This is a genomic window from Streptomyces sp. NPDC043908 (genome assembly GCF_056435525.1).
The window spans coordinates 1-57,671 of the sequence record NZ_JBWKEI010000002.1 but is presented as its reverse complement, the minus strand read 5'-3'; the positions used below and the strand labels follow the sequence as shown (position 1 = coordinate 57,671).

Sequence of the window (57,671 nt, the reverse complement as noted above, 5' to 3'; positions counted from 1 at the left end):
CACGAGCTGCGCACCCGCTGGGTCACGGCCCCCGGCGCCCTCGCCGCCGCCGAAAGGGACATGGAACGCGGCCTGCTGACCGCACGGGGCCTCGACCGCGTCCTGCGCGTCGCCTGGACCCTCGCCGACCTCTGCGGCGACGACCGCCCCGACGACACCCACATCGGCCTCGCCCTGGAACTCCGCACCGGCATCTCCAGGGGCGCGCCCCTGCCCGTGGGAGGCGCGGGATGAGCGGGGGAGCGCCGGACACGGGGGAGGGGACCGGTCCCGGGGGTGTCTCCCGCGTGGCCGGGGACGGTCAGGTGCTCGGGACTGGTCCCGCGAGCGTGTCCCGCGCGGCCGGGGACGGTCAGGCGCTCGGGGCCGGTCCTGGGGGTGTGTCTCACGCGGTGGGGCACGACCACGTGCTCGGGGCCGGTCCCGGGGGTGTGTCCCGCCTGGCCGGGGACGGTCAGGCGCCCGGCCGCCCGGCCGAAGCACCCGAGCGGCTCGCGCGGGCGGCACTGACCAGGATCATCGAGCCGGGGGACGAGCGTGGAGGCCAATGGCTGCGCAAGTACGGAGCCGTGGAGCTGCTACGGCGTCTCACCTCCCCGGAAGACCCCGACGACCCCCTCACCGGAGTGAGCGCCGCCCGCCTCGCCGGGTACCGCAGACGCGCGGCGAACGTCGACCCCGAGCGCGACCTGACCACCCTTGCCACGCTCGGCGGCCGGTTCGTCTGCCCAGGGGACCACGAATGGCCCGGCCAACTCGACGACCTCGGCGACGGCCGCCCCCTCGGCCTCTGGCTCCGCGGCCCCGCCGACCTGCGACTATGGGCGCTCAGATCCGTCGCCGTCGTCGGCGCGCGAGCCTGTACGCCCTACGGCGCCCACATGGGCGCCACCCTCGGCGCCGGCCTCGCCGAAAAAGGCTGGGTCGTCGTCTCCGGAGCCGCCGCCGGCGTGGACGGCGCCGCCCACCGCGGCGCCCTGGCAGCAGGCGGCGCCACCATCGCCGTCCTCGCCAGCGGAGTCGACGTCGTCTACCCCCGCGCCCACACCGAGTTGATCGGCCGCATCGCCCAACAGGGCGTTCTCGTAGCCGAGTTACCGCCCGGCGACCACCCCACCCCCAGCCGGTTCGTCCTCCGCAACCGCGTCATCGCCGCTCTCACCCGGGGAACCGTCGTCGTCGAAGCCGAATACCGCAGCGGCTCCCTCGTCACCGCCCGCAACGCCCAACGGCTCGGCCGCCACACCATGGGCGTACCCGGCCCCGCCACCAGCGGCCTCTCCGCCGGAGTCCACGAACTGCTGCGCGGCGAAGCCGCACTCGTCACCGACGCCGACGAAATCATCGAACTCGTCGGAGAAATGGGCGACCTGGCCCCCGTCCGCCGAGGCCCCGTCCTGCCCCGGGACCTCCTCGCCCCCGCCGCCGCACGCGTACTCGACGCACTACCCGCCCACGGCAACCTCGCCCTACCGGACATCGCCCGTGAGGCGGCAACGACTCCGGAGGAAGCCCTCGGCAGGCTGTACGAACTGCACTCCCTGGGCTTCGTCGAACGCGAAGAGGACGACTGGCGGTTGGCGTCAAGCCCGCTCACCACCCCCAGCACGCGGCGAGGCGGTGCTTGACCTGGAGCATTCGGGTGAAAAGGTAAGGCCGATGACCACCGACGGCCGCCCACCGCCGCTTTCGGGGCCGACGCAACCGGCGACGGCCCCCACCCCCGCGCGCGCCCGTCCGCCCGCCCCGAGCCGCCCTGATCCCCCGGCGTTCGCGCACCGCAACGGGCCGGTCACGCTACGCTCACGAGAACCCCGCAGCAGAGACAATTCCCCGCTCACGTCACAGCAGAACGGCTCAAGGCAACGAATGCCCCAGCACACCTCCGGGTCTGATCGCACGGCAGCTCCCCCCGCTGCCCGCGCCGGCGGCACCGTGCGACCACCGGCGCCCTCATCCGTCGACGAACTGTGGCGCTCGTACAAGAACAGCGGCGACGAGCGCCTGCGCGAACAGCTCATCCTGCACTACTCGCCGCTGGTCAAGTACGTCGCGGGCCGTGTGAGCGTCGGCCTGCCGCCCAACGTCGAACAAGCCGACTTCGTCTCCTCCGGAGTCTTCGGACTCATCGACGCCATCGAGAAGTTCGACATCGAACGGGCCATCAAGTTCGAGACGTACGCCATCACCCGCATCCGCGGCGCGATGATCGACGAACTCCGCGCACTCGACTGGATCCCCCGCTCCGTGCGGCAGAAGGCCCGCGCCGTCGAGCGCGCCTACGCGACCCTCGAAGCCCAGCTGCGCCGCACCCCCTCCGAGAACGAGGTCGCGGCCGAGATGGGCATCGCCGTCGACGAACTCCACGCGGTTTTCAGCCAGTTGTCCCTCGCCAACGTGGTCGCGCTCGAAGAGCTGCTGCACGCCGGCGGCGAGGGCGGCGACCGGCTCAGCCTCATGGACACCCTGGAGGACACCGCCGCCGACAACCCCGTCGAGATCGCCGAGGACCGCGAGCTGCGCCGCCTGCTCGCCCGCGCCATCAACACCCTGCCCGAGCGCGAGAAGACGGTCGTCACCCTCTACTACTACGAGGGCCTCACCCTCGCCGAGATCGGCAACGTCCTCGGCGTCACCGAGAGCCGCGTCAGCCAGATCCACACCAAGTCCGTCCTCCAGCTGCGGGCCAAGCTGGCCGACGTCGGCCGCTGAGCACCACCCCGCCGAACAATCCTCCCTCCGCGGATCACCGGCCCCGCCGTAGAGTGGAGCGGTGCCAAGGATTCGAGCGGCCTCAGTGGCCGAGCACCGCACGATGCAGCGCGCCGCCCTGCTGGACGCCGCACGCTCCCTCCTGTCCCAGGGCGGCACCGAAGCCCTGACCTTCCCCGCCCTGGCCGAGCGCACCGGGCTCGCCCGGTCCTCCGTGTACGAGTACTTCCGCTCCCGGGCCGCCGTCGTCGAAGAACTCTGCTCCGTCGACTTCCCGCAGTGGGCCGCCGACATCGAAGCCGCGATGCAGCAGGCTGGCAGCCCCGAGGAGAAGGTCGCCGCGTACGTACGCCGCCAGCTGGAACTCGTCGGCGATCAGCGCCACCGCGCCGTCGTCGCCATCTCCGCCAGCGAGCTGGACGCCGGCGCGCGCGAGAAGATCCGCGCCGCCCACGGCGGCCTCATCGCCATGATCGTCGAAGCCCTGGGCGACCTCGGCCACACCCAGCCGCGCCTCGCCGCGACACTCCTCCAGGGCGTGGTCGACGCGGCGGTCCGCCGCATCGAACTGGGCGCGGCGGAAGACCCGAAGGCGATCACGGAGGCGGCGGTGGCGATGGCGCTACGAGGCGTGGTCGGCTGATCCGGGGGGCTTCCCCCCGCCCCCCTCCCCCCCCGCCCCCTCCCTCCCCCAACCCACCCCCCGACCCCCCTCCACCCCTCAGCCCCCTTCCACCCCCACCCCCATCACCGGCAGCAGCCGTGAATGCCCCCGAGGCACCAGCACCAGCGGGTTCAGGTAGTCATCGCCCCGTTTCAGCCCCCAGTGCACGCACCCCACCTCCCCGCAGTGGCGTGGTTCCGCCTCCACGGTGGCGACCGGCTGGCCCGCGCGGACGTGGTCGCCGGGGTGGACCAGTGGGTGGACCGGCTCGTACGTGGTGCGCAGCGGGGGGCTGCCCGAGCCGTTCAGGGTGATCGTCAGGACCCCCTTGTCGGCGACCGGGCCCGCGAACGTCACCCGGCCCTCCGCGACCGCCCGGAGCTGCGTCCCCGGTGGCGCGGCCAGGTCGACGCCTCGGTGGCCGGGGCCGTACGGCGTGGTCGGCGGGGCCCAGCCCCGGACGACCACCGGTGGCCCGGGGACTGGCCACAGCGGCCCCACCCCCTCGGACGCCGGTTCCGACCGGCTGCCCGCCATCCCCACAGGGGCGGCAAGCACCTGCGTCGGCTGTGTCGCCTGTATCGACCCAGCCGACCCAGCCGACCCAGCCCACCCAGCCGGCCCCCACGGCACCACTCCCGCCGCCCCCGCGACTCCCACCAACCCGGCCACTCCCACCAACCCGGCCACTCCCACCAACCTCGCCACCCCCCTCAACCTCCCCACCCCCACTCCAGCCAGGCTCCATCCCAGCCCCCGTCGTCGTACTGCGCGCCGTACGCGTTCTCGCCGCATCGGTTCCATGGGGAAAGGATCGCGAAGACGGGCGTTTCGCGGTGATCATGGGCTGGGGCTGTGGACAACCGGGCCGTTGTGGACAGCGGCGTCACCCGGCACGGTGAGGGTCCCGTACACTTCTTGTGGCGATCCGGGTCACCGGGTCGACTTCGCACGCCCCGCCGGTGGTCCAGACCATCGGCCGCGTCTCTCGGTCCTTCACCTGTTCAGTCCGGTGCGGGGCACGGCGCACCGGGGCGTCAGGCGCGGCAGCCGCCCGGCGGCCGCGATAACCGAGTACCTCAAGGAGTACGGCCATGGCCGTCGTCACGATGCGGGAGCTGCTGGAAAGCGGCGTCCACTTCGGTCACCAGACCCGTCGCTGGAACCCGAAGATGAAGCGCTTCATCTTCACCGAGCGCAACGGCATCTACATCATCGACCTGCTCCAGTCGCTGTCGTACATCGACCGCGCCTACGAGTTCGTCAAGGAGACCGTCGCGCACGGCGGCTCCATCATGTTCGTCGGCACCAAGAAGCAGGCGCAGGAGGCGATCGCCGAGCAGGCGACGCGCGTGGGCATGCCCTACGTCAACCAGCGCTGGCTCGGCGGCATGCTGACCAACTTCTCCACCGTCTACAAGCGTCTGCAGCGCCTCAAGGAGCTCGAGCAGATCGACTTCGAGGACGTCGCGGCCTCGGGTCTCACCAAGAAGGAGCTCCTGGTCCTCTCGCGCGAGAAGGCCAAGCTGGAGAAGACCCTCGGTGGTATCCGTGAGATGTCGAAGGTCCCCAGCGCCGTCTGGATTGTCGACACCAAGAAGGAGCACATCGCCGTCGGTGAGGCGCGCAAGCTCCACATCCCGGTCGTCGCGATCCTCGACACGAACTGCGACCCCGACGAGGTCGACTACAAGATCCCGGGCAACGACGACGCGATCCGCTCCGTCACCCTGCTCACCCGCGTGATCGCCGACGCCGTCGCCGAGGGCCTCATCGCCCGTTCCGGCGCCGCGACCGGCGACTCGAAGCCGGGCGAGAAGGCCGCCGGCGAGCCGCTCGCCGAGTGGGAGCGCGACCTGCTCGAGGGTGACAAGAAGGCCGACTCCGAGGAGTCCGCCGAGGCCGCGGCCCCCGCGGCCGAGGCCGTCGAGGCTCCGGCCGCCGAGGCCGAGAAGCCGGCCGAGGACGCTGCGGAGGCTCCGGCCGCCGAGGCGCCGGCCGCGGACGCCGAGCAGGCCTGACCTTCGGGTCCTCGCTTCGGCGGTGACGGCGGGGGCACACGCTGTGCCCCCGCCGTCACCCCGTAGCCCCGTAGATCTTTCAGACTTCGAGTCAGACTTCGAGAGAGAAACCCAGACTCATGGCGAACTACACCGCCGCTGACGTCAAGAAGCTCCGCGAGCTCACCGGCGCCGGCATGATGGACTGCAAGAAGGCGCTGGACGAGGCCGACGGCAACGTCGACAAGGCCGTCGAGGCGCTGCGCATCAAGGGCCAGAAGGGCGTCGCCAAGCGCGAGGGCCGTTCCGCCGAGAACGGCGCGGTCGTCTCCCTCATCGCCGAGGACAACACCTCCGGTGTGCTCCTCGAGCTGAAGTGCGAGACGGACTTCGTCGCCAAGGGCGAGAAGTTCCAGGCCACCGCCGCCGCGCTCGCCGCGCACGTCGCGAAGACCTCCCCGGCCGACCTGGACGCGCTGCTCGCGTCCGAGATCGAGGCCGGCAAGACCGTCCAGGCGTACGTCGACGAGGCCAACGCCAACCTCGGCGAGAAGATCGTCCTGGACCGCTTCGCGCAGTACGCGGACGGCTTCGTCTTCGCGTACATGCACCGCACCATGCCCGACCTGCCGCCGCAGATCGGTGTCCTGGTCGAGCTGGACAAGGCCGACGCCGACGTCGCCAAGGGCATCGCGCAGCACATCGCCGCGTTCGCCCCGAAGTGGCTGTCCCGCGAGGACGTGCCGGCCGAGGTCGTCGAGACCGAGCGTCGTGTCGCCGAGGAGACCACGCGCGCCGAGGGCAAGCCCGAGGCCGCGCTCCCGAAGATCGTCGAGGGTCGCGTCAACGGCTTCTTCAAGGACGCCACGCTCCTTGGCCAGCCGTACGCGCTCGACAACAAGAAGTCGGTCCAGAAGGTACTGGACGAGGCCGGTGTCACCCTGAAGCGCTTCACGCGTATCAAGGTCGGCATCTGAGTCCGTCCGGCGATCGACGGAAGACCCCGCTAGGGTCTGAGGCAGTCGTCGGCCGCGCTCGCGACGGACGACCGCAGATCTGACGAGGAGGCCATTGCCGCTCAGGGACACAGCACCCACCGGCAATGGCCTTCTTCGTATGTGTACGAGGAGATCCCCATGAATCAGGGCGCGGACGCCGCCACTCAGGCTGACCACAAGCGCGACGACGGCAAGGTGACCGGGCGCTTCATGCTGAAGCTCTCCGGTGAGGCGTTCGCCGGCGGAGGGGGTCTCGGCGTGGACCCCGACGTCGTGCACGCCATCGCCCGCGAGATCGCCAACGTCGTACGGGACGGGGCGCAGATCGCCGTCGTCATCGGCGGCGGCAACTTCTTCCGCGGAGCCGAGCTCCAGCAGCGCGGCATGGACCGGGCCCGCTCCGACTACATGGGCATGCTCGGTACGGTCATGAACTGCCTCGCCCTCCAGGACTTCCTGGAGAAGGAGGGCATCGACTCCCGGGTCCAGACCGCCATCACGATGGGTCAGGTCGCGGAGCCGTACATTCCGCTGCGCGCCGTGCGCCACCTGGAGAAGGGCCGCGTCGTCATCTTCGGCGCCGGCATGGGCATGCCGTACTTCTCCACCGACACCACGGCCGCCCAGCGGGCTCTGGAGATCGACGCCGAGGCCATGCTGATGGGCAAGAACGGGGTGGACGGGGTCTACGACTCCGACCCCCGCGTCAACCCGGACGCCGTGAAGTTCGACGCGCTGGAGTACGGCGAGGTCATCACCCGCGACCTGAAGGTGGCGGACATGACGGCCATCACCCTCTGCCGCGACAACAACCTCCCCATCCTGGTCTTCGAACTGCTCACCGCGGGCAATATCGCGCGCGCGGTCAAGGGTGAGAAGATCGGCACGCTCGTGAGCGACCAGGGCACCCGGGCCTGACCGGGGGATGGACAATCCCCTGACGGTCGGACACCGTGCAGGGAAAGACGCGGGTTACGCAGGGCCGTCGAGCAGCCGACACGACTCCCGGCCCACTCAAGACATGCAGGAGCAAGTGGTGATCGAAGAAATCCTCCTCGAAGCCGAGGAGAAGATGGAGAAGGCCGTCGTGGTCGCCAAGGAGGACTTCGCCGCGATTCGCACCGGCCGTGCGCACCCGGCGATGTTCAACAAGATCGTGGCGGACTACTACGGTGCGCTGACGCCGATCAACCAGCTGGCCTCGTTCTCGGTGCCCGAGCCGCGCATGGCGGTGGTGACCCCGTTCGACAAGAGCGCGCTGCGCAACATCGAGCAGGCGATCCGCGACTCCGACCTCGGCGTCAACCCGAGCAATGACGGCTCCATCATCCGGGTGACGTTCCCGGAGCTGACGGAGGAGCGCCGCCGGGACTACATCAAGGTCGCCCGGACCAAGGCCGAGGACTCCAAGGTGTCGATCCGCTCCGTGCGCCGCAAGGCCAAGGACGCCCTCGACAAGCTCGTCAAGGACAAGGAGTCCGGCGAGGACGAGGTCCGCCGTGCGGAGAAGGAGCTCGACGACACCACCGCGAAGTACGTCTCGCAGGTGGACGAGCTGCTCAAGCACAAGGAAGCAGAGCTGCTAGAGGTCTGATGAACGACTCTTCCTGGGGGGCTCCGCCGCGACCCGAGCACTGGGGGCCACCCGTCCAGGGGCCTTCCCAGGAGGTGCCTTCGGCGGGGGCTGCCTACGATGCGTATGACGCCCCGTCCCGGACACAGCCCATGCCCGCAGTGACCGACGGCGTGGGCACAGACGCCGTGGTCCGCGAAGAACGTGACCGGGGGACCGCTCGGGTGAGCGGCCCCCTGTTCCGCGAAGAGACGCCGCAGGAGCCCATGCCCAGCTCGGTACCACCTTCGACTCCGCCGCAGCCGCAGCGGCCCGCGCAGCCGGAGAAGAAGCGGGCGGGGCGCGACCTGCGGGCCGCGATAGGGGTCGGCGTCGGGCTCGGCGCGGTGATCCTGGCGTCGCTGTTCGTCGTCAAGGCCGTCTTCGTCGGTGTGGTCGCGGTGGCGGTCGTCGTCGGCCTGTGGGAGCTCGCCTCCCGGCTGGACGAGCGCAAGGGCATCAAGGTGCCGCTGGTGCCGCTCGCGGTGGGCGGCGCGGCGATGGTCGTCGCCGGCTACGCGCGCGGTGCCGAGGGCGCCTGGGTGGCGATGGCGCTGACCTCGCTCGCGGTGCTGGTCTGGCGGATGACGGAGAAGCCCGAGGGCTATCTCAGGGACGTCACCGCCGGGGTCTTCGCCGCGTTCTACGTGCCGTTCCTGGCCACGTTCGTCGCGATGATGCTGGCCGCCGACGACGGGCCGTGGCGGGTCTTCGTCTTCCTGCTGCTGACCGTGGTCAGCGACACCGGCGCGTACGCGATCGGCTGGCGCTTCGGCAAGACGAAGCTGGCGCCGCGCATCAGTCCCGGAAAGACCCGTGAGGGTCTGGTGGGCGCGGTGACGTTCGCGATGGCGGCGGGCGCGGTGTGCGTGCAGTTCCTCATCGACGACGGCCAGTGGTGGCAGGGCCTGCTGCTCGGTCTCGCGGTCGCGGCGAGCGCCACGCTCGGCGACCTCGGCGAGTCGATGATCAAGCGGGACCTCGGCATCAAGGACATGGGCACGCTGCTGCCGGGCCACGGCGGCATCATGGACCGGCTGGACTCGCTGCTGCCCACGGCGCCGGTGGTGTGGCTGCTGCTCGTCGCCTTCGTCGGCAGCTGAGAAGTCCGCAGAGCAGGCTCTGACCTGCGCGTTCATCGGTCGGGGGCTCGTTGTCCACAGGACGGCGGGCCCCTTTCCGTATGTCTGAGACACTTGAGGGACCATGCCGAAGCCCGGAGAACTCACTTTCGTCGCCCCCCGCGGAGCCAAGAAGCCGCCGCGGCACCTCGCCGACCTCTCGCCCGCCGAGCGGAAAGAGGCTGTCGCCGCGATCGGCGAGAAGCCGTTCCGCGCCAAGCAGCTCTCGCAGCACTACTTCGCGCGGTACGCGCACGACCCGGCCCAGTGGACGGACATCCCCGCGGCGGCGCGCACCCGCCTCCAGGAGGAGCTGCTGCCGGACCTGATGTCGGTCGTGCGGCACATCTCGTGCGACGACGACACCACCCGCAAGACGCTGTGGCGCCTGCACGACGGGACGCTGGTGGAGTCGGTCCTGATGCGCTACCCCGACCGGGTGACCATGTGCATCTCCTCGCAGGCCGGCTGCGGCATGAACTGCCCGTTCTGCGCGACCGGCCAGGCGGGCCTGGACCGCAACCTGTCGACCGCCGAGATCGTGCACCAGATCGTCGACGGCATGCGCGCGCTGCGCGACGGCGAGGTCCCCGGCGGCCCCGCCCGGCTGTCGAACATCGTCTTCATGGGCATGGGCGAGCCGCTCGCCAACTACAAGCGGGTCGTCGGCGCCATCCGCCGCCTCACCGACCCCGAGCCCGACGGCCTGGGCCTGTCCCAGCGCGGCATCACCGTCTCCACCGTCGGCCTGGTCCCCGCCATGCACCGCTTCGCCGACGAGGGCTTCAAGTGCCGCCTCGCCGTCTCGCTGCACGCGCCGGACGACGAGCTGCGCGACACGCTCGTGCCCGTCAACACCCGCTGGAAGGTCCGCGAGGTCCTGGACGCGGCGTGGGAGTACGCGGAGAAGTCCGGCCGCCGCATCTCGATCGAGTACGCGCTGATCCGCGACATCAACGACCAGGCCTGGCGCGGTGACCTGCTCGGCCGCCTCCTCAAGGGCAAGCGCGTCCACGTCAACCTGATCCCGCTGAACCCGACGCCGGGCTCGAAGTGGACCGCCTCGCGCCCCGAGGACGAGAAGGCGTTCGTCGAGGCCATCGCGGCCCACGGGGTGCCCGTCACCGTCCGGGACACCCGTGGCCAGGAGATCGACGGAGCGTGCGGACAGCTCGCCGCGTCCGAGAGGTAGTCTGAGCCCGAAAACCGCAGAGCTCGACATCTGTATTCCGACAGGGGAGCGCCACAGCGCTGAGAGTGCGACACCGTCAGGTCGCAGACCCTCTGAACCTCGCCCAGGTCATTCTGGGTAGGAAGTTCGGTCATCACTCAAGCTGTTGCGCCCCGCTCGCCGCCGCCCGGCGGGCGGGGCCGCGTCTCTTCCTGGTCACTCCAGGAGGAATCACCACCATGCGCAGTACGAAGAAGATGGCGGCCGCCGCGCTCGCCGCCGCCCTCGGCGTCAGCACGCTCGCCGCGTGCGGCGGCAAGGACGACGACGGCACCAAGACCGGCGGCTCCACCCAGTCCAAGACCGTCACCCTGGTCAGCCACGACTCGTTCGCCGCCTCCGACGCGGTGCTCAAGGAGTTCACCGCCAGGACCGGCTACACGGTCAAGGTCCTCAAGAGCGGCGACGCGGGCGCGGCCCTCAACCAGGAGATCCTCACCAAGGGCTCCCCGCGCGGCGACGTGTTCTTCGGCGTCGACAACACCCTGCTCTCGCGCGCCCTCGACCACGGGATCTTCACCCCGTACGAGGCGAAGGGCCTCGCCGCCGTCCCCGCGGCCGTCCAGCTCGACAAGGACAAGCACCGCGTCACCCCGGTCGACACCGGCGACATCTGCGTCAACTATGACAAGAAGTACTTCGCGGACAAGAAGCTGGCTCCGCCGAGCACCTTCGCCGACCTGATCAAGCCCGCGTACAAGGACCTGCTGGTCACCGAGAACGCGGCGACCTCCTCGCCCGGCCTCGGCTTCCTGCTCGGCAGCGCCGCCCAGTACGGCGACGAGGGCTGGCAGGACTACTGGAAGAAGCTCAAGGACAACGGCGTCAAGGTCGTCGACGGCTGGGAGCAGGCCTACAACCAGGACTTCTCCGGTTCCGCTGGCGGCCGCAAGGCCAAGGGCGACCGCCCGCTGGTCGTCTCCTACGCCTCCAGCCCGCCCGTCGAGGTCCTCTACGCCAAGCCGCAGCCCACCGAGGCCCCCACCGGCGTCGCCACCGGCACCTGCTTCCGCCAGACCGAGTTCGCCGGACTGCTCAAGGGCGCCAGGAACGAGGCGGGCGGCAAGGCGCTCCTGGACTTCCTGATCTCCAAGAAGTTCCAGGAGGACATGCCGCTCACCATGTTCGTGAACCCGGTCCTGAAGGACGCCGCGCTGCCCGAGCTGTTCACCCGGTTCGGCGCCAAGGTCACCGAGACGCACGACGTCGCTCCGGAGAAGATCTCCAAGAACCGTGAGCAGTGGGTCAAGACGTGGTCCTCGCTCGTGCTGAAGTAAGCCGCGCGCCCCGGGCCGGGAAGGCGCGCGCGCACGCGGTGCGGCTCGGCCTGATGGCCCTGCCGCTCGCGTTCTTCGGGCTCTTCTTCGCCTGGCCCGTGGCCGCGATCGTCGGCCGCGGGCTGCGCGTCGACGGCGTCTGGCAGCTCGGCCGGATCGGCGAGGTGATCACCGAACCCGACATCGGGCAGGTGCTGTGGTTCACCACCTGGCAGGCGCTCGCCTCCACCGCCCTCACCCTGCTGATCGCGCTGCCCGGCGCCTACGTCTTCGCCCGCCTGGACTTCCCCGGCCGCCAGCTGCTGCGGGCCGTGGTCACCGTCCCCTTCGTGCTGCCCACCGTCGTCGTCGGCACCGCCTTCCTCGCCCTGCTCGGCCGCGGCGGGCTGCTGGACGAGCTGTGGGGCGTACGGCTGGACACCACCGTGTGGGCGATCCTGCTCGCCCACGTCTTCTTCAACTACGCCGTCGTCGTCCGGACGGTCGGCGGCCTGTGGGCCCAGCTCGACCCGCGCCAGGAGGAGGCCGCCCGGGTCCTGGGAGCCTCCCGGTTCGCGGCGTGGCGCACGGTGACCCTGCCCGCCCTCGGGCCCGCCGTCGCCGCGGCCGCCCTGATGGTCTTCCTCTTCACCTTCACCTCCTTCGGCGTCGTCCAGATCCTCGGCGGCCCCACCTTCTCCACCCTCGAAGTGGAGATCTACCGCCAGACCGCCGACCTCCTCGACCTGCCGACCGCCGCCGTCCTCACCCTCGTCCAGTTCGCCGCGGTCGGCGCGGTCCTCGCCGTGCACGCCTGGACCGTACGGCGGCGCGAGAGCGCCCTGAAGCTCGTCGACCCCGCGCACACCGCCCGCCGCCCGCGCGGCGCGGCCCAGTGGACGCTGCTCGCGGCGGTGCTCGCCGTGGTGGCCCTGCTGATCCTGCTGCCGCTCGGCGTGCTCGTCGCCCGCTCCCTGGACACCCCCGACGGCTACGGCTTCGGCTACTTCCGCTCGCTCCAGACCGTCGGCGAGGGCGGCACCTTCCTCGTGCCGCCGCTGGAGGCCGTGGGGAACTCGGTGCAGTACGCACTGGCCGCCACCGGCATCGCCGTGGCCGTCGGAGGGCTCGCCGCCGCGGCCCTCACCCGGCGCGGCGGCCGCCTCGTCCGCGGCTTCGACGCGCTGCTGATGCTGCCGCTCGGCGTCTCCGCCGTCACCGTCGGCTTCGGCTTCCTGATCACCCTGGACCAGCCGCCGCTGGACCTGCGCACCTCCTGGATCCTGGTGCCGCTGGCCCAGGCACTGGTCGGCGTGCCGTTCGTCGTACGGACCATGCTTCCCGTGCTGCGCGCGGTCGACGGACGGCTGCGCGAGGCCGCCGCCGTGCTCGGCGCGTCCCCGTGGCGGGTGTGGCGGGAGGTGGACCTGCCGCTGGTGCGGCGGGCGCTGCTGATCGCCGCCGGGTTCGCCTTCGCCGTCTCGCTCGGGGAGTTCGGCGCGACCGTCTTCATCGCCCGCCCCGACCGCCCCACCCTGCCGGTCGCGGTGGCCCGCCTGCTCGGCCGGGCCGGAGACCTCAACTACGGGCAGGCCATGGCGCTGAGCACCATCCTGATGGTGGTGTGCGCGGTGTCCCTGCTGCTCCTCGAACGCGTACGCACCGACCGGACCGGAGAATTCTGATGCTGAGGCTCGACGGGGTGACGGTCCGGTTCGGCGAGCGGGCCGCGCTCGACGCGGTCGACCTGGAGGTCGCCGACCACGAGACGGTGTGCGTCCTCGGACCCAGCGGCAGCGGCAAGTCCACGCTGCTGCGCGTGGTGGCCGGTCTCCAGCCCGCCGACGCGGGGCGGGTCCTGCTCGACGGCGCGGACCAGACCGCGGTGCCCGTGCACCGGCGGGGGCTCGGCCTGATGTTCCAGGACCACCAGCTGTTCCCGCAGCGGGACGTCGCCGGGAACGTGGCCTTCGGACTGCGGATGCGCGGAGTGGCGCGCGGGAGGCGGGACGAGCGGGTCGCGGAACTGCTGGAGCTCGTCGGGCTGCCGGGCGCCGGGCGGCGCGCGGTCGGCTCGCTCTCCGGCGGCGAGCAGCAGCGCGTCGCCCTCGCCCGGGCGCTGGCCCCCGAACCCCGGCTGCTGATGCTCGACGAGCCGCTGGGCCAGCTCGACCGTACGCTGCGGGAGCGGCTCGTCGTCGAACTGCGGGCGCTGTTCGGCCGGTTGGGGACGACCGTGCTGGCCGTCACGCACGACCAGGGCGAGGCGTTCGCGCTCGCGGACCGGGTGGTGGTGATGCGGGACGGGCGGATCGCGCAGAGCGGTACGCCGCTGGAGGTCTGGCAGCGGCCGGCCTCGGAGTTCGTGGCGCGCTTCCTGGGGTTCGAGAACGTGGTGGAGGCGACGGTGTCGGGGGAGGCGGCCGCCACGCCCTGGGGCAAGGTGGCGGTGCCGGCCGGCTCGGCGCAGGGCGCGGTACGGCTCCTGGTGCGGCCCGGGGGCGTCCTGCTGCTCCCGGCGGAGCAGGGGCTCAGCTGCGAGGTGGAGTCCCGTACGTTCCGGGGCGGCCATGTGGCGCTGCGCCTGCGCCCGCGCTCCGGGCCGCCGCTGGAGGCGGAGTGCGGGGTGCGGGAGGCGCCGGGGGTGGGGGAGTTGGTGGGGGTGGGGTTCGCCGGGGCGGAGACGGTGGTACTGGGGGGCGATTAGCCCCTCCCCGCCCCTTCCCTAAACCCTCCGGGGGCGGGTGGGGGCGAAGGGGTTTTCCGGGGGCTACGCCCCCGGCCCCCCGGCGGGGCCTGCGGCCCCTGCACCCCGCCTCGGACTCCGCCCGTGCCCCGGCGCGGCCCGGTGGGCTGCGGGGCTCCGCCCCGGACCCCGCTCCTCAAACGCCGGAGGGGCTGATGGTGCCGCGCCAGGAGTTACCCCAGGGGCGCGGGGAACTGCGCGCCCAGCCCCCACCGGCCCGCAGACGAAGGGGTTCCGGGGGCCGCCTCGGCGCCCGTACCCGGAGTCGCCCCCGGCCCCCGCCGGTCCGCAGGCCAGCCCGAGCCCAGGGAGCCCCTTCACCCCCGGACCCCCAGGGGCGCGGGGAACTGCGCGCTCAGCCCCCACCGGGTCGCAGACGAAGGGGTTCCGGGGGCTGCCTCAGCGCTCGTGCCCGGAGTCGCTCCCGGCCCGCCGGTCCGCAGGCCAGCCCGAGCCCAGGGAGCCCCTTCACCCCCGGACCCCCAGGGGCGCGGGGAACTGCGCGGCCAGCCCCCACCGGGCCGCAGACGAAGGGGTCAGAAGGGGTTCCGGGGGGCTGACCAGTCAGCGCCCCGGTGCCCCCTCACCCCCGGAGGGTTTCGGGAAGGGGCGGGGTGGGGGCGATTCCCTCCCGGTCCTCCTCGACGGGTGCGCTCTCCGTTCCGAACCACGCCACCCCCACCGCCCCCCCGACCGCCAGCACGAACCCCGCCACCGCCAGCCACCCCAGCCCCGCCCGTGACGCGTCGCCCAGCCACAGCACGCCGATCGCGCCCGGCAGGACCGTCTCGCCGACCACCAGCGCCGCCGTCGCCCCGTTGACCGAGCCGATCTGGAGCGCCACCGTGTGCAGGTACATCCCGCCCGCCCCGGCCACCCCGATCGCGTACAGCGCGGGGTCCGCGAGCAGACGGCCCACGTCGAAGGGGTCGACGCCGTTCAGGACGCGTACGCCGACGCCGAGCGCGCCGAAGCCCAGGCCCGACAGCAGGCCCGCCGCGATCGCCGCGCGGGCGCCCAGCAGGCGTACCGCCACCGCGCCGCCCGCCATCAGCAGCACCGACACCACCAGCAGCCACCAGTGCGTGGCCGGGGACGTGTGGCCGCCGCCCTCCGCGCCCGCCGCCGTGGCCAGCAGCACCAGGGCCGAGCAGACCAACGCGATCGAGCCCCACTCCGCCCGGCTCAGCCGCAGGCCCAGCAGGCGCACGCTGAGGACCGCCGTGATCACCAGGTTGGCGCTGATGACCGTCTGGGAGAGGAAGAGGGGCAGCAGGCGGGCCGCCAGCGCGCCCAGGGCGAAGCCCACGAAGTCCAGGACCGTGCCGGCCATGAACTCCCACGTCATCGCCGCCTTCGCGGTCGACGACAGGCTGGGGCCGCCGTGCTGGGTGCGGGCCGTCTCCGCCGCCTCGCGGCGCGCGGACTTCCGGGACCCGACGGCTTGCAGGACCGAGCCCGTGCCGTAGCAGATCGAGGCCGCGATCGCGGTCAGTAGGCCGATCAGCACCCAAAGCTCCGTTCACCGATGTGTGGGGGAGCCGGCGTTCCCGCTCCCGTGCTTCCCAGCGGCAGACGTGCCGGGGGCGTCCCGCGTTGCCCGGTGTGACGCATCGCCCGGTGTGACGTATGCCGTACCGCGGCCGGGACGCTCAGGCCGACAGCCGCGCCAGCTCGGCGGCCGCCTCGTCCACCGAGTCCACCAGCGCGATCCGCGCGGCCATGGGGCGGTCCTCGGCGAGCGCCCGCAGCAGCGGCCACGCCGGCAGGTGCCGCGTCCAGTGGTCCCGGTCCACCAGCACCATCGGCGTCGGCCCGCCCCGTGAGCCGTAGTAGTTCGGGGTCGCGTTGTCGAAGATCTCCTGTACGGTTCCGGCCGCGCCCGGCAGGAACACCACGCCCGCGTTGGAGCGGGCCAGGAGGCCGTCCTCGCGGGTGGCGTTGGCGAAGTACTTGGCGATGTGGCCGGCGAAGGCGTTCGGCGGCTCGTGGCCGTAGAACCAGGTGGGGATGCCGACCGAAAGCCCGCCCCGGGGATGGCGCCCGCGCACCTCGAAGGCGGCCCGCGCCCAGTCCGAGACCGACGGCGCGAACGAGGGCGCCTTGGCGAGCAGCTCCAGCGCCTCGCCGAGCACGGCGTCCGCGAACGGGGCGGTGTAGGCGCCCAGGTTCGCCGCCTCCATCGCGCCCGGCCCGCCCCCGGTCGCCACCGTGAAGCCGGACCGGGCCAGGGTGCGCCCCAGCCGGGCCGCGCCCGCGTACGCGTCGGAGCCCCGGCCCATCGCGTGCCCGCCCATCACGCCCACCACCCGCGTCCCCGCCAGGAGTTCGTCCAGGGCGTCCGAGACGGAGTCGTCGTGGATGGAGCGGAGCATGGAGGCGAAGACGTCGCCGTCCGCCTTGGTGCGCTGGAACCAGGCGTACGAACGGGCGTCCGGCGTGTGCTCGTAACCCTTGTCGAGGTCCTCGAACAGCTCGTCGGGGGTGTAGAGCAGACCCCGGTACGGATCGAAGGGCAGATCCGGTACGGGCGGGAAGACCAGTGCCCCGTCGGCCCGGACCTTGGTGGTGGCGTCCGGGGCCATCCGGCAGCCGAGGAAGACGGCGCCCGCGGTGTCGGCCGACAGGAGCACGGTGGTGCGGTCGGTCAGATCGAGGGACTGGAGGCGGTATCCGGCCAGCGTGCCGCGCGCGGCCACCTCGTCGAACTCGGCGACGGACTCGATCTCCCGGTCCCGTGCGTTCGGCACCCGCTGAAAGTCTTCACTGGCCATCGGGCCACCCTAGAACGTCACGGAGCCGGCAAACCGGCCGGGTGCCCGCACGGCCCGGTTCAGCCGGTCAGGGGCAGGGCCGCGAGTTCCGCGATGCCCCAGGTCACCGGGGCGAACAGGGCCACGACCGCCGCCGCGCGCAGAGCGGCCGAGGCACGCAGCAGCCTGGCCGGGGCGCCGAGGCGCAGCAGCGCCTCGGTGGTGTCGCCGCGCAGGTGCTTGGACTCCAGCGCGGCCGTCAGCAGCGTCGCCACCGAGCAGCTGGTCACCAGCGCCGCTCCCAGGCCGGTGAGCGGGCCGAAGGGCCGCGGGCCCGCCGCGTCGCCGTACAGCGAACCGGCGGCGATCATGGCGGACGCCACCGCGCACACCACGCCCAGCGGGCGTCCGATGCGGCGCGCCTCCTCCATCAGGACCCGTCCCGCGAGCAGCCGGGCCGCCCCGGGCCGCGCGGTCTGGAGCAGCCGGCCGCACAGATGGGTCAGGGCCGGGCCCGCGACTGCGAGGCCGAGGGCGGTGAGGATCCAGCCGGCCAGCACTCCGGCGGGGCTGCTGTCGGGGTGGCCCGGCATGGGGATCGCGGAGCCCGGACCGCCCCGGCTCGCGAACGACTCGATCGCCAGGCCCGCCGTGATCAGGGTGATGCCCCAGGGCAGCCCCGAGGGGACGGAGGCGGGGGGCCGCTCCTTGCCGCGCGCGCGGGGCGCCTCCTTGCGCGGCCGCAGGGCGAGCCCGGCGGCCGCCGACGCGGCCACCGGCAGCACGGTCAGCAGGGTGAGGGCGGCGGCCAGCGGCAGCGGCCGGTCGGCGGCGAGCAGCCCGGCGGCCGCTCCGTCGAAGGGCAGCCCGGTGATGTCGCCGCGCAGGTGCAGATAGACGAGGAGGGCGACCGTGGAGCCGAGGGTGCAGGACACGGCCGTGGAGGCCGCCGCGATCGCGGTGAGCCGTGCGGGGCCCAGGCCCACCGCGGAGAGCCCGGGGCGGGGGCGGGTGCTCGGGTCCGTACGGGCCACGGCGACCGCGAAGTGGACGGTGGCGGCGAGCGGCACCGCGCACCACAGCAGCCGCAGCACCGAGCCGCCGGGGTGCGCCACCGCGTGCCCCAGGGTGCACAGGAGCAGGAAGCCGACGCCCGCGGAGGCCGCGGCCACCAGCAGGCGGCGCAGCAGGACCAGCGGGTGGGTGCCCCGGGCTAGGCGGAGAGCGAGCACGCGGCGCGGCCCTCCGGGTCGGGGGTGCCGGCGGGTCCCGCCGCGGTCACCCGGCGGCCGTCGAGCAGCCACACCGTACGGTCGGCGTGGCGGGCCGCGATCTCCGCGTCGTGCGTGGCCAGGACCGTGGTGATGCCGTGCGAGCGGGCCGCGGCCGTCAGGGTGCGCAGCACCTGGGCGCCCTCGGCGCGGTGCAGGGTGGCGGTCGGCTCGTCGGCGAAGAGCACCGCGGGGGCGGTGACCAGGGCGCGGGCGATGGCGACGCGCTGGCGCTGGGTGGTGGGCAGGGCGTGCGGGCGGCGGCGCGCGCAGGCGCCGATGTCGAGCCGCTCCAGCCACTCCAGGGCGGCCTTCTTGGCGGTGCGGTGCGCGATGCCGCGCAGCAGCAGCGGCAGCGCCGCGTTCTCCCAGGCGTTGAGCTCGGGCACCAGGGTGGGTTCGGGGTCGATCCAGGCGAACCGGTCGCGCCGCAGCCGCTCGCGCGAGAGCGCTCCCATGGTGTGGACGGGGGTGCTGTTGAACCACACCTCGCCCTGGTCGGGCACGAGCTGGCCGGACAGGGCGCGCAGCAGGGTCGTCTTGCCGCTGCCGCGCGGGCCCCCGACCGCCAGGATCTCCCCTTCGCGGATGCCGAGGGAGACCCCGCTCAGGGCGGGCGAGCCACCGTGGGAGTGGTGCAGGGAACGTCCCCAGAGCACATCGTTGTCCGGCGGGGCCACCATGGCGTACACCTCGGTTCAGATCAGATTGCCTGCTCCCCCGTACGGGGGAACGAAGGCAGGGCCGATCGGTCACTGGGCACCGTAGGGACTCGTGCGCGCCGGTCCCGACAGCACGCGGCCCGGCGGCGCCCATCTCACTCGGATGGGGGCCACCGGGCCGGTGCGTTCAGACGAATCGCGCGGGAGGGCGCGGGACGGCTACAGCTTCGTCCAGGCCTCGGTGAGGACCTGCCGCAGGACGCCCTCGATCTCGTCGAACGTCTTCTGGTCGGAGATCAGCGGCGGGGCCAGCTGGACCACCGGGTCGCCCCGGTCGTCGGCGCGGCAGTACAGGCCGTTCTCGAAGAGCGCCTTGGAGAGGAACCCGTACAGGACGCGCTCGGTCTCCTCCTCGTTGAAGGACTCCTTGGTGTGCTTGTCCTTGACCAGCTCGATGCCGTAGAAGAAGCCGTTGCCGCGCACGTCGCCGACGATCGGCAGGTCGTGGAGCTTCTTGAGGGTGTCGAAGAAGGCGCCCTCGTTGTCGAGCACGTGCTGGTTGAGGCCCTCGCGCTCGAAGATGTCGAGGTTGGCCAGGCCCACGGCGGCGGAGACGGGGTGGCCGCCGAAGGTGTAGCCGTGCAGGAAGGTGTTGTCGCCCTTGTAGAAGGGCTCCGCGATCCTGTCGGAGATGATGCAGGCGCCGATGGGGGAGTAGCCCGAGGTCATGCCCTTGGCGCAGGTGATCATGTCCGGTACGTAGTCGAACTTGTCGCAGGCGAACATCGTGCCCAGGCGGCCGAAGGCGCAGATGACCTCGTCGGAGACGAGCAGCACGTCGTACTTGTCGCAGATCTCGCGCACCCGCTGGAAGTAGCCGGGCGGCGGCGGGAAGCAGCCGCCGGCGTTCTGCACGGGCTCCAGGAAGACCGCCGCGACCGTCTCGGGGCCCTCGAAGAGGATCTCCTGCTCGATCTGGTCGGCGGCCCAGCGGCCGAAGGCCTCGGGGTCGTCCTGGTGGATCGAGGCGCGGTAGATGTTGGTGTTGGGCACCTTGTGCGCGCCGGGGACCAGCGGCTCGAAGGGGGCCTTGAGCGCGGGCAGCCCGGTGATGGACAGGGCGCCCTGCGGGGTGCCGTGGTAGGCGACCGCGCGCGAGATGACCTTGTACTTCGTGTGGTTGCCGGTGAGCTTGTGGTACTGCTTCGCCAGCTTCCACGCGGTCTCGACGGCCTCGCCGCCGCCGGTGGTGAAGAAGACCTTGTTGAGGTCGCCCGGGGCGTAGTCCGCCAGGCGCTCGGCCAGTTCGACGGCCTTGGGGTGGGCGTAGGACCACACCGGGAAGAAGGCCAGCTCCTGCGCCTGCTTGTAGGCGGTCTCGGCGAGCTCGTGGCGGCCGTGGCCGGCGTTGACGACGAAGAGGCCGGAGAGACCGTCGAGGTACTTCTTGCCCTTGTCGTCGAAGATGTAGGTGCCCTCGCCCCGCACGATGGTGGGAACGGGCGCGTTCTCGTACGACGACATGCGGGTGAAGTGCATCCACAGGTGGTCGTAGGCGGTCTGGCTCAGGTCCTTGCTCACGGCTATCGGGTTCCCCACATATAGGTCTGCTTCTTCAACTTGAGGTAGACGAAGCTCTCGGTGGAGCGCACGCCGGGGAGGGCGCGGATCCGCTTGTTGATGACGTCCAGCAGGTGGTCGTCGTCCTCGCAGACGACCTCGACCATGAGGTCGAAGGAGCCCGCGGTCATCACCACGTACTCGCACTCGGCCATCGCCGTCAGGGCGTCCGCGACGGGGTCGAGGTCGCCCTCGACGTTGATGCCGACCATCGCCTGGCGCCGGAACCCCACGGTGAGGGGGTCGGTGACGGCGACGATCTGCATCACGCCCTGGTCCAGGAGTTTCTGCACGCGCTGGCGCACGGCCGCCTCGGACAGGCCCACGGCCTTGCCGATCGCGGCGTACGGGCGGCGCCCGTCCTCCTGGAGCTGCTCGATGATCGCCAGGGACACGGCATCGATCGACGGGGATGATCCGTTTCCGGTCCTGGGGTCTGCGCTTCGACTGGCCACGGAGCCACTGTGCACCTCGACTCGTCTGTCCCGCAACCCCAAAGCGATGAAATTCGTTGTTCCGTGACCGTGGAAGCACTGAATCCGAAGTTGGTGGGCGACGGGTCTGTCGAAAGCGACACTTCACCGACTAAGGTGGGTTGTCTCACCCATCGGACACCGGACCGGGAGGCCAGCGAAGTGACCACCGAACTGCGTCGTTTGCGCAACTACATCGACGGAGAGTTCCGCGATGCCGCCGACGGGCGGACCATCGAGGTGGTCAACCCGGCCACGGGCGAGGCGTACGCCACCTCGCCGCTCTCCGGTCAGGCGGACGTCGACGCCGCCATGGCCGCCGCCGCCGCGGCCTTCCCGGCCTGGCGCGACACCACCCCGGCCGAGCGCCAGAAGGTCCTGCTGAAGATCGCGGACGCCTTCGAGGAGCGCGCCGAGGAGCTCATCGCGGCCGAGTCCGAGAACACCGGCAAGCCGCTCGCGCTGACCGCCAGCGAAGAGATCCCGCCGATGGTGGACCAGATCCGCTTCTTCGCGGGCGCCGCGCGACTGCTGGAGGGCCGCTCGGCCGGCGAGTACATGGAGGGCATGACCTCCATCGTCCGGCGCGAGCCCGTGGGCGTCTGCGCGCAGGTCGCGCCGTGGAACTACCCGATGATGATGGCCGTGTGGAAGTTCGCCCCGGCCCTCGCCGCGGGCAACACGGTCGTCCTCAAGCCCTCGGACACCACCCCCGCCTCCACCGTCCTGATCGCCGAGATCATCGGCGCGATCGTCCCCAAGGGCGTCTTCAACGTCATCTGCGGCGACCGCGACACCGGCCGCGCGATGGTCGAGCACCCCACCCCGGCGATGGCCTCCATCACCGGTTCCGTCCGCGCCGGCATGCAGGTCGCCGAGTCGGCGGCCAAGGACGTCAAGCGCGTCCACCTGGAGCTCGGCGGCAAGGCCCCGGTCGTCGTCTTCGAGGACGCCGACATCGCCAAGGCCGTCGAGGACATCGCGGTCGCGGGCTACTTCAACGCCGGCCAGGACTGCACCGCCGCCACCCGCGTCCTGGTCCACGAGTCCATCCACGACGAGTTCGTCACCGCGCTGGCCAAGGCCGCCGCCGAGACCAAGACCGGTCAGCCGGACGACGAGGACGTGCTGTACGGCCCGCTCAACAACGCCAACCAGCTGAAGCAGGTCGCCGGCTTCATCGACCGCCTCCCGGCGCACGCCAAGGTGGAGGCGGGCGGCCACCGCGTGGGCGACAAGGGCTACTTCTACGCCCCGACCGTCGTCTCCGGCCTGAAGCAGGACGACGAGATCATCCAGAACGAGGTCTTCGGCCCCGTCATCACCGTCCAGTCCTTCACGGACGAGAAGCAGGCGCTGGAGTACGCCAACGGCGTCGAGTACGCCCTGGCCTCCTCGGTCTGGACGAAGGACCACGGCCGCGCGATGCGCATGTCCAAGTACCTGGACTTCGGCTGCGTCTGGATCAACACGCACATCCCGCTGGTCGCGGAGATGCCGCACGGCGGCTTCAAGAAGTCCGGCTACGGCAAGGACCTCTCGGCGTACGGCTTCGAGGACTACACCCGCATCAAGCACGTGATGACGTCGTACGAGGGCTGATCTCCCCCCGTAGGCAAGGCACTTGTGGTGCGGCACCGGACGGGGTGCCGCACCACGGGCGCGTCCGGGACCGCCACGGGTCGACAGGGTGTCGGCCCCGTCCCGTACGGCTGTACGGACCGTCCATTGCCCCGTGCCCCGGCGCCCCGGCATCCTTCCGGGGTGCGAGCGACCCCCTTGAACCCCCTCTCCCGCCGCCGTCTGCTGCGCGCGCTCGGCGGCGGCGCCGCGGCGGCCGCGCTCGCGGGCTGCGGAGTGCCCGCGGCCTACGTCGCGCCCGGTGAGCGCGGAGCGCGCGACCGCTCGGCCACCGACCGCCGGCTCACCTTCGCCAACTGGCCGCTGTACATCGACACCGGTGAGGACGACAAGTCCAGGCGGCCCACCCTCGACGCCTTCACCCGGCGCACCGGGATCTCCGTCACCTACACCGAGGAGATCAACGACAACGACGAGTTCTTCGGGAAGATCAGCCCGGCCCTGATGAACCATCAGCCGACCGGCCGGGACATCGTCGTCGTCAGCGACTGGATGGCCGCGCGCTTCGTCCGGCTCGGCTGGGTGCAGGAGATGGACCGCTCCCGCCAGCCGAACGTCGCCCGGCACCTGGACCCGCAGCTGACCGCGCCCGGCTTCGACACGGGGCGGCTGCACAGCGTGCCCTGGCAGTCCGGGATCACGGGCATCGCGTACAACAGGAAGAAGCTCGGCCGCGAGATCAGGCACACGAGCGACCTGTGGGACCCGCGCCTGGCCGGCCGGGTCACGCTGCTGTCCGGGCTCGACGAGTCGTTCGCGCTGCTGATGCAGGGCGACGGCGTCGATGTGACCCGGTGGACCGCGGACGACTTCCACCGGATGTGCGACCGGGTCGAGAAGCAGGTGCACAACCAGCAGATACGCCGCTTCACCGGCAACGACTACATCAAGGACCTCTCCACCGGCGACGTACTGGCCTGCCAGGCGTACTCGGGCGACGTGATCCAGCTCCAGGCGGACAACCCCGACATCGCGTTCGTGGTGCCCGAGGAGGGCGCCGAGCTGTGGGCGGAGTCGATGATGATCCCCGACCTGGCCCGCCACAAGGCCAACGCGGAGGCGCTGATCGACCACTACTACGACCCGGAGGTGGCCGCGGAGCTCGCGTTCTGGGTCAACTACGTCTGCCCGGTCCCGGCCGCCCGCGAGGTGCTGGCCGCCTCCAAGGACAAGGAGCGCGCCGAACTCGCCGAGGACCCCCTGGTCTTCCCGGACGCCGAGATGCGCCAACGGCTCGCGATCGCCCGGGACATCACGCCGGGGGAGCGGGTGGAGTTCGCCAAGCGGTGGAACGCGATCGTGGGGCTGTAGGGCGAGGGCCCGCTGCTCTATCACCGCCGGAAGCTGCTGCGCCAGACGGCCGGCGGTGGTACGGCCAAGTCCTCGCTGTGAGCTGACCGGGCTTTTGCGGTGCACTGCCGGTCCCTCTCCCGAGCCGCCCGGCCTACTGCCCGCCCTCTTCGGGCGCGGTCCCAGGACTCCCGCACTTCTCGACAGTCACATCGACGCTTTCCCGCGAGATCCAGTGCCCGTCCTCGTAGGCGGTGGTCTCGCTCTTGATGACGAACTCGTACCGAGTCTCGGTCCAAGTGGTGCGCTCGCTGTCCATATGGGGCCTCCTCAGATACCGGTGCCGTAGAAAGCATGCTTGGCGGCATCGCGAATGGGCGGCTTCGGTTGAAGGCCGCAGTTTTCTGGGGTCTGGGGCAGACCAGTGGCGGGCGGGTCCCGTCAGCTGGTCTTCTGCGACACGGCGGCGGTCATGGCAAGCCGGGCGAAGTCGGGGAGTTCGGCATTGAGAAAGGCCAGCGCGATACCCATCACGTCGTGGGGTGAGCGGTGTCGGCCGCTCAGAGTTACCGCCTCCGCGATGTCCGGCTGCCCGTGAGCCACCAGTTCGGCGACGGTGTCGGCGAGGGCCTCCGGGGACAGCCTCTGCCCTGCCGTCCATGCAAGGCTGACGACCTCACGCTGGTGCCCGGCCAGGCTCTTGGCGGCGAGAACGTCAGCGGTCTGCCGGGCGGTTTCGCTCCGGCGAGTACGCCGGTCCCACGGTTGGAGGCTGCCGGACCCCTGCCTCGCGAGCGCTCGCTGGAGCGGGATCGTCTGGCGGGGACGCCGGGCCGCGGCCCCAGTGCGCAACGTAAGGAAGGCGCCGAGCCCCTCAGCGCGGACTTCGGCTCCGGTGGCACAGTGAACGCCCCGGTAGATCAACTCCGCGTCGGCCGCGCTGGGAACCCGGCGACCACTCCAGTAGCAGGACAACGTGCTGGTCGGCAGGCCGAGCTGACGCGCCATCGCTGACTGGGCCGTGTGGGGCAGCCGTCCGAGGAGTATGCGCAGCTCATCCGCGAACCGGCGTCTCGCGGAGCCACAGTTCTCCGCATAGTCCGTCTTCATCTCACCGTGTTTAGCCATGCCTCCCACGTTCCTCAGGGTCCGGTCGTGCCATCCCAGTTTCCAGGTCAACTCCCCTGACGCAAGCGGAAGTCGGTAATTCGTCGGGAATTCGATCGGTATCCTGATTGCGTGTTTGCACTTTCGGGGCGAGTTCCTGTTTGCAGTTGTGGCGCAAACATCCGTCCCGCCTTGTTCTGCGTTAGGGGGTGTGCCTCAAATGGAGCTCGGCCGTCACAGTCCCCGGAGCGGCCTGCAGACAACTCAGGAGGAACGACGTGAATGCAGACGATCGGCCGTCGTGGCAGGACGGGAAGCGGGGCAGCATGGTCCGCTGTGCTCTCTGGCTCCTCGAAGAAGTAGGTGTCGGCAACGTCTTCACGAAGACCGAGCTCCGCGAGGCATTCCCGGAGACGTCCCAGATCGACCGGCGAGTACGTGACCTGCGGGACCGTGGGTGGAAGATCGCGACGAACCGGGAGGACCCGTTGCTGAAGCCGCACGAGCAGCGCTTCGTGGAGATGGGGGCAGAGGTGTGGAAGCCGGGCCAGTCGAAGGCCCTCACGCCGGCCGCGAGCATCACCGCCAACCAGCGTCGGGAGATCTTCGACAGGGACGGGTATCTCTGCCGTGTCTGCGGGGTCGCTGCCGGTGAGGTGTACGACGGCGGCATCGAAACCGCGCAACTGGACATCGCCCGAAGGGAAGTCCGGCACCCCGGCGGCGGAACCACCGTTCAACTGGTCACCGAATGCCGTCGGTGCAGGGTGGGCGGCCGCGATGCCTCGACGGACCTCGCTGACTTCCTGGGCCGGCTCCGTCAGATGAGCTCCCTTGAGCGCGACCTCTTCGCCCAGTGGGTTGCCGAGGACCGGCGCGAGTTCAGCTTGCTGGACCGGTTGTGGGCCGAGTTCAGGACGCTTCCCCTGGAGTCCAGGAGCGCCGTAGAGGCTGACCTGGGCGCGGGGTGACGCCGCCCTGTGGATGATAGGCCCTGCAGCGGCGGCCCGGCGGTCCCCCGGATCGCGAGAGGGATGACGGAAGAGAGTTGAGCCTGAGATGCAGAAGCACCCATCGCCTCCTCGCGCGGCAGAGAACGCGGAGCTTGTAGCCCGTCGGCTGCGTGCCGCGCTCGAAGAGGGGGGCACTCCTGAGACGGTGACGGTTGAGTGGAACGGCAAGCCACTGCATGTGGGGGTTGTCGACATGCCGCTCGCCGGTCTCTACTACAACCCCGCCACCCATCGCATCAGGGCGCAACGCGGACATGATCCGAGGCTTGAGGCGACTCTGGCCTCCGATCCGTGGTGTTCGGAGAGTCAGGATTATCTGTTTCGGCTGCTGGTCGGCAAGCCGTCCAATCCGGATGAGGTCGACCCTGAATTCGACCACCTCAGGGAGAGTCTCGCTGAGGTGGGTCAGCAGGAGCCTGGCCTCCTGACCCGGGATGGCATTCTCGTCAACGGGAACACCAGGGCTGCGGCGCTCCGCATGATCGGTAGGCAGTCAATCCGTGTGGGAGTGCTCCCTGACACGTTTACTTGGGATGACATCAACGACGTCGAGCTTTCGCTTCAGCTGCGTCCGGACAAACGGCGAGAGTATTCATACATCAACCGCCTGCTTGCCATGGAAGAGCAGGAGCTGATGGGGCGGGCGCCCGAAGCTATTGCTAAATCCTTCCATGTGCAGGTGAAAACGTTCAGGCAGGAACGGTGGATCCTCAGCGTTATCGAGGAGATGATCGAGCGAAGCAGCTCCGGAGACGGCTCAAGGCTCCGGCTGGTTGACTTCGAGGGACATCAGGAAAACCTCAAGGAACTTCACCGGGCCTACCTCAAAGCCGCGGCCTCCAGCCAGAGCAAAGCGGACCAGATTAAAGAAAACCGTATTGCTGCCATCATTCTCGATTTCCCTAAGACGTCTACCCGTCTCATCGGTGATGAGTTTCATGACGCCTATCTCGACAAAGCACTCCCGTCGCTTCTGAAGGAAGGGGGCGGTGAAGCGGCCCCTGTGGGAATCGCTGGACTGAGCGTCTCCCTGGCGGCACCGTCCGAATGTTTGCTCAGGGCGCGGGGCGTCACCGACGTGATTTTGAAGGCCAAGGCACAGGAGGCATCGGGATCGGCCCCTGAAGCTGTTCGTGTTGAAGCCCGGGCAAAAGTTATTGAGGCACGCAAGGGAATGCTGCGCGCCATCAATCAGGCTGAGCGGGATGACAAGCTGAGGAAGGTTCAGCAGACGGCTGCCGAGCGCATCGACGACGCTACGGCAGCTATCAACCAGAGCGTCTCTGACCTTGTTCAGGCCAGGGCGAGCGGAAGTCTGGACGAAGAGGCTTTCGACAATGCCCTCCAGCGCCTGCGCCAGAGCCTTGAGAAGCTCGCCCGTCAGGCAGTGCGCGGTGCCGCTGAACCAGGGAACGGAATGCAGTGGCTGACCAAGGCGGTGACAGGAAGGTGAGTCTAGATGCTCCGCCCTCCGCGACGCTGAGGGTGAGCTTCAATGAAACCCGCACCAAGGTGCTTCTGCGTACGGCTCCTGGGTACCGTGAGCAACTGGTCCGGTTGGCTGCTCGCTACAGCAGCGGAGGGCAGCGCGGCCAGGCTTCAGCCGAAGTCGACCTGGAGGAATTTCTGGCGAGCCTTCAGCTGGTCAACACCTGGCCCGATCTGCCAGGCGTCTGGTTCGCCCCGGACCTGCGTGCACTGGCTGAGGCCTCGGTACGTGATGCCCAGGCCGTCGATGAACGCCTGAGCGCCGGAGAGCGAGGAGACGCAGTCTTTGAGGCCGTGCACCCTGGCGATGTGGCCGGTCGGCTCGGTACTGACTGGGTTGCTCCCCTCACGTCCTTCCAGGTGCGGGATATCGCCAAGCTGCTGTCGCTGACGCATGGAGCCAACTTCAGCGTTCCTGGGGCCGGCAAGACTCGTACGGCGTTTGCGGTGTACGCGGCGCTGCGGGCTGAGGGCAGTGTCCGTCAGCTCCTAGTCGTCGGGCCGAAGTCCGCCTACGAGGCATGGCAGGAGGAGAGCGCCACGTGCTTCTCCAGGTCTCCCCACATGCAGGTCTTCGCCAAGCACGCTGACTACTCGGCCGAGATCATTCTGATCAACTATGAGCGCTTGAACCGCGTGCAGGCCGAGCTGGCCGAGTGGGTATCGGATAAGCCAACGATGATCGTGCTTGATGAGGCGCATCGGATGAAGCTCGGCGTTCAGGGCGCCTACGGGGCCGCTTGTATGGCGCTCGGGCCGCTCGCGAGACACCGCCTGATTCTCACAGGAACGCCTGCTCCTAACGGGGCCAAGGACCTGGAGAGCCTGCTCTCCTTCGTCTGGCCGGGCCACGGACGCCGCGTTGTAGACCGGGCTGTAGGCGGGAAGGACTTGTCCTATGCCAGTCAGGTGCTGCGCCCGCTTTTTACCAGAACGACGAAGAACGAGCTCGGCCTGCCGCCGGTAAGGATACGACGTCAGTCCATCCTGCTTCCTGACGCGCACCGCAGGCTCTACTCTGCCCTCGTCAACAAGATGATCCCCGAGGGAGATGCGGAGCAGGAGCGATTCTCAAAGCTCGGGAGAGTGATGGTCTATCTGATGATGGCCAGTACTAGCCCAGCGTTGCTTGAGGAAGGAAGCACAAGGTATGAGCCGCTGCCCTTCTATGTCCCGCCGCTGGAGATTCCGCAGGATGGCTCACTGTCCGCCCTGATGCGGGACCTCCCTCGTTATGAGCTTTCGCCGAAGTACGAGGAAGTTATCAGGGTCGTCACGGAAAACGCTGAGGCAGGACGGAAGACTCTGGTCTGGTCCACCTTCGTCAGGAATCTGACGTCGCTTGAACGGGCGCTTCGGAAGTTCAAGCCCGCAGTAGTCCACGGAGGAACTCTCGACAGGGAGCGGCAGATCAAAAGGTTCCGGAGTGAGCAGGATTGCATGGTTCTGCTGTCCAACCCGGCTACGTTGGGCGAGGGGATCAGCCTCCATCACGTCTGCCATGACGCCATTTACGTCGACAGGGATTTTGCCGCCGGCCGGTTTCTTCAAAGCCTCGACCGGATCCATCGTCTCGGCCTGGCTTCAGACACAGAGACGCGCATTACCGTCCTCACGGCTGAAGGGACGATCGATGAGGTGGTCCATGAACGCCTCGGACGCAAGCTGACTTTCTTGGGGGCGATCCTCGACGATCCCGCACTCCAGCAACTGGCAGATCCTGAGGAGGACATGGAGAGCTGGGGCATGGACGTCTCAGACCTCCGGGCGGTGCTCGCTCATGTGGATGCCGCACCCTGAGGCGAGTGGTGGGCCGTGGCATTTGAACGCGTTCAAACCGGGGCGTAGGCTGCGGTCATGAGCGAGCCAAGAGCTGTTCTCGTGCGGCGCATACGCCTGTGGCTGGTCGTCTTCATCGTCTGCCTCGTGCTGAGCGGGCTGACCGCGTTCCCGCTGGTGCACGAACTGCGCTGGACGCAGGGCCTGGTGCGGTCCACGCCGCTGGGGGACTGGTTCCCCGGCCTCGCGCACTGGATCGACCGGGTACGCGAAGGGCTCGACGCGACGGACGAGAAGTACCCCTTCGTCCTCTACGGAACGGACTGGCTGGCCTTCGCGCACCTCGTCATCGCCGTCGCCTTCTACGGGCCCTACCGCGACCCGGTGCGCAACATCTGGGTGATCGAGTTCGGGATGATCGCCTGCGCCGGGATCATCCCGCTGGCCCTGATCTGCGGTCCCGTCCGGGGGATCCCCTTCTGGTGGTCGGTGATCGACATGTCGTTCGGGGTGTTCGGGGTGATCCCGCTGTACGTCGTACGCCGCAAGATCAAGGAGCTGGAGGCGCTGACGGCGCCCGCCGCGGGGGTGCCGGCGGCGGCGCCGGTGTGAGTGCGGTCAGTCCGTGCCCGCCGCCGCGAGGACCGCGCGCAGCGCGTCCAGCCGGTTCGTGGTGATGGCGTCCACGCCGTGCCCGACGAGCCGCCGCATGGTCCGCCTGGTGTCCGCCGTCCACACCGACACCAGCATGCCGTCGCGGTGGATCCGCGCCGCCAGCTCCGGACTCATCAGCCCGAAGCGGTAGTTGAGCCAGCGCGGCTTCACCGCCGCGATCAGCTCGGGGCGCGGCGGGGCCGGCGTCGTCCAGGTCAGGGCGATCTCGGCGGACGGGTCGGCCGAGCGGACCTTCAGCATGGCGGACGCGCCCGCGCAGTACGAGACGCGGTCGCCCGCGCCGCACTCGCGCACCGTGGCGACGACCGCGCGCACCGCCGCGTCGGTCGCGCCCGGCAGGTCGATCATCAGCCGGTGCGCCCCCGCCGCCGCCAGGGCCGCGCGCAGGGTGGGCACGCCGGAGCGGGTCAGCTCGCGCACGTCCTCGTACACCAGGGAGGACAGCGGCCGGTCATGGCCCCACAGACGCTCCAGCGTGTCGTCGTGCAGCAGGACGGGGACGCCGTCGCGGGTGAGCCGTACATCGATCTCCACCACGTCCGCGCCCCGCTCCAGCGCCGAGTGGATCGACGGGAGCGTGTTCTCGCGGACGCGGTAGGGGTCGCCGCGGTGGGCCACGGCAGTCACGGTGCGCATGGGCCCATTGTGGTCGGGCCTTACCGCGCGAGCCACCGCGCGGTGTAGTCGTCGATCTCGGCGGCGAGCCGGGCCTTGCCCGTCGCGTCCAGGAAGGACGCCTCGACGGCGTTCTTGGCGAGGCCGGCCACCCCGCGCTCGTCCAGCTCCAGCAGACGGGCGGCGACCGCGTACTCGTTGTTGAGGTCGCTGCCGAACATCGGCGGGTCGTCGCTGTTGACCGTGACCAGCACGCCCGCCCGGACCATCTCCTTTATCGGGTGCCGCTCGATGTCGGTGACGACACGGGTCGCCAGGTTGGAGGTCGGGCAGACCTCCAGGGCGATCCGGTGGTCGGCGAGGTGCTGGAGGAGGTCGCGGTCCTGGGTGGCGCTGGTGCCGTGGCCGATGCGCTCGGCGCGCAGGTCGCGCAGGGCGTCCCAGATGGACTGCGGGCCCGTGGACTCGCCCGAGTGCGGTACCGAGTGCAGCCCGGCGGCGATGGCCCGGTCGAAGTAGGGCTTGAACTGCGGGCGCGGTACGCCGATCTCGGGACCGCCGAGGCCGAAGGAGACCAGGCCCTCGGGGCGGACGGCGTCGTCGGTCGCGAGCCGGGTCGTCTCGGCCGCCGCCTCCAGACCGGCCTCGCCCGGGATGTCGAAGCACCAGCGCAGGACCGTGCCGAGCTCCTTCTCGGCCGCCTTGCGGGCGTCCTCGATCGCGTCCATGAAGGCGCGCTCGTCGATGCCGCGGCGGGTGGAGGAGAAGGGGGTGATGGTCAGCTCGGCGTACCGGATGTTCTGCCGGGCCATGTCGCGGGCCACCTCGTACGTGAGAAGCCGCACATCCTCCGGGGTGCGGATCAGGTCGACGACCGAGAGGTAGACCTCGATGAAGTGCGCGAAGTCGGTGAACGTGAAGTAGTCCGCGAGGGCCTCGGGGTCGGTGGGGACCTTCGAGTCCGGGTGGTGGGCGGCGAGTTCGGCGACGATACGGGGCGAGGCCGAGCCGACGTGGTGCACATGGAGCTCCGCCTTGGGCAGCCCCGCGATGAACGGGTGCAGATCGGTCATGGTTCTTCCTCCGCGGCTGTCGGCTTCGCTCGTCGGGGATCATGTTAGGCCGGGCGGATCGCCCGGATCCCGCGGATCGGGCCGCGGGCCGGAGCCTTAGCATGTCGGAACCACGATGGGGGAGGCCCATGTCAGACAACCGCGATCAGTCGTCCGAGGGCGCGGAGCCCGTGGACCCGTGGGCGCCGCCGGAGCAGAAGGTTCCGCTGTCGAAGCCGGTGCACGACCAGCCGACGGTGACGTCGATGCCGGCGGCGGGGCCGCCGCCCGCGGCCGGGCCGGTGCCGCCGCCGCCCACGGCGCCGGGTGGGCCCGGGGCGCCGGGGGGTTACGGCTACCCCGCGTATCCCGCCTACACCGGTTACCCGGGTTACGGCCACCCCGGCCACCCGGGCCATCCCGGCTGGACCGGCATGGCCGCGCCGCTCAACGGCTTCGGCACGACGGCGCTGGTGCTGGGCATCCTGTCGGTGGTGCTGTTCTGCCTCTGGGGCCTCGGGATCGTGCTCGGCATCCTGGCGCTGATCTTCGGGTTCCTGGGGAGGGGCCGGGCGAAGCGGGGCGAGGCCACGAACGGGGCGCAGGCGCTGGCCGGGATCATTCTCGGGGCGGTGGGGGTTGTGGTGAGCGCGGTGTTTCTGGGGCTGATGATCTGGGCGGTGACGAATGATGAGGATGGGGATGACTCGACGCGGTACGACGACCCGTTCGCGACGACGCTGATCCTGAGGGACTCCCCCACCCCGCCCCTTCCCTAAACCCTCCGGGGGTGGGGGGGTGTTCCCAGGGGGCTACGCCCCCCGACCCCCGAGCGGGGGCTACGCCCCCCGACCCCCGAGCGGGGGCTACGCCCCCCGACCCCCGAGCGGGGGCTCCGCCCCCCGACCCCCCGAGCGGGGGCTCCGCCCCCTGCACCCCTGGCGGGGGCTGCGCCCCCTGCACCCCTGGCGGGGGCTGCGCCCCTGCCGCGTGGTGGCTCACCGGGCCAGGGTGCCGTGAGCGGGGGCTCCGCCCCTGCGACCCCTCGCGCCAGCCGCCCGCACCCCATCCCCCTAGGGGCGCGGGGAACTGCGCGCTCAGCCCCCACCGGCCCGCAGACGAAAGCCCCCCGGGCCGCACCCGCATCCCCCCGAAGGCAAACCCCCCTAGGGGCGCGGGGAACTGTGCGCTCAGCCCCCACCGGCCCGCAGACGAAAGCCCCCCGGGCCGCACCCGCACCCGCATCCCCCGAAGGCACACTCCCCTAGGGGCGCGGGGAACTGCGCGACCAGCCCCACCGGCCCGCAGACGAAAGCACCCCGGGCCCTACCGCACCCCCACCCCCCCACCGCCCCGCAACACAAATCCCACCCCCACCCCAAGGCGCCCGCCGCCAGAGGGTTTCAGGGAAGGGGCGGGGTGGGGGAGAATCACGCGCCCCGCAACACCTCCCGCGCCTCCATCAGCGCGAACCCCAGCAAGTTCTCCCCCCGCCACCGCCCCGGATCCGACGCCTCGGGGGCGTCCGCCGGGAGGCCGATTCCCCAGATGCGGTCCAGGGGGCTCGCCTCGACCAGGACGCGGTCGCCCGTCGTCAGCAGGTACTCCCTCAGCGCCTCGGACTGGCCGAACTTGTGGAGGGAGCCCGCCAGCACGATCCCGTACCGCTCACGCCTCCACACCTCCTCCTCGTACCCCCGCACCAGCCGGCCCGCCTTCTTCGCCTCCGCGGGGGTCCGTGCGGTCAGTGCCGCGCGCTCCGCCTCCGGGTCGGCGAACAGGCGGGCCTTGGCGGCCATCATCCAGTGCTCCGCCGTCGCGTAGTCGACGCCGTCCACCGTGAACGGCGACGGCCACCACTGGCTGAGACAGCTCGGTCCGAGCGTGCCGTCACGGCGCGGCGTGTGCCCCCAGAAGTGCAGGAACTTCAGCCGTTCACCATCCTTGACCTGCGCGATCAAATTGTCGATCTTCTCCATACACGCGAGTCTGGCATCCGCCACTGACACTCCGTACGGGTATTTACGGCCGGACCCGACACATGGTCGACAGATTCCGTCGCGTAACCAAAAGGCAACAACGGAATCACTTGTTGGTCAGGTGCCGCTCTGTCAGGATCGGCACTCAAATCGAGCTGGAGCTACGGAGACCGTGAGCGAGATGGGCAACAGCAGCAGCAGTCGCTTCCCCGCGCAGGACCGTTTCGACGGCGGCGCCCAGTACATCGGCGGGCGTCTCACCCCGGGCACCTCCGGGCGCAAGCAGGACGTCGTCGACCCCGCCCGTGGCGAGGTCGTGTACACGTACGAGCTGGGCGGGAGCGGCGACGTGGACGCCGCCGTCGCCGCCGCCAAGGACGCCTTCCCCGGCTGGTCAGGTGCCACCCCCGCCGAACGCTCCGACGCCCTGCACCGCTTCGCCGCCGTCCTCGCCGAGCGCGCGGAGGAGTTCGCGCAGGCCGAGTCCCTCCAGTGCGGCAAGCCGATCAAGCTCAGCCGGGAGTTCGACGTCCCCGGCACGGTCGACAACACCGCCTTCTTCGCCGGGGCCGCCCGCCACCTCCAGGGGCAGTCCGCCGGGGAGTACTCCGGCGACCACACCTCCTACGTCCGCCGTGAGGCGCTCGGTGTCGTCGGCTCCATCGCCCCCTGGAACTATCCGCTCCAGATGGCCGCCTGGAAGGTCCTCCCGGCGATCGCCGCCGGCAACACCATCGTCCTCAAGCCCGCCGAGATCACCCCGCTGACCTCGCTGCTCTTCGCCGAGGCCGCCACCGCCGCCGGGATTCCCGACGGGGTCGTCAACATCGTCTGCGGCGCCGGGCGGGACGCCGGGGAGCATCTCGTCGGGCATCCGGACGTCGTGATGACCTCCTTCACCGGGTCCACCGCCGTCGGCCGGCGCGTCGCCGAGATCGCCACCGCCACCGTCAAGCGCACCCATCTGGAACTCGGCGGCAAGGCCCCCTTCGTCGTCTTCGACGACGCCGACCTCGAAGCCGCCGTCCACGGCGCGGTGGCCGCCTCCCTCATCAACTCCGGCCAGGACTGCACCGCCGCCACGCGCGCGTACGTACAGCGGCCGCTCCACGACGCCTTCGTGGCCGGGGTCGCCGATCTGATGGCGACCGTCCGGGTCGGTGACCCCTTCGACCCCGCCACCGACCTGGGCCCGCTGATCAGCCACGTCCACCGCGACCGCGTCGCGGGGTTCGTCGAGCGCGCCCGCTCCTACGCCCGGATCGTCACCGGTGGCGCGGCCCCGAAGAGCGAGGGCGCCTTCTACGCGCCCACCCTCATCACCGGTGCCCCGCAGGACAGTGAGGTCGTCCAGTCCGAGATCTTCGGGCCGGTGCTCACCGTCCTTCCCTTCGACTCCGACGACGAGGGCATCCGGCTCGCCAACGACACGCCGTACGGCCTGGCCGCATCCGCCTGGAGCCGGGACGTCTACCGGGCGGGCCGCGCCACCCGGGAGATCAAGGCCGGGTGCGTCTGGGTCAACGACCACATTCCGATCATCAGCGAGATGCCGCACGGCGGCTTCAAGGCAAGCGGCTACGGAAAGGACATGTCGGCGTACTCGTTCGAGGAGTACACGCAGGTCAAGCATGTGATGTACGACAACACGGCGGTCGCCGCGAAGGACTGGCACCGCACGATCTTCGGGGACCGATAAAGCATCCGATCAGCGGCGCCGCGCCGCGTGGCGGCCGTCCGACCAGCGGGCGCCACCTCCACCCGAAAGGGCACACAGCGCATGGAGAGTTACGAGCCGGACCGCCTGTCCGGGGCCCAACTGGCCGCCATACAGCGCAGCCTGACCAGCGGCCGGGGCGCCCTGACCCGCCGCTCGCTGATGCGGGCCACCGGCTTCGGCGCGCTCGCCGTCGGCGGCCTGGCGGGGCTCGCCGGCTGCGGGATCCCGGCCGCCAAGAAGGACGGCGGCCAGGCCCCGGCCTCGGACGACCACTCGGCCCAGGAGAAGGTGATCAGCTTCTCCAACTGGACCGAGTACATGGACGTCAGCGACGACAAGAAGCACCGGCCGACGCTCGACGCCTTCACCCGGCGGACCGGTATCCAGGTCAAGTACACCGAGGACATCAACGACAACGTCGAGTTCTTCGGGAAGATCAAGCCGCAGCTCGCGGCCGGGCAGGACATCGGCCGCGACCTCATCGTCGTCACCGACTGGCTGGCCGGGCGGCTCATCCGGTTCGGCTGGGCGCAGAAGCTCGACGCCTCGAAGCTGCCGCACGCCTTCGCCAACCTCTCCGCGCCCTTCCGCACCCCCGACTGGGACCCGGGCCGGGCCTACTCCTACCCCTGGACCGGCATCCCCACGGTCATCGCGTACAACACCAGGGCGACCGGCGGGCGGACCGTCGACTCGGTCACCCAGCTCCTCGACGACCCCACCCTCAAGGGCCGGGTGGGCTTCCTCACCGAGATGCGCGACACCGTCGGGATGACCCTGCTCGACATGGGCAAGGACCCGGCGAACTTCACCGACGCCGACTACGACGCGGCGATCGGGCGGCTCCAGAAGGGCGTCGACAAGAAGCAGATCCGGCGCTTCACCGGCAACGACTACACCGGCGACCTGGACAAGGGCGACCTCGCCGCGTGTGTGGCCTGGGGCGGCGACGTCACCCAGCTGCGGACCGACAACCCCGACATCAAGTACGCGATCCCGGCCGCCGGTTACATGCTCTCCAGCGACAACCTGCTGGTCCCCGCCAAGGCCCGGCACCGGGCCAACGCCGAGCGGCTGATCGACTACTACTACGAGCCGGCGGTCGCGGCCCAGCTCGCCGCGTACATCAACTACGTGTGCCCGGTCGACGGCGTACGCGAGGCGCTGACCAAAATCGACCCGGAGCTCGCCGAGAACACGCTGATCCTGCCCGACAAGGCCATGGCTGCCAAGGCGCACTCCTTCCGCTCGCTCAGCAGCGAGGAGGAGACGAAGTACGAGGAGAAGTTCGCCAAGCTCATCGGCGCCTGACCACCCCCCGCCTGAAAAACCTCCCCTCGTCCCTCTCCACCCCTGGGATCGCAACCCATGACTGACGACAAGAACGACGGCGGCGACGTCCGCCTCACCGGGATCAGCAAGACGTACGGCTCCTTCACCGCCGTCCATCCGCTCGAACTGACCGTTCCGCAGGGCTCCTTCTTCGCCCTCCTCGGCGCCTCCGGGTGCGGCAAGACCACCACCCTGCGCATGATCGCCGGACTGGAGGAGCCCACCACCGGGACCGTCTTCCTCGGCGACAAGGACGTCACCGGTCTGCCGCCCCACAAGCGGCCGGTGAACACCGTCTTCCAGTCGTACGCGCTCTTCCCGCACCTGAACGTCTCCGAGAACGTCGCCTTCGGGCTGCGCCGCCGGGGCATCAAGTCGGTGAAGAAGCAGGTCGACGACATGCTGGAGCTCGTCCAGCTCGGCGACTTCGCGGGACGCAAGCCGCACCAGCTCTCCGGCGGCCAGCAGCAGCGCGTGGCGGTCGCCCGCGCGCTCATCAACCACCCGCAGGTGCTGCTCCTCGACGAGCCGCTCGGCGCCCTCGACCTCAAACTGCGCCGCCAGATGCAGCTGGAGCTCAAGCGCATCCAGACCGAGGTCGGCATCACCTTCGTCCACGTCACCCACGACCAGGAGGAGGCCATGACCATGGCCGACACGGTCGCGGTGATGAACGGCGGCCGGGTCGAGCAGCTTGGCGCCCCCGCCGACCTCTACGAGAACCCGAGGACCACCTTCGTGGCGAACTTCCTCGGCACCTCCAACCTCATCGAGGCCGAGGTCGTCGAGACGAGCGGCGAGTCCGTCCTGGTCAGCGCGGGCGGCGCCAAGCTGCGGCTGCCCGGCGGACGATGTCAGGCCCCCGCCACCAGTGGCGGCAGGATCCTCGTCGGCGTGCGCCCGGAGAAGATCTCCCTCGCCCACCGCGAGGACGAGGGCTCGATGGCGGAAGGCCGCAACCGGATCCCCGGCCGCATCGTCGACTCCTCCTTCATCGGCGTCTCCACCCAGTACGTCATCGACTCCCCGGCCGGCCGGGGGCTCGCGGTGTACGAGCAGAACGTCGAGCGCGACACCCGGCTCGTGCCCGGTGCCGAGGTCGTCCTGCACTGGAACCCGGCGCACACCTTCGGCCTCGACGCCGCCCAGGCGATCGACGCGGGCGTGGAGAAGGTCGAGGACGCCGCGTGAGCGCCCTGACCGAGGCGCCCCCGGCCGCCGACCTCCCCGTACGCAAGGCGTCGGCGCGCAGGCGCCTGGTGCCCTACTGGCTGCTGCTGCCCGGCATCCTGTGGCTGATCGTCTTCTTCGCGCTGCCGATGGTCTACCAGGCCTCCACCTCGGTGCAGACCGGCTCCCTGGAGAAGGGCTTCCAGGTCACCTGGCACTTCCAGACCTACTGGGACGCCTTCGAGGAGTACTACCCGCAGTTCGTGCGGTCGCTGCTCTACGCGGGCACGGCGACCGCGCTGTGCCTGCTGCTCGGGTATCCGCTGGCGTATCTGATCGCCTTCAGGGCGGGCCGCTGGCGCAATCTGATCCTGGTGCTGGTCATCGCCCCGTTCTTCACCAGCTTCCTGATCCGCACCCTCGCCTGGAAGACGATCCTCGCGGACGGCGGGCCGGTGGTGCACACGCTCAACTCGCTGCACGTGCTCGACGTGACCGGCTGGCTGGGCCTCACCGAGGGCGACCGGGTGCTGGCCACGCCGATGGCGGTGGTCTGCGGCCTCACGTACAACTTCCTGCCGTTCATGATCCTGCCGCTGTACACGTCCCTGGAGCGGATCGACCCCCGGCTGCACGAGGCCGCCGGCGATCTGTACGCCACGCCCGCGACCACCTTCCGCAAGGTGACCTTCCCGCTCTCCATGCCGGGTGTCGTCTCGGGCACGCTGCTCACCTTCATCCCGGCGAGCGGCGACTACGTCAACGCCGAACTGCTCGGCTCCACCGACCAGAAGATGGTCGGCAACGTCATCCAGTCGCAGTTCCTGCGGGTCCTGGACTATCCGACGGCCGCCGCCCTCTCCTTCATCCTGATGGCGATCGTGCTGGTCATGGTCACCGTCTACATCCGCCGAGCCGGGACGGAGGACCTGGTCTGATGCGCTGGCTCCGACGCAATGTGATCGTCATCGCGGGGCTCGCCACCCTCGCGTACCTGATCCTGCCGAACGTCGTCGTGATGGTGTTCTCGTTCAACAAGCCGAACGGGCGCTTCAACTACTCCTGGCAGCGGTTCTCCACCGACGCCTGGCAGGACCCGTGCGGGGTCGCCGACATGTGCGGCTCGCTCTCGCTCTCGCTCCAGATCGCCACCTGGGCCACCGTCGGCGCGACCGTGCTCGGCACGATGATCGCCTTCGCCCTGGTGCGCTACCGGTTCCGGGCGCGCGGCGCGATCAACTCGCTGATCTTCCTGCCGATGGCGATGCCCGAGGTGGTCATGGCCGCGTCCCTGCTCACGCTCTTCCTCAACCTGGGTGCGCGGCTCGGCTTCTGGACCATCCTCATCGCCCACATCATGTTCTGCCTGAGCTTCGTGGTGACGGCGGTCAAGGCGCGGGTGATGTCGATGGACCCGCGCCTTGAGGAGGCGGCGCGCGATCTGTACGCCGGGCCGTTCCAGACGTTCACGCGGGTCACCCTGCCGATCGCCGCCCCCGGGATCGTCGCGGGCGCGCTGCTCGCCTTCGCGCTCTCCTTCGACGACTTCATCATCACCAACTTCAACGCGGGCTCCACCGTGACGTTCCCCATGTTCGTCTGGGGATCCGCGCAGCGGGGCACGCCCGTTCAGATCAATGTCATCGGTACGGCGATGTTCGTCATCGCCGTCGTGGTCGTCGTCGCCGGCCAGCTCGTGGCGAACCGGCGCGGCAACCGTGCGAAAGCCTAGGCAGTAACCGACCGAACCCTTCGAGGGAGTTGGAAGTCATGGCCGTCACCCGAGCCATGCGCAGTGCGGCAGCCCTTTCCCTGACGGACGCCCAGCCCGTCCCCTTCTGGCTGGAGGACCCGGGCAGGCCCGGGGCGCTCCCCGCCCTCGCGGGCGACGAGCGGTGCGACCTGCTCGTCGTCGGCGGCGGCTACAGCGGGCTGTGGACCGCGCTCCTGGCCAAGGAGCGCGACCCCGGCCGCGACGTGGTCCTCATCGAGGGCAAGGAGACCGGCTGGGCGGCCTCGGGCCGCAACGGCGGTTTCTGCGCCGCCTCCCTCACCCACGGGCTCGGCAACGGCCTGGCCCGCTGGCCGCAGGAGCTGCCCCGGCTGGAGAAGCTGGGCGCGGCCAACCTCGACGCGATCGAGACGGCCGTCGCCCGGTACTCCCTGGACTGCGACTTCGAGCGCACCGGCGAGATCGACGTGGCCACCGAGCCGCACCAGCTCGACGAGCTGCACGAGATGTACGAGGAGGCGGTCGGGCTCGGCTTCGAGGGGTTCGACCTGCTCGACCAGGACGCGATGCGGGCCGAGGTCCACTCGCCGACCTTCCTCGGCGGCCTCTGGGACCGCCGCGGCGTGGCGATGCTGCACCCCGCCAAACTCGCCTGGGGCCTCAAGCGGGCCTGTCTGGATCTGGGCGTACGCATCTACGAACACACCCCCGGCCTCGACCTGGTGGCGGCCGGACCGGGCATGGCGGTGCGCACCCCGTACGGACGGATCCGCGCCCGGCGGGTCGCGCTCGGCACCAATGTGTTCCCGTCGCTGGTCAAGCGGGTGCGGGCGTACACCGTGCCGGTCTACGACTACGCGCTGATGACCGAGCCGCTCAGCGCGGAGCAGCTGGCCTCGGTCGGCTGGAGGAACCGCCAGGGGCTCGGCGACTCCGCCAACCAGTTCCACTACTTCCGGATCACCGCCGACCACCGCATCCTGTGGGGCGGCTACGACGCGATCTACCAGTACGGGGGGAAGGTGCGGGCCGAGTACGACGACAGGCCCGCCACCTACCTCAAGCTGGCCGAGCACTTCTTCCGCTGCTTCCCCCAGTTGGAAGGGCTGCGTTTCAGCCATGCCTGGGGCGGGGCGATCGACACCTGCTCGCGCTTCTCGGCGTTCTTCGGGACGGCCCACGGCGGGAAGGTGGCGTACGCCGCCGGGTACACGGGCCTCGGCGTCGGCGCGACCCGCTTCGGCGCGGACGTGATGCTCGACCTGCTGGCGGGGGAGCGGACCGAACGCACCGAACTGGAGATGGTCCGCAAGAAGCCGCTGCCGTTCCCGCCGGAGCCGGTCGCCTGGGCGGGCATCGGCATCACCAAGTGGGCCCTGGCCCGCGCGGACGCCAACGGCGGGCGCAGAAACCTGTGGCTGAAGGCGATGGACCGGGCGGGTCTTGGCTTCGACAGCTGACCGGCGCGTACCGAACGGGATCATTCGCTCCCCTCCACGCGGGGGGCGCACAACCCGTGATCATGAGCGCCCCGGTTCACTACCGCCAGGTAGCGAAACCCGCGTCATAGCCGGCCCCGGCCCCGCTCTCCCCTCGTGACAGCGACTTCGCGCTCACGAGAGGAAGACCGGGTGATGAATGCCTCCGGGCCCAGGACAGCGGTGGAATGGCTGGCGTCGGTGGCGCCCGATCCCGACGCCTGCCGGTGGGAGTGGGAGCGCAACCCCCTGGGGGTCGCCCTCCTCCCCGCCGGCAGGCGCTGGGACGTACTGATCCTGCCGGGCGAGCTGGGGCACGCCGCCCTGGACGTGCTGCTCCGGCTCGTCGACCGGCCGGGGCCCGTCCTCGCCGACTTCGGCGACGCGCGGCTGGGGTTCTTCGTCCCGCCGGGCACGGCCGCGCGCTGGCTGGGCACCGGGGTGCGCGGGGCCGGGCAGGGGACCTGGATCGTGGTCCCCTACCCGGGCCGGGTCAGCGGCGGGGTGCGCTGGCTGGTCCCGCCCGACGGCTCGGGCGCCCTCACCGATCCCGCGCTGCTGGAACTCGCGATGCACGAGGCGGCGGCGTACCTCGCGCGGGACGGACGGGACTGAACGGGTGCTGTCCGGAAGGGGCGGGCTCCTGCGCGAGGCCTTGACAACCCGATTGGTCTGGACCACATTGTGGCGGGCTCGGCCTCATCCCCGCCATCCCCGGATCCGCCCCCGCCCGCTCGCGGGTCCGGTCCCCCCATGCCCGGAGGACGTTGTGGACCGCACCCGAAGCCTTGCCGGCACCTCCAGACCCGGCCGCCTCCTCGCCGCCCTCACGGCGGCCGTCCTCGCCGCGGGCGCCCTGGTCGCCTCCGCGCAGACCGCCCGCGCGGCCGACACCGAACTGGCCCGCAACGGCGGCTTCGAGGCCGGCCTCGACGGCTGGAGCTGTACGGCGGGCAGCGGCGCCGTGGTGACCTCACCCGTGCACGGCGGCGCCAAGGCGCTCAGGGCCACCCCGGCCGGGAGCGACAACGCCCAGTGCTCCCAGACCGTCGCGGTCCGGCCCGGCTCCACGTACACCCTGAGCGCCTGGGTGCAGGGCAGCTACGTCTACCTGGGCGCCACCGGCACCGGCACCACCGACGCCACCGCCTGGACCCAGTCCGCCCCGTCCTGGCAGCAGCTGCGCACCACCTTCACGACGGGCGCCGCCACCACCTCGGTGACCCTGCACACCCACGGCTGGTACGGCACCGGCGCCTACCACGCCGACGACGTGAGCCTGCTGGGCCCGGACGGCGGGCCCGTCCAGCCCCCGGCCGCCCCCACGGGTCTGACCGCGGGCTCCGCGACCTCCTCCAGCATCGGCCTGAGCTGGGCCGCCGTGCCCGGAGCCACCGGCTACACGGTCTACCAGGGAGGTGCCAGAGCCCTCTCGGTGAGCGGGACCTCGGCCACCGTCACGGGTCTGGCCGCCTCCACCGCGTACACCTTCCAGGTCACCGCCACCAACACGGCCGGGGAGTCGGCGAAGTCCGCCGCCGTCACCGCCTCCACCACCAGCGGCGGCGGCACCCCCGGCGGCGGCCTGCCCGCGCACGCGCTCGTGGGCTATCTGCACGCCAGTTTCGCCAACGGCTCCGGCTATCTGCGGATGGCCGACGTCCCCGACTCCTGGGACGTGATCGACCTGGCCTTCGGCGAACCGACCTCCCTCACCTCCGGCGACATCCGCTTCCGCCCCTGCCCGGTGAGCGAGTGCCCCGGCGTGGAGCCCGCCGCCGACTTCAAGGCCGCGATCCGGGCCAAGCAGGCCGCGGGCAAGAAGGTGCTGATCTCCATCGGCGGCCAGAACGGCCAGGTCCAGCTCACCACCGCGGCCGCCCGCGACACGTTCGTCGCCTCCGTCTCGAAGATCATCGACGAGTACGGCCTCGACGGCCTCGACATCGACTTCGAGGGCCACTCGCTCGCGCTGAACACCGGCGACACCGACTTCCGCAACCCGACGACACCGGTCGTCGTGAACCTCATAGCGGCGCTGAAGACCCTCAAGGCCAGGTACGGGCCGGGTTTCGTGCTGACGATGGCGCCCGAGACGTTCTTCGTGCAGCTCGGATACCAGTACTACGGCTCCGGTCCCTGGGGCGGGCAGGACCCGCGCTGCGGCGCCTATCTGCCGGTCATCCACGCCCTGCGCGACGACCTGACGCTGCTGCACGTCCAGGACTACAACTCGGGCCCGATCATGGGTCTGGACAACCAGTACCACTCGATGGGCGGCGCCGACTTCCACGTGGCCATGACCGACATGCTGCTCACCGGCTTCCCGGTGGCGGGCGACAGCGCCCGGACGTTCCCGGCCCTGCGCCCCGACCAGGTCGCCATAGGGCTGCCGGCGTCCACCAACGCGGGCAACGGCCACACCGCCCCCGCCGAGGTCACCAAGGCGCTGGACTGCCTGACCAAACAGGCGAACTGCGGCTCGTACCAGCCGCACGGGAGCCGGCCGGGGCTGCGCGGGCTGATGACGTGGTCGGTCAACTGGGACCGGTTCAACGGCGGGGAGTTCTCCCGGAACTTCGACGCGTACCCATGGAGCTGAGCAGCAGGAGCAGCCCGCACAGGCAGCCGCTCGCCAGGACGTCCAGGGGCCAGTGGTAGCCGTGCAGCACCAGACCGATGCCCGTCGCCGCGGTGAGCACCCCCGCGGCGGCGGGCATCACCCAGGGGCGGCGCGACGCCGTGCACCGGGTGAGCAGCAGGGCCGCGCCGCCGTAGGCCACCATCGCGGTGGCCGTGTGGCCGGACGGGTAGTAGCCGGTGTCGGAGGTCAGCGGGCCCGCGCGGTCGGTCCACACCTTCAGCGGCACCACCAGGGCCGGGACCAGCGCCATCGTCACCGCCGCCACCAGCGCGTCCCGGCGCGCGCCGCGCCGCACCGCGTAGGCGAGGGCGAGGGCGAGGACCGGCAGGGCGACGGGCATGGAGCCCAGGTCGGCGAGGACCTGGGCCAGGCCCTGGGGGCCGCGGCCCGCGAGCTGCCCGCCGACGCGCTCGTCGAGCCGGCGCAGCGGGCCGTCGGAGACGACCTGCCAGGTCAGCAACGCGAAGAGCGCCGCGAGAGCGGCGCAGGCGGTGAGGAGGAAAGCCGGCCGTCCCGGAACAGGGGGGGAGATTCCGGGACGGCCGGTCGGACCGGTGTGCCGTACGCCCCGGGGGGTGTGGGGCGGACGGCCATCCGATCGGTGAGGAGTTCCGGAGCCAGAGGCACCGGCGGTGTGCGCCAGGGCACGACCAGAACGAGGCTGAGGACGCGCCGCCCTGGAGCCGCTCGCGGTTCCCCGCGGGCGAGGTGTTTCTCTCATCTGCAGAAACCGTACGGCAGAGGGAGGGGGACCGACAGCCGGATTCCCATCCCGCCATCGGCCCCCCACACGTTCTTCACAGGCCGCGGTCGCGTCCTGTGATCAGAGCGCGGCGAAGGCCTGCTCGATGATGTCGAGGCCCTCGTTCAGCAGGTCCTCGCCGATGACGAGCGGCGGCAGGAAGCGCAGCACGTTGCCGTAGGTGCCGCAGGTCAGGACCAGCAGGCCCTCCGCGTGGCAGGCCTTGGCGAGCGCCGCGGCGGCGGCCGCGTGCGGCTCCTTGGTGGCGCGGTCCTGGACCAGCTCGATCGCGATCATGGCGCCGCGGCCGCGGATGTCGCCGATGATGTCGAACTTCTCGGCCATGGCGGACAGACGGCCCTTCATGACCTCCTCGATCCGCTTGGCCTTGCCGTTGAGGTCGAGCTCCTTCATGGTCTCGATCGCACCGAGGGCGCCGGCGCAGGCCACCGGGTTGCCGCCGTAGGTGCCGCCGAGGCCGCCCGCGTGCGCGGCGTCCATGATCTCGGCGCGGCCGGTCACGGCGGAGAGCGGCAGACCGCCCGCGATGCCCTTGGCGGTGGTGATGAGGTCCGGGACGATGCCCTCGTCCTCGCACGCGAACCACTGGCCGGTGCGGCAGAAGCCGGACTGGATCTCGTCGGCGACGAAGACGATGCCGTTGTCCTTGGCGAACTTGGCGATCGCGGGCAGGAAGCCCTTGGCGGGCTCGATGAAGCCGCCCTCGCCGAGGACCGGCTCGATGATGATCGCGGCGACGTTGTCGGCGCCGATCTGCTTGGTGATGTTGTCGATCGCCTGGGCGGCGGCCTCGGGGCCGCAGTTCTCGGCACCGGTCGGCCAGCGGTAGCCGTAGGCGACCGGGACGCGGTACACCTCGGGCGCGAACGGGCCGAAGCCGTTCTTGTACGGCATGTTCTTGGCGGTCAGCGCCATCGTCAGGTTGGTACGGCCGTGGTAACCGTGGTCGAAGACGACGACGGCCTGGCGCCTGGTGTACGCACGGGCGATCTTCACCGCGTTCTCGACGGCCTCCGCGCCACTGTTGAACAGGGCGGACTTCTTGGCGTGGTCGCCCGGGGTCAGCTCGGCGAGCGCCTCGGCGACCTCGACGTACCCCTCGTACGGCGTGACCATGAAACAGGTGTGGGTGAAGTCCGCGAGTTGCGCGGAGGCGCGGCGCACGACGGCCTCGGCGGAGGCGCCGACGGAGGTCACGGCGATACCGGAGCCGAAGTCGATCAGACGGTTGCCGTCGACGTCCTCGATGATGCCGCCGCCCGCGCGCGCGGTGAAGACGGGCAGGGTGGAGCCCACGCCGGCCGCGACCGCGGCGAGGCGGCGGGCCTGCAGCTCCTGCGACTTGGGGCCGGGGATCGCGGTGACGATGCGGCGCTCCTGCGGGATCGCGGTCATGAGGGCTCCTGGAGGATCTGGGGGTGTGCGGACGCGGGTGTTCTGGACGCTTCCTTGGCTTTCTTCGCAGGCTAGGGCCCGGCGCGGGGTGCGGGCATGCTCCGTAGGGGAGTGGTGAAGCCGTGTCGTTGTCCTTCGCGGACATAGCGAGCGCCGCGGTGCGGGCCCGGTCTTCGTCCGCGGGCCGGTGGGGGCTGGTCGCGCAGTTCCCTGCGCCCCTGTGAACGCCGCTGCGCGGCAATCCGGCGGGTGCCCCGGAGGGGCACAGTCAGGGGCGCGGGGAACCGCGCGGCCGGCCACACACGGCCCGCGGAGGAAGACCCGGCCCGAACAGCCGCGCGCTGACCCCCCGTAGCCCCCCGGTTGCGTTTAGATTGGCCGCTGGACTCGGTTACGGACCTGGCTGGTCAGGGGGCGAAGGGTCGATGGACACCGAAGGCACGCACGACGCGCGGGGCACGGAGGCGCGGCCGGTGCCGCGCCCTGCCGCGCCCCCGCCCGTCCCGGCCCGGCCGCCCGCCTTCCCGCCGCAGCCCGCCGGGCCCCCCGGGCGCCCGGCGCTGGGGGAGTGGCTGCGCACCCCGCGCGCCGCCGCCGAACCGGGGCTGTGGCGGTACGGGCACCGGCCGCGCCCCGCCGAGGCCGTCCACCGCGTGCCGGACCGGGCGCTGCTCGGCGGCGCGGTGATCGCGCTGCTCGCGGCGGTCCTCGCCTGGTCGCTGTGGCGCAACGGGTACGTACCGCACCGCAGGGTGCCGCTGGAACTGTTCACCCCGTCCGACTGGTGGGCCCCCTTCCACCCGCGGCCCCCGGCCGCGCTGACCGCGCTCGCCGCCTACAACAGCCTGGTCGCGGTCGCGCTCATCTACGTCTTCGGACACTTCGGCAACTGGCGCGAGGTCTTCCGGCGGTACGCCGTGGACCACCCGCAGCCCGCCCGCGCGGTCCGCACCGCGCTCGTCGCCGTCGCCCTGGCCTGGTTCGTGATCTGGGCCGACGACTGGCTCCCCTTCTACGCCCTCGCCTTCGGCGTGGTCCCGCACGCGTGGATCTTCAGCGACGACCCGGTGGCCACCAAGGACGCCACCGACACGGTGACCACCGTCTACCACCTGCTGGTGGTCGCGGCCGCCCTGTTCGTGTGCGGCCGGGCCGGCGACTGGGCCGGGCTCCTGCGCGAACGCACCGGCCGCGCACCGGCCGCGCCCCCGGGCGCGACGCCCGCCGACCGCGGCCCCGCCGACTGGCCCCAGCTGCGCGACGCCGGGCAGCACACCGCCGCCGACCGGCTGGCCGCCGACGCCGCGAGCGGCCGGATGAACGACGTCGACTGCGCCCGGATCCGCCGCGCCTGGACCTCGGTGGTCGCCGACCCGGCCCGGCTGACGGCCTTCACCGACGCGGTGCTGCGCGACGGCGCACGGGCCTGTCTGCACCCCTCCGGCGACCGCGACCTGCCCGCCCGCGCCGCCACCCACGACCTGCTCACCTCGCAGGTGCGCATCGGCCGGTACGCGGACCTGGAGCACAACCCGCCCGCCCGCCGGGGCGCCGGCGCGGCCGTCGACCCGGCGGCGCTCGGCACCTCGCTGCTCGCCGTCGGCCCCTCCGGCGCGGGCAAGACCCGCCACCTGGTGCGGCCCGTGGTGGAGTCGCTGGCGCTCCAGGCCCTGGCCGGGCAGGCCGCCGTGGTCGCCGTCGGCGCCGCGGGCACCCCGCTGGGCGCGGACGAGGCGTACGACGTGATCGTCCGGCCCGGCGACCCCGCCTCCGCGTACGACCTGGACCTCTACGGCGGCACCCTCGACCCCGACGAGGCCGCCGCCCTGCTCGCCGAGGCCTGCGCCGGGGACCTGCCCGACGCCGACGTGCGGCGCGCCGCCACCGCGTTCGCCCAGCTCCTCGGGCCCTACCGGGCCGCGTACGGCCGCTTCCCCTCGGTGCCCCGGCTGCGCGAACTCCTGGACGGCGCCGGCGACGCGCTCGACGAGCTCCGCGCCGACCTGGACCGCGACGCGCACCCGGCGCTCCACCGCGAACTCGACGCGCGCGCCCGGAACAGCGGCCTGCCCGGCGACCCGGGCCCGGTCCTCGCCGACCGGCTCGCCCCGCTGGACCGGCCCGCCTTCGCCGCGTTCTTCGACACCACGGGCCACAGCCGCCCGTTCTCGCTGCGCGCCCTGGAGCATCCCGTACGGGTCCGGGTCGACCTGCCCGAGCGGGCGCACCCGGAGGCGGCGCGGCTGCTGAACCGGCTGCTGCTGGTCCAGTTCACGACGAACGCCCTGGCCCGCCAGGACCGCTCGCTCTTCGCCTGCCTGGTCCTGGACGACGCCACGCACGCGGTGACCGCGGGCTCGGTACGGGCCCTCCAGCGGCTGCGCCAGGCCAACGCCGGGGTGGTGCTCACCCTGCGCGCCCTGGCCGACGTGCCCGAACGGCTGCACACCTCGCTGCTGGCCTCGGTCGGCTGCCACATGGCGTTCCGGGGCGTCACCACCTGGGACGGGCAGCTCCTGTCGCAGCTGTGGGGCACCGAGTGGGTCGAGACGACCGAGGTCGCCCAGCACGCCGTCTTCGCCGACCAGCCGCTCACCCGCGCGCTGCACTCGCTGCGCAAGCTGGCCACCGGCAAGGCGGTGACCCGGGACGCGGTCACCGTCCGCAAGGTCGAGCGGGAGCGCTGGTCGGCCTCCCAGCTCGCCCACCAGGTGCCCGCCGGGCACGCGGTGCTCTCGCTCACCGAGGTCGGGGGCGAGCACGCGCCGCCGCTCCTGGTGGACCTGCGGGGCTGAGGGGGCGCCGGGACCCCGCCGTCCTGGCAGAATCGGGGTGCGCCGTTCATACGGGATGGCGCATTCCCCCGGTCCCTCCCCGAAGGTCGTCGAAGCTCCCCATGCCGCCCACCCTCGCCTCCCTGGTCCAGCACTCGGCGCTGAAGCTCACCGTGCGCGCGGGCGAGGACCGGCTGGACACACCGGTGCGCTGGGCGCACGTCAGCGAGCTCGCCGACCCCGTCCCGTACATGGAGGGCGGCGAACTCCTCCTCATCACCGCGATGACGCTGGACGCCGAGGACCCCCAGACCATGCGCCGCTATGTGCGCAGGCTCTCCGGCGCCGGGGTGGTCGGGCTCGGCTTCGCGATCGGCGTCACGTACGACACCGTGCCGGACGCGCTGCTCGACGCGGCCCGCGCGGAGGACTTCCCCCTGCTTGAGGTGCCGCGCCGCACCCCGTTCCTGGCGATCTCCAAGGCGGTCTCGGCGGCGATCGCGGCGGACCAGTACCGGGCGGTCACCGCCGGTTTCGAGGCCCAGCGCGAACTGACCCGGGCGGCGCTCGCGGGGCCCGGTGAGCTGCTGGCCCGGCTCGCGGCGCACGTGGACGGGTGGGCCGCGCTGTACGACACCGCGGGCGCGGTGGTGGCGGTGCGGCCCGAGTGGGCGGGGCGGCGGGCGGCCCGGCTCACCGCCGACGTGGCCCGGCTGCGCGACCGGGCCGCCCCCGCCAGCGCGGTGGTCGGCGGCTCGGACGACCGCGTAGAGCTCCAGTCGCTGGGGACGGGGCGGCGGGTGCGCGGGGCGCTGGCGGTCGGTACGGGGGCTCCGCTGGGGACGGCCGAGCGGTACGCCGTGCACTCCGCGGTCGCGCTGCTGACCCTCACCACGGAACGGACCCGGGCCCTCCAGCTCGCCGAGCAGAGGCTGGGCGCGGCGGTGCTGCGGATGCTGCTGTCCGGGCAGCAGGACCACGCCCGGGCGGTGGCGGGCGACCTCTACGGCGGGCTCCTCGACGCCCCCTTCCGCCTCGTCATCGCCGAGCGGGCGGGGGAGGTGGCCGACCTCGGGGCGCTCACCGAGGCGATGGAGTCGGCGGCGGCGCGGGCCGGGGAGGCGGTCCTGGTGGTCCCCGAGGGCGACCGCCTCGTGGTCCTCGCGGCCGACGGGGGCGACGCGGTGGCCGCGTGCGTCTCCTTCACCCCCGAGGAGGGCGCCGAACTGGTCGCCGGGCTGTCCGCGCCCGCCGGGCCGATAGCGGCGGCGTCCGCGTACAAGCAGGCCGAACAGGCGCTGTCGGTGGCCCGGCGCCGGGGCCGCCCGCTGGTCGAGCACGAGGAGCTGGTGGCGGGCTCGCTGGTGCCGCTGCTGGCGGAGGACGCGGTACGGGCGTTCGCGGACGGGATGCTGCGCGCGCTGTACGAGCACGACGCTACGGGCCGGGGCGACCTGGTCGCCTCCCTGCGGGCGTGGCTGTCGCGCCACGGCCAGTGGGACGCGGCGGCGGCGGACCTCGGCGTGCACCGGCATACGCTGCGGTACCGGATGCGGCGGGTGGAGGAGATCCTGGGGCGGTCCCTGGACGACCCGGACGTCCGGATGGAGCTGTGGCTGGCCCTGAAGGCGACGGCGTCCCGGCCCGAGTGAGCCTTCCCCCCCGCCCTGTTCCCTGAACCCTCCGGGGCGCGGTGGGGCTGGCTCCACCCCCTGGCCCTCCGGCGTGGCTCCACCCCGCCCCCCAACGGGGCTGCGCCCCGAACCGCGTTTTCGCCTGCGGACCGTGGCGGGTTGCTCGCGCAGTTCCCCGCGCCCCTAACCACCCAGGGGCGCGGGGAACTGCGCGCTCAGCCCCAGACAACCCGCACACGACCCCCGGCCCATAAGGGGCGCGGGGAACTGCGCGACAAGCCCCCACCGGCCCGCAGACGACCCCCGACCCCTTAAGGGGCGCGGGGAACTGCGCGACAAGCCCCCACCCACCCGCAGACAAAGGAAACCCCCGGCCACCCAGGGGCGCGGGGAACTGCGCGACCAGCCCGCCACCCACCCGCAGACAAAAAGAACCCCCCCGGGGCGCAGGGCCGCAGGCCCCGCAGCGGGGGGTCGGGGCGTAGCCCCGGGAAAGCAGGCCCCCACCCCCCACCCCCACCCCCGGAGGGTTTAGGGAAGGGGCGGGGAGGGGCCCTCCAAAAGGGAGCGCGCCACACCCGCACCACTCCACCCCGGACAACCCCACCCCCGCCCCCACCCCCCTACGGTGGGAAGCGCAGGCAACAGCACCAGAACCCCACCACCCACCACCCCAACCTCGGAAGGGCCGGGATTCACAATGACTTCCACCCACGCCTTCTGGCTCGCCGGCCGCCAGGCCACCGGTGAGGACACCTTCGACGTCACCTCCCCCTGGGACGGCCGGCTGGTCGGCACGGTGAGCGTTCCGACCGAGGCCCAGGTCGAGGAGGCCGTCGCCGCCGCGCACGCCGTGGTCGACGAGTTCGCCGCGACCCCCGCGCACGTACGCGCCGCGGCCCTCGACCACGTCTCCAAGCGCCTCACCGAGCGCACCGAGGAGATCGCCCAGCTGATCTCCGCCGAGAACGGCAAGCCCATCAAGTGGGCCCGCGGCGAGGTCGGCCGCGCGGTGTCCGTGTTCCGGTTCGCGGCGGAGGAGGCCCGGCGCTTCAACGGCGGCGAGGCCCAGCGCCTCGACACCGACGCCGGCGGCCAGGGCCGCTTCGCGCTGACCCGCCGCTTCCCCAAGGGCGTCGTCCTGGGCATCGCGCCGTTCAACTTCCCGCTGAACCTGTGCGCCCACAAGGTCGCCCCGGCCATCGCCGTCGGCGCGCCGATCATCCTCAAGCCCGCCCCGGCGACCCCCCTGTCCGGCCTCGTCCTCGGCGAGCTGCTCGCCGAGACGGAGCTGCCCGCCGGGTCGTGGAGCGTCCTGCCGGTCGCCAACGACAAGATGCCGGCCCTGGTCCAGGACGAGCGCCTGCCGGTCATTTCCTTCACCGGCTCCGACAAGGTCGGCTACGCGATCATGGACTCGGTGCCGCGCAAGCACTGCACCCTGGAGCTCGGCGGCAACGGCGCGGCCGTCGTCCTCGCCGACTTCGCCTCGGACGCGGACCTGGACTGGGCGGCGTCCCGTATCGCCACCTTCTCCAACTACCAGGGCGGCCAGTCCTGCATCTCCGTGCAGCGCGTGATCGCCGACGCGGCCGTCTACGACCGGCTGCTGCCGAAGATCGTCGCCGCCGTGGAGGCCCAGGTCACCGGTGACCCCTCCGACGCATCCACCGACGTCGGCCCCCTCGTCAGCGAGGACGCCGCCCGGCGCGTGGAGTCCTGGGTCGACGAGGCCGTCTCGGCCGGTGCGAAGCTGCTGGCGGGCGGCAAGCGCGACGGCGCCTCCTACGCCCCGACCGTCCTCACCGAGGTCCCGGCGGACACCACCCTCGCCTGCGAGGAGGTCTTCGGACCGGTCCTCACCGTGCAGAAGGTGGACGGCGAGGAGGAGGCCTTCGCGGCCGTCAACTCCTCCAAGTACGGCCTTCAGGCGGGCGTCTTCACGCACAACGTGCAGACCGCCTTCCGCGCCCACCGCGCCCTGGAGGTGGGCGGCGTGATCATCGGCGACGTCCCCTCGTACCGCGCGGACCAGATGCCGTACGGCGGCGCCAAGGCCTCCGGCGTCGGCCGCGAGGGCGTGCGCTACGCCATGGACGACTACACCTACGAGCGCGTGCTGGTCCTCACCGGCCTCGCCCTCTAGGACGTACGTACGCGAACGGCCGGAGCCCCGTCGGCGGGCTCCGGCCGTTTCGCGTCCCAGGGGTGGCTGGCCGCGCGGGAATCGGGTACATACGGACGAGTAGCACTGTCCGGTAACGGGGTGCGTGTGCGCGCCCCGCACAACGTCGCGGCGAGGAGTACCCCTCAATGACCGCACCACACGGCACACCCAAGGTCTCGGAGCGCGAGGCGCGCCGGGTCGCCGAAGCCGCGCGCGAGCAGGACTGGCGCAAGCCGAGCTTCGCGAAGGAACTCTTCCTCGGGCGTTTCCGGCTCGACCTCATCCACCCGCATCCGCTGCCCGCGGGCGAGGACGCGGAGCGCGGCGAGGCGTTCCTCGCCAAGCTGCGGGACTTCTGCGAGACGAAGATCGACGGCGCCCTCATCGAGCGCGAGTCGCGCATCCCGGACGAGGTGATCAACGGGCTCAAGGAGCTCGGCGCCCTCGGGATGAAGATCGACACCAAGTACGGCGGCCTCGGCCTCACCCAGGTGTACTACAACAAGGCCCTCGCGCTGGCCGGTTCCGCCAGCCCCGCGATCGGCGCCCTGCTCTCGGCGCACCAGTCGATCGGCGTACCGCAGCCGCTGAAGCTCTTCGGCACCCAGGAGCAGAAGGACACGTTCCTGCCGCGCTGCGCCCGTACGGACATCTCCGCCTTCCTGCTCACCGAACCGGACGTCGGCTCGGACCCGGCGCGGCTGGCCACCTCGGCGGTCCCGGACGGCGACGACGCCTACGTCCTGGACGGCGTGAAGCTGTGGACCACCAACGGCGTCGTCGCGGACCTGCTGGTCGTCATGGCCCGGGTGCCCAGGTCCGAGGGGCACAAGGGCGGCATCACGGCCTTCGTCGTCGAGGCGGACTCGCCGGGCGTCACCGTGGAGAACCGCAACGCCTTCATGGGCCTGCGCGGCATCGAGAACGGGGTGACCCGCTTCCACCAGGTCCGCGTCCCCGCCTCCCACCGCATCGGCCCCGAGGGCGCCGGGCTGAAGATCGCCCTGACCACCCTGAACACCGGCCGTCTGTCGCTGCCGGCGATGTGCGTCGGCGCGGGCAAGTGGTGTCTGAAGATCGCCCGGGAGTGGTCGGCGGCGCGCGAGCAGTGGGGCAAGCCGATCGCCCGGCACGAGGCCGTCGGAGCCAAGATCTCGTTCATCGCGGCCACCACCTTCGCCCTGGAGGCCGTGCTCGACCTGTCCTCGCAGATGGCCGACGAGGACCGCAACGACATCCGGATCGAGGCGGCCCTCGCCAAGCTCTACGGCTCCGAGATGGCCTGGCTGATGGCCGACGAGCTGGTCCAGATCCGCGGCGGACGCGGCTTCGAGACCGCCGACTCGCTGGCCGCCCGGGGCGAGCGGGCCGTACCGGCCGAGCAGATCCTGCGCGATCTGCGCATCAACCGCATCTTCGAGGGCTCCACGGAGATCATGCACCTGCTGATCGCCCGGGAGGCCGTCGACGCCCACCTCTCCGTCGCGGGCGATCTGATCGACCCGGACAAGAAGCTGCCCGACAAGGCCAGGGCGGGCGCGGGCGCCGCCGCCTTCTACGCCCGCTGGCTGCCCAAGCTGCTCTCCGGCCCCGGCCAACTGCCCAACTCCTACAGCGAGTTCGAGGGTCTGGCGCAGCACCTGCGGTACGTCGAGCGGTCCTCGCGCAAGCTGGCCCGCTCCACGTTCTACGCCATGTCGCGCTGGCAGGGCCGGATGGAGACCAAGCAGGGCTTCCTCGGCCGGATCGTGGACATCGGCGCCGAACTGTTCGCGATGAGCGCCGCCTGCGTACGGGCGGAGCTGCTGCGCACCAGCGGCACCCACGGCCGCGAGGCCCACCAGCTGGCCGACGCCTTCTGCCGCCAGGCCCGCATCCGGGTGGACGAGCTCTTCGAGCGGCTGTGGGCCAACACCGACGACCTCGACCGCAAGGTCGTCACCGGGGTGCTGGCCGGGTCGTACACCTGGCTGGAGGAGGGCGTCGTCGACCCGTCCGGCGACGGCCCGTGGATCGCCGACGCCACCCCGGGGCCCGCCGAGCGGGACAACGTCCACCGCCCGATCCGCTGAATCCACCGGGCCGTTGGGGCACCGGGAGAGCCGCGCTCCCCGGTGTCCCGGCGCCCCCGGAACACCCCGCGCGGCCCCCGCACGGGGGGAGTGCTGTCCCGGCGCACAGCGGATGCGGCAAGAATGGGGGGATGAGCGACAGCCCAGCCCCCCTCGCCGACCCGCACATCGCCTTCGATCCCGCCGAAGGCCGCCGGGACATCGTCGTCCTCGGCTCCACCGGGTCCATCGGCACCCAGGCCATCGACCTGGTGCTGCGCAACCCCGACCGGTTCCGCGTCACCGCGCTCGCCGCGTCGGGCGGACGGGTCGCGCTCCTGGCCGAGCAGGCGCGCCGGCTGCGGGTCCGCGCGGTCGCGGTCGCCCGGACGGACGCGGTGCCCGCGCTGCGCGAGGCGCTGAAGGAGAGGTACGGCACCGAGCCGCTGCCCGAGATCCTCGCCGGGCCCGACGCGGCCAGCGGGCTCGCCGCCTCCGAGTGCCACACCGTCCTCAACGGCATCACGGGCTCCATCGGCCTCGCGCCCACCCTGGCCGCCCTGGAGGCGGGCCGGACCCTGGCGCTGGCCAACAAGGAGTCGCTGATCGTCGGCGGCCCCCTGGTGAAGGCGCTCGCCGAGCCGGGCCAGATCATCCCGGTCGACTCCGAGCACGCCGCCCTCTTCCAGGCCCTCGCCGCCGGCACCCGCGCCGACGTACGCAAGCTGGTGGTCACCGCCTCCGGCGGCCCCTTCCGCGGCCGTACGCGCGCTCAGCTGGCGGACGTGACCCCCGAGGACGCCCTGGCGCACCCCACCTGGGCCATGGGCCCGGTGATCACGATCAACTCGGCCACCCTGGTGAACAAGGGCCTGGAGGTCATCGAGGCGCACCTGCTGTACGACATCCCCTTCGAGCGCATCGAGGTCGTCGTGCACCCGCAGTCGTACGTGCACTCCATGGTCGAGTTCACCGATGGCTCCACGCTCGCCCAGGCCACCCCGCCCGACATGCGGGGCCCCATCGCCATCGGCATCGGCTGGCCCGAGCGGGTGCCCGACGCGGCCCCGGCCTTCGACTGGACCAAGGCGTCGAGCTGGGAGTTCTTCCCGCTGGACACCGAGGCCTTCCCCTCGGTGGGACTCGCCCGGCACGTCGGGAAGCTGGGGGGCACGGCTCCGGCGGTGTTCAATGCCGCGAACGAGGAGTGCGTGGACGCTTTCCTCGCGGGACGGCTGCCTTTCAACGGAATCATGGATACGGTCACAGAGGTGGTGGCCGAGCACGGCACCCCCGCCGCGGGAACCTCACTCACGGTCTCGGACGTCCTGGAAGCGGAGACCTGGGCACGGGCCCGGGCCCGGGAACTCGCGGTGAAGGCGACAGCGGAGGCGCGCGCATGACGATTCTGATGACGGTCCTCGGCATAGTCGTCTTCGTGGTCGGCCTGCTCGTCTCGATCGCGTGGCACGAACTGGGCCACCTCTCCACGGCCAAGATGTTCGGCATCCGGGTGCCGCAGTACATGGTCGGTTTCGGCCCGACCATCTGGTCGCGGAAGAAGGGCGACACCGAGTACGGCATCAAGGCGGTCCCGCTCGGCGGATACATCCGCATGATCGGCATGTTCCCGCCCGGCGAGGACGGGCGGATCGCCGCACGCTCCACGTCGCCCTGGCGCGGCATGATCGAGGACGCCCGCTCGGCGGCCTTCGAGGAGCTCCAGCCGGGCGACGAGACGCGGCTGTTCTACACGCGCAAGCCGTGGAAGCGCGTGATCGTGATGTTCGCCGGGCCGTTCATGAACCTGATCCTCGCCGTGGCGATCTTCTTCGGCGTGATGATGACGTTCGGCGTCAACACCCAGACCACCCAGGTGGGCAAGGTCTCCGACTGCGTGATCTCGCAGAAGGAGCAGCGCGACACCTGCAAGTCCTCCGACCCGGTGGCCCCGGCGAAGCAGGCCGGTCTGAAGGCGGGCGACAAGATCGTCGCGTTCAACGGCGAGAAGGTCGGCGACTGGTCGGCGCTCCAGAAGCACATCCGCGACACGATCGGCCCGGCCACGATCACCGTCCAGCGCGACGGCAGGCCGGTGGATCTGCACGCCAGCCTGATCAAGAACGACGTCGCCAGGATCGACGGCTCCGGCAACTACACCTCCGGCACCACCTCGGCGGGCTTCCTCGGCTTCAGCCCCGCCACCGGGATCGTCCAGCAGTCCTTCGGCGAGTCCGTGGACCGGATGGGCGACATGATGCGCTCGGGCGTGAAGTCGCTGGTCGCGATCCCCTCCAAGGTCCCGGACCTGTGGAACGCGGCCTTCAACGGCGAGGAGCGCAAGGCCGACTCCCCGATGGGCGTGGTCGGCGCGGCCCGGGTCGGCGGCGAGGTGTTCACCCTCGACATCCCGCCGGAGAACCAGATCGCGATGATGCTGTTCCTGGTCGCGGGGTTCAACCTCTCCCTGTTCCTCTTCAACATGCTGCCGCTGCTGCCGCTGGACGGCGGGCACATCGCGGGCGCGCTGTGGGAGTCGCTGCGCCGCACGGTCGCCCGCGTCTTCAAGCGCCCCGACCCGGGCCCGTTCGACGTGGCGAAGCTCATGCCGGTCGCGTACGTGGTGGCCGGGATCTTCATCTGCTTCACCCTGCTCGTGCTGGTCGCGGACGTGGTGAACCCGGTGAAGATCTCCTAGCGGTCGTACGGGAGTACGGGACGGCCCGGGCGCTCAACGTGCCCGGGCCGTCCCTTTCGGTGAACCGCGGGGCACGGTGTGCTCGCGCGCCCCGGGGTGCCGTAACCTCGAAGGCTGGAGCCCGCCGATCTCGGGACCTTGATCCACACCTTGGGGTTGCACAGCAGATGACTGCGATTTCACTGGGAATGCCGTCCGTTCCGACCAGGCTGGCCGAGCGTCGCAAGAGCCGTCAGATCCAGGTGGGATCCGTGGCGGTCGGCGGTGACGCGCCGGTGTCGGTGCAGTCGATGACGACGACGCGGACGTCGGATGTCGGGGCGACGTTGCAGCAGATCGCGGAGCTGACGGCGTC

Annotated in this window: 49 protein-coding genes (1 of these 49 running past the window's edge); 35 read left to right on the top strand and 14 right to left on the bottom strand. The window is 71.4% G+C overall.

From position 1 onward, the window contains the following. From AC069K_RS04570 to AC069K_RS04555, 4 genes are all read left to right on the top strand, one after another. A protein-coding gene (locus tag AC069K_RS04570) for a YifB family Mg chelatase-like AAA ATPase (protein ID WP_358835135.1) crosses the window boundary here: on the top strand, window positions 1-234 show its 3' portion. It extends 1,383 nt beyond the left edge of the window; the window shows 234 of its 1,617 coding nt (coding positions 1,384-1,617); the start codon falls outside the window, past its left edge; it ends in the stop codon at window positions 232-234. A 158-nt stretch (window positions 235-392) separates the two neighbouring features. After that, window positions 393-1,628: a DNA-processing protein DprA gene (dprA, locus tag AC069K_RS04565; RefSeq protein ID WP_478612092.1), complete on the top strand. Its 1,236-nt coding sequence runs from the start codon at window positions 393-395 to the stop codon at window positions 1,626-1,628. Between the two features lie 241 nt (window positions 1,629-1,869). Next, window positions 1,870-2,712: an RNA polymerase sigma factor WhiG gene (gene whiG / locus AC069K_RS04560; protein WP_478612090.1), complete on the top strand. Its 843-nt coding sequence runs from the start codon at window positions 1,870-1,872 to the stop codon at window positions 2,710-2,712. Between the two features lie 85 nt (window positions 2,713-2,797). Beyond that, window positions 2,798-3,355: a TetR/AcrR family transcriptional regulator gene (locus tag AC069K_RS04555; protein WP_358835139.1), complete on the top strand. Its 558-nt coding sequence runs from the start codon at window positions 2,798-2,800 to the stop codon at window positions 3,353-3,355. A gap of 78 nt (window positions 3,356-3,433) precedes the next feature. Here AC069K_RS04555 and AC069K_RS04550 read toward each other — a convergent pair whose 3' ends face one another. Then, entirely contained in the window at window positions 3,434-3,913 is a 480-nt protein-coding gene (locus tag AC069K_RS04550) for a peptidoglycan DD-metalloendopeptidase family protein (RefSeq protein WP_478612088.1), read from the bottom strand. Window positions 3,914-4,470: 557 nt separating this feature from the next. Between AC069K_RS04550 and rpsB the strand changes: the two genes are divergently transcribed. The 9 genes from rpsB (at window position 4,471) to AC069K_RS04505 (ending at window position 14,301) form a co-directional block, all read left to right on the top strand. Beyond that, window positions 4,471-5,397 carry a 30S ribosomal protein S2 gene (gene rpsB / locus AC069K_RS04545; protein WP_365107120.1) on the top strand — a complete coding sequence of 309 codons (927 nt, stop codon included), beginning with the start codon at window positions 4,471-4,473 and terminating at the stop codon, window positions 5,395-5,397. A 119-nt stretch (window positions 5,398-5,516) separates the two neighbouring features. Next, window positions 5,517-6,353 (top strand): translation elongation factor Ts, encoded by an 837-nt coding sequence (gene tsf, locus AC069K_RS04540; RefSeq protein ID WP_358836274.1) that lies wholly within the window; start codon window positions 5,517-5,519, stop codon window positions 6,351-6,353. A gap of 159 nt (window positions 6,354-6,512) precedes the next feature. Further along, the gene (pyrH, locus tag AC069K_RS04535; RefSeq protein ID WP_358836273.1) at window positions 6,513-7,292 is read left to right on the top strand and encodes a UMP kinase; all 780 of its coding nucleotides are present in this window, start codon (window positions 6,513-6,515) and stop codon (window positions 7,290-7,292) included. Window positions 7,293-7,410: 118 nt separating this feature from the next. Next, window positions 7,411-7,968, top strand: a complete 558-nt coding sequence (gene frr / locus AC069K_RS04530) for a ribosome recycling factor (protein WP_365107124.1) — start codon at window positions 7,411-7,413, stop codon at window positions 7,966-7,968. After that, the gene (locus AC069K_RS04525) at window positions 7,968-9,089 is read left to right on the top strand and encodes a phosphatidate cytidylyltransferase (protein ID WP_358836271.1); all 1,122 of its coding nucleotides are present in this window, start codon (window positions 7,968-7,970) and stop codon (window positions 9,087-9,089) included. The genes frr and AC069K_RS04525 overlap by 1 nt, the downstream gene beginning before the upstream one ends. A 103-nt stretch (window positions 9,090-9,192) precedes the next feature. Next, complete coding sequence (gene rlmN / locus AC069K_RS04520) at window positions 9,193-10,299, top strand: dual-specificity RNA methyltransferase RlmN (protein WP_101390413.1); 1,107 nt, start codon at window positions 9,193-9,195, stop codon at window positions 10,297-10,299. A 218-nt stretch (window positions 10,300-10,517) separates the two neighbouring features. Then, complete coding sequence (locus tag AC069K_RS04515) at window positions 10,518-11,615, top strand: thiamine ABC transporter substrate-binding protein (RefSeq protein WP_478612084.1); 1,098 nt, start codon at window positions 10,518-10,520, stop codon at window positions 11,613-11,615. A 53-nt stretch (window positions 11,616-11,668) separates the two neighbouring features. Next, window positions 11,669-13,279, top strand: a complete 1,611-nt coding sequence (locus AC069K_RS04510) for an ABC transporter permease (RefSeq protein WP_478613267.1) — start codon at window positions 11,669-11,671, stop codon at window positions 13,277-13,279. After that, entirely contained in the window at window positions 13,279-14,301 is a 1,023-nt protein-coding gene (locus tag AC069K_RS04505) for an ABC transporter ATP-binding protein (RefSeq protein ID WP_365107130.1), read from the top strand. The genes AC069K_RS04510 and AC069K_RS04505 overlap by 1 nt, the downstream gene beginning before the upstream one ends. A gap of 622 nt (window positions 14,302-14,923) precedes the next feature. On the opposite strand, the gene AC069K_RS04500 is transcribed toward AC069K_RS04505, so the two are convergent. From AC069K_RS04500 to AC069K_RS04475, 6 genes are all read right to left on the bottom strand, one after another. Continuing rightward, window positions 14,924-15,850, bottom strand: coding sequence for a hypothetical protein (locus tag AC069K_RS04500; RefSeq protein WP_478612081.1), 927 nt, complete (start codon window positions 15,848-15,850; stop codon window positions 14,924-14,926). 142 nt (window positions 15,851-15,992) lie between these two features. Then, entirely contained in the window at window positions 15,993-17,114 is a 1,122-nt protein-coding gene (locus AC069K_RS04495) for an LOG family protein (RefSeq protein WP_365114301.1), read from the bottom strand. A 59-nt stretch (window positions 17,115-17,173) separates the two neighbouring features. After that, window positions 17,174-18,325 (bottom strand): hypothetical protein, encoded by a 1,152-nt coding sequence (locus AC069K_RS04490; protein ID WP_478612078.1) that lies wholly within the window; start codon window positions 18,323-18,325, stop codon window positions 17,174-17,176. Further along, the gene (locus tag AC069K_RS04485; RefSeq protein ID WP_478612077.1) at window positions 18,307-19,047 is read right to left on the bottom strand and encodes an ABC transporter ATP-binding protein; all 741 of its coding nucleotides are present in this window, start codon (window positions 19,045-19,047) and stop codon (window positions 18,307-18,309) included. The genes AC069K_RS04490 and AC069K_RS04485 overlap by 19 nt, the downstream gene beginning before the upstream one ends. Window positions 19,048-19,245: 198 nt before the next feature. Continuing rightward, complete coding sequence (locus AC069K_RS04480; protein WP_365114307.1) at window positions 19,246-20,625, bottom strand: aspartate aminotransferase family protein; 1,380 nt, start codon at window positions 20,623-20,625, stop codon at window positions 19,246-19,248. After that, window positions 20,610-21,101 carry an Lrp/AsnC family transcriptional regulator gene (locus AC069K_RS04475; protein WP_188275329.1) on the bottom strand — a complete coding sequence of 164 codons (492 nt, stop codon included), beginning with the start codon at window positions 21,099-21,101 and terminating at the stop codon, window positions 20,610-20,612. The genes AC069K_RS04480 and AC069K_RS04475 overlap by 16 nt, the downstream gene beginning before the upstream one ends. A gap of 180 nt (window positions 21,102-21,281) precedes the next feature. Here AC069K_RS04475 and AC069K_RS04470 point away from each other — a divergent pair, with 180 nt between their 5' ends. Together AC069K_RS04470 and AC069K_RS04465 are read left to right on the top strand one after the other, a co-directional pair. Continuing rightward, window positions 21,282-22,721, top strand: a complete 1,440-nt coding sequence (locus AC069K_RS04470; protein ID WP_365114310.1) for a gamma-aminobutyraldehyde dehydrogenase — start codon at window positions 21,282-21,284, stop codon at window positions 22,719-22,721. Between the two features lie 162 nt (window positions 22,722-22,883). Then, window positions 22,884-24,071, top strand: a complete 1,188-nt coding sequence (locus AC069K_RS04465; RefSeq protein ID WP_365114312.1) for a polyamine ABC transporter substrate-binding protein — start codon at window positions 22,884-22,886, stop codon at window positions 24,069-24,071. A gap of 133 nt (window positions 24,072-24,204) precedes the next feature. Here the strand turns inward: AC069K_RS04465 and AC069K_RS04460 are convergent, their stop codons facing one another. Next, window positions 24,205-24,369, bottom strand: a complete 165-nt coding sequence (locus AC069K_RS04460; RefSeq protein WP_478612073.1) for a hypothetical protein — start codon at window positions 24,367-24,369, stop codon at window positions 24,205-24,207. Window positions 24,370-24,491: 122 nt separating this feature from the next. Then, complete coding sequence (locus tag AC069K_RS04455; protein WP_478612071.1) at window positions 24,492-25,160, bottom strand: hypothetical protein; 669 nt, start codon at window positions 25,158-25,160, stop codon at window positions 24,492-24,494. Between the two features lie 275 nt (window positions 25,161-25,435). Between AC069K_RS04455 and AC069K_RS04450 the strand changes: the two genes are divergently transcribed. The 4 genes from AC069K_RS04450 to AC069K_RS04435 all read left to right on the top strand — a co-directional run bounded on the left by AC069K_RS04450 (window position 25,436) and on the right by AC069K_RS04435 (window position 30,049). Next, window positions 25,436-26,128 (top strand): HNH endonuclease, encoded by a 693-nt coding sequence (locus tag AC069K_RS04450; RefSeq protein WP_478612069.1) that lies wholly within the window; start codon window positions 25,436-25,438, stop codon window positions 26,126-26,128. Between the two features lie 88 nt (window positions 26,129-26,216). After that, window positions 26,217-27,623 (top strand): ParB N-terminal domain-containing protein, encoded by a 1,407-nt coding sequence (locus tag AC069K_RS04445; protein WP_478612067.1) that lies wholly within the window; start codon window positions 26,217-26,219, stop codon window positions 27,621-27,623. Window positions 27,624-27,655: 32 nt separating this feature from the next. Beyond that, on the top strand, window positions 27,656-29,458 hold the full coding sequence (locus AC069K_RS04440) for a DEAD/DEAH box helicase (RefSeq protein WP_478612065.1): 1,803 nt from the start codon (window positions 27,656-27,658) through the stop codon (window positions 29,456-29,458). 57 nt (window positions 29,459-29,515) lie between these two features. Then, on the top strand, window positions 29,516-30,049 hold the full coding sequence (locus AC069K_RS04435; protein WP_365114314.1) for a hypothetical protein: 534 nt from the start codon (window positions 29,516-29,518) through the stop codon (window positions 30,047-30,049). A 6-nt stretch (window positions 30,050-30,055) separates the two neighbouring features. Here AC069K_RS04435 and AC069K_RS04430 read toward each other — a convergent pair whose 3' ends face one another. Both AC069K_RS04430 and AC069K_RS04425 read right to left on the bottom strand, forming a co-directional pair. Further along, window positions 30,056-30,748, bottom strand: a complete 693-nt coding sequence (locus AC069K_RS04430; RefSeq protein ID WP_365114316.1) for a glycerophosphodiester phosphodiesterase — start codon at window positions 30,746-30,748, stop codon at window positions 30,056-30,058. Between the two features lie 20 nt (window positions 30,749-30,768). Continuing rightward, on the bottom strand, window positions 30,769-31,800 hold the full coding sequence (locus AC069K_RS04425) for an adenosine deaminase (protein ID WP_478612062.1): 1,032 nt from the start codon (window positions 31,798-31,800) through the stop codon (window positions 30,769-30,771). Window positions 31,801-31,928: 128 nt separating this feature from the next. Between AC069K_RS04425 and AC069K_RS04420 the strand changes: the two genes are divergently transcribed. Further along, window positions 31,929-32,558, top strand: a complete 630-nt coding sequence (locus AC069K_RS04420; protein WP_365114320.1) for a DUF4190 domain-containing protein — start codon at window positions 31,929-31,931, stop codon at window positions 32,556-32,558. Between the two features lie 651 nt (window positions 32,559-33,209). Here the strand turns inward: AC069K_RS04420 and AC069K_RS04415 are convergent. Next, on the bottom strand, window positions 33,210-33,758 hold the full coding sequence (locus AC069K_RS04415) for an NADAR family protein (protein WP_478612060.1): 549 nt from the start codon (window positions 33,756-33,758) through the stop codon (window positions 33,210-33,212). Between the two features lie 181 nt (window positions 33,759-33,939). Here AC069K_RS04415 and AC069K_RS04410 point away from each other — a divergent pair, with 181 nt between their 5' ends. The 8 genes from AC069K_RS04410 to AC069K_RS04375 all read left to right on the top strand — a co-directional run bounded on the left by AC069K_RS04410 (window position 33,940) and on the right by AC069K_RS04375 (window position 43,792). Then, window positions 33,940-35,457: a gamma-aminobutyraldehyde dehydrogenase gene (locus AC069K_RS04410; RefSeq protein ID WP_365113374.1), complete on the top strand. Its 1,518-nt coding sequence runs from the start codon at window positions 33,940-33,942 to the stop codon at window positions 35,455-35,457. An 81-nt stretch (window positions 35,458-35,538) separates the two neighbouring features. Next, window positions 35,539-36,789, top strand: a complete 1,251-nt coding sequence (locus AC069K_RS04405; protein WP_478612058.1) for a polyamine ABC transporter substrate-binding protein — start codon at window positions 35,539-35,541, stop codon at window positions 36,787-36,789. A 57-nt stretch (window positions 36,790-36,846) separates the two neighbouring features. Next, window positions 36,847-38,001, top strand: a complete 1,155-nt coding sequence (locus tag AC069K_RS04400) for an ABC transporter ATP-binding protein (RefSeq protein WP_478612056.1) — start codon at window positions 36,847-36,849, stop codon at window positions 37,999-38,001. After that, on the top strand, window positions 37,998-38,918 hold the full coding sequence (locus tag AC069K_RS04395; protein WP_478612054.1) for an ABC transporter permease: 921 nt from the start codon (window positions 37,998-38,000) through the stop codon (window positions 38,916-38,918). Before AC069K_RS04400 ends, AC069K_RS04395 begins: the two co-directional genes overlap by 4 nt. Further along, a complete protein-coding gene (locus AC069K_RS04390) occupies window positions 38,918-39,712 on the top strand; it encodes an ABC transporter permease (protein WP_358835086.1) in 795 nt (264 codons plus the stop codon). The genes AC069K_RS04395 and AC069K_RS04390 overlap by 1 nt, the downstream gene beginning before the upstream one ends. 38 nt (window positions 39,713-39,750) lie before the next feature. Beyond that, the gene (locus tag AC069K_RS04385; protein ID WP_478612051.1) at window positions 39,751-41,172 is read left to right on the top strand and encodes an NAD(P)/FAD-dependent oxidoreductase; all 1,422 of its coding nucleotides are present in this window, start codon (window positions 39,751-39,753) and stop codon (window positions 41,170-41,172) included. A 174-nt stretch (window positions 41,173-41,346) separates the two neighbouring features. Then, window positions 41,347-41,805 carry a hypothetical protein gene (locus AC069K_RS04380; RefSeq protein ID WP_365113360.1) on the top strand — a complete coding sequence of 153 codons (459 nt, stop codon included), beginning with the start codon at window positions 41,347-41,349 and terminating at the stop codon, window positions 41,803-41,805. 154 nt (window positions 41,806-41,959) lie between these two features. After that, window positions 41,960-43,792: a chitinase gene (locus AC069K_RS04375; protein ID WP_478612049.1), complete on the top strand. Its 1,833-nt coding sequence runs from the start codon at window positions 41,960-41,962 to the stop codon at window positions 43,790-43,792. On the opposite strand, the gene AC069K_RS04370 is transcribed toward AC069K_RS04375, so the two are convergent. Both AC069K_RS04370 and gabT read right to left on the bottom strand, forming a co-directional pair. Beyond that, a complete protein-coding gene (locus tag AC069K_RS04370) occupies window positions 43,743-44,294 on the bottom strand; it encodes a phosphatase PAP2 family protein (protein WP_478612047.1) in 552 nt (183 codons plus the stop codon). The genes AC069K_RS04375 and AC069K_RS04370 overlap by 50 nt on opposite strands. A 363-nt stretch (window positions 44,295-44,657) precedes the next feature. Then, a complete protein-coding gene (gene gabT / locus AC069K_RS04365) occupies window positions 44,658-45,992 on the bottom strand; it encodes a 4-aminobutyrate--2-oxoglutarate transaminase (RefSeq protein ID WP_478612045.1) in 1,335 nt (444 codons plus the stop codon). A gap of 425 nt (window positions 45,993-46,417) precedes the next feature. On the opposite strand from gabT, the gene AC069K_RS04360 reads away from it, so the two are divergent. From AC069K_RS04360 to AC069K_RS04330, 7 genes are all read left to right on the top strand, one after another. Then, complete coding sequence (locus AC069K_RS04360) at window positions 46,418-48,787, top strand: ATP/GTP-binding protein (RefSeq protein ID WP_478612043.1); 2,370 nt, start codon at window positions 46,418-46,420, stop codon at window positions 48,785-48,787. Window positions 48,788-48,888: 101 nt separating this feature from the next. Beyond that, a complete protein-coding gene (locus AC069K_RS04355; RefSeq protein ID WP_365113350.1) occupies window positions 48,889-50,418 on the top strand; it encodes a PucR family transcriptional regulator in 1,530 nt (509 codons plus the stop codon). A 682-nt stretch (window positions 50,419-51,100) separates the two neighbouring features. Further along, the gene (locus AC069K_RS04350; protein ID WP_358835367.1) at window positions 51,101-52,546 is read left to right on the top strand and encodes an aldehyde dehydrogenase family protein; all 1,446 of its coding nucleotides are present in this window, start codon (window positions 51,101-51,103) and stop codon (window positions 52,544-52,546) included. Window positions 52,547-52,713: 167 nt separating this feature from the next. After that, the gene (locus AC069K_RS04345; protein ID WP_365113348.1) at window positions 52,714-54,639 is read left to right on the top strand and encodes an acyl-CoA dehydrogenase family protein; all 1,926 of its coding nucleotides are present in this window, start codon (window positions 52,714-52,716) and stop codon (window positions 54,637-54,639) included. Between the two features lie 131 nt (window positions 54,640-54,770). Beyond that, complete coding sequence (gene dxr / locus AC069K_RS04340) at window positions 54,771-56,021, top strand: 1-deoxy-D-xylulose-5-phosphate reductoisomerase (protein WP_365113346.1); 1,251 nt, start codon at window positions 54,771-54,773, stop codon at window positions 56,019-56,021. After that, window positions 56,018-57,316, top strand: a complete 1,299-nt coding sequence (locus tag AC069K_RS04335) for a M50 family metallopeptidase (protein ID WP_478612040.1) — start codon at window positions 56,018-56,020, stop codon at window positions 57,314-57,316. Before dxr ends, AC069K_RS04335 begins: the two co-directional genes overlap by 4 nt. A gap of 167 nt (window positions 57,317-57,483) precedes the next feature. Then, the coding region (locus tag AC069K_RS04330; RefSeq protein ID WP_478612038.1) for a flavodoxin-dependent (E)-4-hydroxy-3-methylbut-2-enyl-diphosphate synthase at window positions 57,484-57,671 on the top strand (188 nt) is incomplete at its 3' end.

What these genes read in the sequence shown, in the direction of transcription:
- rpsB (WP_365107120.1), top strand. Translation starts at nt 4,471, where the DNA reads ATGGCCGTCGTCACGATGCGGGAGCTGCTGGAAAGCGGCGTCCACTTC.
- AC069K_RS04420 (WP_365114320.1), top strand. Translation starts at nt 31,929, where the DNA reads ATGTCAGACAACCGCGATCAGTCGTCCGAGGGCGCGGAGCCCGTGGAC.
- AC069K_RS04430 (WP_365114316.1), bottom strand. Translation starts at nt 30,748, where the DNA reads ATGCGCACCGTGACTGCCGTGGCCCACCGCGGCGACCCCTACCGCGTC.
- gabT (WP_478612045.1), bottom strand. Translation starts at nt 45,992, where the DNA reads ATGACCGCGATCCCGCAGGAGCGCCGCATCGTCACCGCGATCCCCGGC.
- dxr (WP_365113346.1), top strand. Translation starts at nt 54,771, where the DNA reads ATGAGCGACAGCCCAGCCCCCCTCGCCGACCCGCACATCGCCTTCGAT.
- AC069K_RS04390 (WP_358835086.1), top strand. Translation starts at nt 38,918, where the DNA reads ATGCGCTGGCTCCGACGCAATGTGATCGTCATCGCGGGGCTCGCCACC.
- AC069K_RS04380 (WP_365113360.1), top strand. Translation starts at nt 41,347, where the DNA reads ATGAATGCCTCCGGGCCCAGGACAGCGGTGGAATGGCTGGCGTCGGTG.
- AC069K_RS04405 (WP_478612058.1), top strand. Translation starts at nt 35,539, where the DNA reads ATGGAGAGTTACGAGCCGGACCGCCTGTCCGGGGCCCAACTGGCCGCC.
- AC069K_RS04435 (WP_365114314.1), top strand. Translation starts at nt 29,516, where the DNA reads ATGAGCGAGCCAAGAGCTGTTCTCGTGCGGCGCATACGCCTGTGGCTG.
- AC069K_RS04515 (WP_478612084.1), top strand. Translation starts at nt 10,518, where the DNA reads ATGCGCAGTACGAAGAAGATGGCGGCCGCCGCGCTCGCCGCCGCCCTC.
- AC069K_RS04385 (WP_478612051.1), top strand. Translation starts at nt 39,751, where the DNA reads ATGGCCGTCACCCGAGCCATGCGCAGTGCGGCAGCCCTTTCCCTGACG.
- AC069K_RS04460 (WP_478612073.1), bottom strand. Translation starts at nt 24,369, where the DNA reads ATGGACAGCGAGCGCACCACTTGGACCGAGACTCGGTACGAGTTCGTC.
- tsf (WP_358836274.1), top strand. Translation starts at nt 5,517, where the DNA reads ATGGCGAACTACACCGCCGCTGACGTCAAGAAGCTCCGCGAGCTCACC.
- whiG (WP_478612090.1), top strand. Translation starts at nt 1,870, where the DNA reads ATGCCCCAGCACACCTCCGGGTCTGATCGCACGGCAGCTCCCCCCGCT.
- AC069K_RS04505 (WP_365107130.1), top strand. Translation starts at nt 13,279, where the DNA reads ATGCTGAGGCTCGACGGGGTGACGGTCCGGTTCGGCGAGCGGGCCGCG.
- AC069K_RS04510 (WP_478613267.1), top strand. Translation starts at nt 11,669, where the DNA reads ATGGCCCTGCCGCTCGCGTTCTTCGGGCTCTTCTTCGCCTGGCCCGTG.
- AC069K_RS04360 (WP_478612043.1), top strand. Translation starts at nt 46,418, where the DNA reads ATGGACACCGAAGGCACGCACGACGCGCGGGGCACGGAGGCGCGGCCG.
- AC069K_RS04335 (WP_478612040.1), top strand. Translation starts at nt 56,018, where the DNA reads ATGACGATTCTGATGACGGTCCTCGGCATAGTCGTCTTCGTGGTCGGC.
- AC069K_RS04415 (WP_478612060.1), bottom strand. Translation starts at nt 33,758, where the DNA reads ATGGAGAAGATCGACAATTTGATCGCGCAGGTCAAGGATGGTGAACGG.
- AC069K_RS04410 (WP_365113374.1), top strand. Translation starts at nt 33,940, where the DNA reads ATGGGCAACAGCAGCAGCAGTCGCTTCCCCGCGCAGGACCGTTTCGAC.
- AC069K_RS04495 (WP_365114301.1), bottom strand. Translation starts at nt 17,114, where the DNA reads ATGGCCAGTGAAGACTTTCAGCGGGTGCCGAACGCACGGGACCGGGAG.
- AC069K_RS04425 (WP_478612062.1), bottom strand. Translation starts at nt 31,800, where the DNA reads ATGACCGATCTGCACCCGTTCATCGCGGGGCTGCCCAAGGCGGAGCTC.
- AC069K_RS04445 (WP_478612067.1), top strand. Translation starts at nt 26,217, where the DNA reads ATGCAGAAGCACCCATCGCCTCCTCGCGCGGCAGAGAACGCGGAGCTT.
- AC069K_RS04455 (WP_478612071.1), bottom strand. Translation starts at nt 25,160, where the DNA reads ATGAAGACGGACTATGCGGAGAACTGTGGCTCCGCGAGACGCCGGTTC.
- AC069K_RS04350 (WP_358835367.1), top strand. Translation starts at nt 51,101, where the DNA reads ATGACTTCCACCCACGCCTTCTGGCTCGCCGGCCGCCAGGCCACCGGT.
- rlmN (WP_101390413.1), top strand. Translation starts at nt 9,193, where the DNA reads ATGCCGAAGCCCGGAGAACTCACTTTCGTCGCCCCCCGCGGAGCCAAG.
- AC069K_RS04525 (WP_358836271.1), top strand. Translation starts at nt 7,968, where the DNA reads ATGAACGACTCTTCCTGGGGGGCTCCGCCGCGACCCGAGCACTGGGGG.
- AC069K_RS04550 (WP_478612088.1), bottom strand. Translation starts at nt 3,913, where the DNA reads ATGGCGGGCAGCCGGTCGGAACCGGCGTCCGAGGGGGTGGGGCCGCTG.
- AC069K_RS04345 (WP_365113348.1), top strand. Translation starts at nt 52,714, where the DNA reads ATGACCGCACCACACGGCACACCCAAGGTCTCGGAGCGCGAGGCGCGC.
- AC069K_RS04355 (WP_365113350.1), top strand. Translation starts at nt 48,889, where the DNA reads ATGCCGCCCACCCTCGCCTCCCTGGTCCAGCACTCGGCGCTGAAGCTC.
- AC069K_RS04400 (WP_478612056.1), top strand. Translation starts at nt 36,847, where the DNA reads ATGACTGACGACAAGAACGACGGCGGCGACGTCCGCCTCACCGGGATC.
- pyrH (WP_358836273.1), top strand. Translation starts at nt 6,513, where the DNA reads ATGAATCAGGGCGCGGACGCCGCCACTCAGGCTGACCACAAGCGCGAC.
- AC069K_RS04485 (WP_478612077.1), bottom strand. Translation starts at nt 19,047, where the DNA reads ATGGTGGCCCCGCCGGACAACGATGTGCTCTGGGGACGTTCCCTGCAC.